This is a genomic window from Rothia sp. HMSC062F03 (genome assembly GCF_001836905.1).
Lineage (GTDB): Bacteria > Actinomycetota > Actinomycetes > Actinomycetales > Micrococcaceae > Rothia > Rothia mucilaginosa_A.
This window is the reverse complement of the sequence record NZ_KV830861.1, coordinates 311923-357084: the sequence shown is the minus strand read 5'-3', so window position 1 is coordinate 357084 and position 45162 is coordinate 311923. Positions and strand designations below refer to the sequence as shown.

At 60.2% G+C, this 45162-nt stretch carries 46 protein-coding genes and 1 pseudogene; 13 read left to right on the top strand and 34 right to left on the bottom strand.

Going from position 1 to position 45162, the window contains the following annotated elements:
• Positions 1–499 (top strand): annotated as a pseudogene (locus HMPREF2674_RS01550) (hypothetical protein); the annotation flags it as partial.
• Between the two features lie 139 nt (positions 500–638).
• Here HMPREF2674_RS01550 and HMPREF2674_RS01545 read toward each other — a convergent pair.
• Positions 639–2132 carry an amino acid permease gene (locus HMPREF2674_RS01545; RefSeq protein WP_070824623.1) on the bottom strand — a complete coding sequence of 498 codons (1494 nt, stop codon included), beginning with the start codon at positions 2130–2132 and terminating at the stop codon, positions 639–641.
• Positions 2133–2442: 310 nt separating this feature from the next.
• Entirely contained in the window at positions 2443–2955 is a 513-nt protein-coding gene (locus tag HMPREF2674_RS01540; protein ID WP_210400114.1) for an OsmC family protein, read from the bottom strand.
• 226 nt (positions 2956–3181) lie between these two features.
• Between HMPREF2674_RS01540 and HMPREF2674_RS01535 the strand changes: the two genes are divergently transcribed.
• The 3 genes from HMPREF2674_RS01535 to HMPREF2674_RS01525 all read left to right on the top strand — a co-directional run bounded on the left by HMPREF2674_RS01535 (position 3182) and on the right by HMPREF2674_RS01525 (position 5790).
• Positions 3182–4024, top strand: a complete 843-nt coding sequence (locus HMPREF2674_RS01535; RefSeq protein ID WP_070824622.1) for an AzlC family ABC transporter permease — start codon at positions 3182–3184, stop codon at positions 4022–4024.
• Positions 4025–4477: 453 nt separating this feature from the next.
• Positions 4478–4813 (top strand): branched-chain amino acid transporter permease, encoded by a 336-nt coding sequence (locus tag HMPREF2674_RS01530; protein ID WP_049343862.1) that lies wholly within the window; start codon positions 4478–4480, stop codon positions 4811–4813.
• A gap of 8 nt (positions 4814–4821) precedes the next feature.
• Complete coding sequence (locus HMPREF2674_RS01525) at positions 4822–5790, top strand: AzlC family ABC transporter permease (RefSeq protein ID WP_070824621.1); 969 nt, start codon at positions 4822–4824, stop codon at positions 5788–5790.
• Positions 5791–6080: 290 nt separating this feature from the next.
• On the opposite strand, the gene tpx is transcribed toward HMPREF2674_RS01525, so the two are convergent.
• On the bottom strand, positions 6081–6581 hold the full coding sequence (gene tpx, locus HMPREF2674_RS01520; RefSeq protein WP_012903128.1) for a thiol peroxidase: 501 nt from the start codon (positions 6579–6581) through the stop codon (positions 6081–6083).
• A 174-nt stretch (positions 6582–6755) separates the two neighbouring features.
• Here tpx and HMPREF2674_RS01515 point away from each other — a divergent pair, with 174 nt between their 5' ends.
• The 4 genes from HMPREF2674_RS01515 (at position 6756) to HMPREF2674_RS01495 (ending at position 9861) form a co-directional block, all read left to right on the top strand.
• The gene (locus HMPREF2674_RS01515; protein ID WP_141761775.1) at positions 6756–7637 is read left to right on the top strand and encodes a hypothetical protein; all 882 of its coding nucleotides are present in this window, start codon (positions 6756–6758) and stop codon (positions 7635–7637) included.
• Between the two features lie 159 nt (positions 7638–7796).
• The gene (locus HMPREF2674_RS01510; RefSeq protein ID WP_084824408.1) at positions 7797–8561 is read left to right on the top strand and encodes an LppP/LprE family lipoprotein; all 765 of its coding nucleotides are present in this window, start codon (positions 7797–7799) and stop codon (positions 8559–8561) included.
• A gap of 450 nt (positions 8562–9011) precedes the next feature.
• Positions 9012–9404, top strand: a complete 393-nt coding sequence (locus HMPREF2674_RS01500) for a DoxX family protein (protein WP_070824618.1) — start codon at positions 9012–9014, stop codon at positions 9402–9404.
• A 199-nt stretch (positions 9405–9603) separates the two neighbouring features.
• The gene (locus HMPREF2674_RS01495) at positions 9604–9861 is read left to right on the top strand and encodes a GlsB/YeaQ/YmgE family stress response membrane protein (protein ID WP_049358631.1); all 258 of its coding nucleotides are present in this window, start codon (positions 9604–9606) and stop codon (positions 9859–9861) included.
• 149 nt (positions 9862–10010) lie between these two features.
• Here HMPREF2674_RS01495 and HMPREF2674_RS01490 read toward each other — a convergent pair whose 3' ends face one another.
• The 9 genes from HMPREF2674_RS01490 to HMPREF2674_RS01460 form a co-directional block, all read right to left on the bottom strand.
• The gene (locus HMPREF2674_RS01490) at positions 10011–10379 is read right to left on the bottom strand and encodes a zinc ribbon domain-containing protein YjdM (protein WP_070824617.1); all 369 of its coding nucleotides are present in this window, start codon (positions 10377–10379) and stop codon (positions 10011–10013) included.
• 342 nt (positions 10380–10721) lie between these two features.
• Positions 10722–11078, bottom strand: a complete 357-nt coding sequence (locus HMPREF2674_RS01485; protein ID WP_070824616.1) for a transcriptional regulator — start codon at positions 11076–11078, stop codon at positions 10722–10724.
• Positions 11068–11619: an Asp23/Gls24 family envelope stress response protein gene (locus HMPREF2674_RS09050; RefSeq protein ID WP_084824407.1), complete on the bottom strand. Its 552-nt coding sequence runs from the start codon at positions 11617–11619 to the stop codon at positions 11068–11070. Before HMPREF2674_RS09050 ends, HMPREF2674_RS01485 begins: the two co-directional genes overlap by 11 nt.
• Positions 11616–12272 (bottom strand): RNA polymerase sigma factor, encoded by a 657-nt coding sequence (locus tag HMPREF2674_RS01480; RefSeq protein WP_246826145.1) that lies wholly within the window; start codon positions 12270–12272, stop codon positions 11616–11618. Before HMPREF2674_RS01480 ends, HMPREF2674_RS09050 begins: the two co-directional genes overlap by 4 nt.
• Complete coding sequence (locus HMPREF2674_RS09490) at positions 12262–12597, bottom strand: hypothetical protein (protein WP_246826144.1); 336 nt, start codon at positions 12595–12597, stop codon at positions 12262–12264. Before HMPREF2674_RS09490 ends, HMPREF2674_RS01480 begins: the two co-directional genes overlap by 11 nt.
• A 331-nt stretch (positions 12598–12928) precedes the next feature.
• Positions 12929–13333 carry a DUF6286 domain-containing protein gene (locus tag HMPREF2674_RS01470; protein ID WP_246826143.1) on the bottom strand — a complete coding sequence of 135 codons (405 nt, stop codon included), beginning with the start codon at positions 13331–13333 and terminating at the stop codon, positions 12929–12931.
• A 140-nt stretch (positions 13334–13473) separates the two neighbouring features.
• Entirely contained in the window at positions 13474–13890 is a 417-nt protein-coding gene (locus tag HMPREF2674_RS01465) for an Asp23/Gls24 family envelope stress response protein (protein ID WP_049338128.1), read from the bottom strand.
• Positions 13891–13892: 2 nt separating this feature from the next.
• Positions 13893–14069 carry a hypothetical protein gene (locus HMPREF2674_RS09365; RefSeq protein WP_044142321.1) on the bottom strand — a complete coding sequence of 59 codons (177 nt, stop codon included), beginning with the start codon at positions 14067–14069 and terminating at the stop codon, positions 13893–13895.
• A 33-nt stretch (positions 14070–14102) separates the two neighbouring features.
• Complete coding sequence (locus tag HMPREF2674_RS01460; protein WP_070824614.1) at positions 14103–14582, bottom strand: Asp23/Gls24 family envelope stress response protein; 480 nt, start codon at positions 14580–14582, stop codon at positions 14103–14105.
• Between the two features lie 858 nt (positions 14583–15440).
• Between HMPREF2674_RS01460 and HMPREF2674_RS01455 the strand changes: the two genes are divergently transcribed.
• Positions 15441–15653 carry a TOBE domain-containing protein gene (locus HMPREF2674_RS01455; protein ID WP_005505155.1) on the top strand — a complete coding sequence of 71 codons (213 nt, stop codon included), beginning with the start codon at positions 15441–15443 and terminating at the stop codon, positions 15651–15653.
• A gap of 184 nt (positions 15654–15837) precedes the next feature.
• Here HMPREF2674_RS01455 and HMPREF2674_RS01450 read toward each other — a convergent pair whose 3' ends face one another.
• The 11 genes from HMPREF2674_RS01450 to HMPREF2674_RS01405 all read right to left on the bottom strand — a co-directional run bounded on the left by HMPREF2674_RS01450 (position 15838) and on the right by HMPREF2674_RS01405 (position 28236).
• The gene (locus HMPREF2674_RS01450; protein WP_246826142.1) at positions 15838–16968 is read right to left on the bottom strand and encodes a hypothetical protein; all 1131 of its coding nucleotides are present in this window, start codon (positions 16966–16968) and stop codon (positions 15838–15840) included.
• Between the two features lie 73 nt (positions 16969–17041).
• Positions 17042–18304, bottom strand: coding sequence for a HEPN domain-containing protein (locus tag HMPREF2674_RS01445; protein WP_371441251.1), 1263 nt, complete (start codon positions 18302–18304; stop codon positions 17042–17044).
• Positions 18301–18423: an ApeA N-terminal domain 1-containing protein gene (locus HMPREF2674_RS09640; RefSeq protein WP_168168035.1), complete on the bottom strand. Its 123-nt coding sequence runs from the start codon at positions 18421–18423 to the stop codon at positions 18301–18303. Before HMPREF2674_RS09640 ends, HMPREF2674_RS01445 begins: the two co-directional genes overlap by 4 nt.
• Positions 18424–18651: 228 nt before the next feature.
• Positions 18652–19803 (bottom strand): hypothetical protein, encoded by a 1152-nt coding sequence (locus tag HMPREF2674_RS09045; RefSeq protein ID WP_246826141.1) that lies wholly within the window; start codon positions 19801–19803, stop codon positions 18652–18654.
• Positions 19804–20099: 296 nt separating this feature from the next.
• Positions 20100–21185 carry a redox-regulated ATPase YchF gene (ychF, locus tag HMPREF2674_RS01435; RefSeq protein WP_049346490.1) on the bottom strand — a complete coding sequence of 362 codons (1086 nt, stop codon included), beginning with the start codon at positions 21183–21185 and terminating at the stop codon, positions 20100–20102.
• Between the two features lie 296 nt (positions 21186–21481).
• Positions 21482–22114 carry a response regulator transcription factor gene (locus tag HMPREF2674_RS01430; protein WP_049343349.1) on the bottom strand — a complete coding sequence of 211 codons (633 nt, stop codon included), beginning with the start codon at positions 22112–22114 and terminating at the stop codon, positions 21482–21484.
• Between the two features lie 140 nt (positions 22115–22254).
• On the bottom strand, positions 22255–23538 hold the full coding sequence (locus HMPREF2674_RS01425) for a sensor histidine kinase (protein WP_070824611.1): 1284 nt from the start codon (positions 23536–23538) through the stop codon (positions 22255–22257).
• Between the two features lie 178 nt (positions 23539–23716).
• Positions 23717–24475, bottom strand: coding sequence for an ABC transporter permease (locus HMPREF2674_RS01420; RefSeq protein ID WP_005508459.1), 759 nt, complete (start codon positions 24473–24475; stop codon positions 23717–23719).
• A 70-nt stretch (positions 24476–24545) separates the two neighbouring features.
• Positions 24546–25499, bottom strand: a complete 954-nt coding sequence (locus HMPREF2674_RS01415; RefSeq protein WP_070824610.1) for an ABC transporter ATP-binding protein — start codon at positions 25497–25499, stop codon at positions 24546–24548.
• Positions 25500–25995: 496 nt separating this feature from the next.
• Positions 25996–27081 carry a 4-hydroxy-3-methylbut-2-enyl diphosphate reductase gene (locus tag HMPREF2674_RS01410; protein WP_049343353.1) on the bottom strand — a complete coding sequence of 362 codons (1086 nt, stop codon included), beginning with the start codon at positions 27079–27081 and terminating at the stop codon, positions 25996–25998.
• Between the two features lie 27 nt (positions 27082–27108).
• On the bottom strand, positions 27109–28236 hold the full coding sequence (locus HMPREF2674_RS01405; RefSeq protein WP_070824609.1) for a dehydrogenase: 1128 nt from the start codon (positions 28234–28236) through the stop codon (positions 27109–27111).
• Between the two features lie 152 nt (positions 28237–28388).
• Between HMPREF2674_RS01405 and xseA the strand changes: the two genes are divergently transcribed.
• Together xseA and HMPREF2674_RS01395 are read left to right on the top strand one after the other, a co-directional pair.
• Complete coding sequence (xseA, locus tag HMPREF2674_RS01400) at positions 28389–29684, top strand: exodeoxyribonuclease VII large subunit (protein WP_070824608.1); 1296 nt, start codon at positions 28389–28391, stop codon at positions 29682–29684.
• Between the two features lie 53 nt (positions 29685–29737).
• Complete coding sequence (locus HMPREF2674_RS01395; protein ID WP_070483711.1) at positions 29738–29995, top strand: exodeoxyribonuclease VII small subunit; 258 nt, start codon at positions 29738–29740, stop codon at positions 29993–29995.
• 135 nt (positions 29996–30130) lie between these two features.
• Here HMPREF2674_RS01395 and HMPREF2674_RS01390 read toward each other — a convergent pair whose 3' ends face one another.
• The 7 genes from HMPREF2674_RS01390 to galU all read right to left on the bottom strand — a co-directional run bounded on the left by HMPREF2674_RS01390 (position 30131) and on the right by galU (position 38334).
• Positions 30131–31354: a pyridoxal phosphate-dependent aminotransferase gene (locus HMPREF2674_RS01390; protein WP_070824607.1), complete on the bottom strand. Its 1224-nt coding sequence runs from the start codon at positions 31352–31354 to the stop codon at positions 30131–30133.
• A 6-nt stretch (positions 31355–31360) separates the two neighbouring features.
• On the bottom strand, positions 31361–32614 hold the full coding sequence (locus HMPREF2674_RS01385) for a glycine betaine ABC transporter substrate-binding protein (protein WP_070824606.1): 1254 nt from the start codon (positions 32612–32614) through the stop codon (positions 31361–31363).
• Positions 32611–33117, bottom strand: a complete 507-nt coding sequence (locus HMPREF2674_RS01380) for an NUDIX domain-containing protein (protein ID WP_049332014.1) — start codon at positions 33115–33117, stop codon at positions 32611–32613. The genes HMPREF2674_RS01385 and HMPREF2674_RS01380 overlap by 4 nt, the downstream gene beginning before the upstream one ends.
• Positions 33118–33145: 28 nt before the next feature.
• Positions 33146–34291, bottom strand: coding sequence for a LysR substrate-binding domain-containing protein (locus HMPREF2674_RS01375; protein WP_070824605.1), 1146 nt, complete (start codon positions 34289–34291; stop codon positions 33146–33148).
• A gap of 58 nt (positions 34292–34349) precedes the next feature.
• Positions 34350–34847 (bottom strand): DedA family protein, encoded by a 498-nt coding sequence (locus tag HMPREF2674_RS01370; protein ID WP_070824604.1) that lies wholly within the window; start codon positions 34845–34847, stop codon positions 34350–34352.
• A 590-nt stretch (positions 34848–35437) separates the two neighbouring features.
• Positions 35438–37132, bottom strand: coding sequence for a hypothetical protein (locus HMPREF2674_RS01365; protein ID WP_070824603.1), 1695 nt, complete (start codon positions 37130–37132; stop codon positions 35438–35440).
• 293 nt (positions 37133–37425) lie between these two features.
• Positions 37426–38334 (bottom strand): UTP--glucose-1-phosphate uridylyltransferase GalU, encoded by a 909-nt coding sequence (galU, locus tag HMPREF2674_RS01360; RefSeq protein ID WP_070824602.1) that lies wholly within the window; start codon positions 38332–38334, stop codon positions 37426–37428.
• 271 nt (positions 38335–38605) lie between these two features.
• On the opposite strand from galU, the gene HMPREF2674_RS01355 reads away from it, so the two are divergent.
• Both HMPREF2674_RS01355 and HMPREF2674_RS01350 read left to right on the top strand, forming a co-directional pair.
• A complete protein-coding gene (locus HMPREF2674_RS01355) occupies positions 38606–39289 on the top strand; it encodes a 5-formyltetrahydrofolate cyclo-ligase (RefSeq protein ID WP_049332008.1) in 684 nt (227 codons plus the stop codon).
• A 123-nt stretch (positions 39290–39412) separates the two neighbouring features.
• Entirely contained in the window at positions 39413–39598 is a 186-nt protein-coding gene (locus HMPREF2674_RS01350; protein WP_049332007.1) for an FmdB family zinc ribbon protein, read from the top strand.
• A gap of 152 nt (positions 39599–39750) precedes the next feature.
• Here the strand turns inward: HMPREF2674_RS01350 and HMPREF2674_RS01345 are convergent, their stop codons facing one another.
• The 4 genes from HMPREF2674_RS01345 to HMPREF2674_RS01330 form a co-directional block, all read right to left on the bottom strand.
• Positions 39751–40059: a hypothetical protein gene (locus HMPREF2674_RS01345; protein WP_141761773.1), complete on the bottom strand. Its 309-nt coding sequence runs from the start codon at positions 40057–40059 to the stop codon at positions 39751–39753.
• Positions 40052–43885, bottom strand: a complete 3834-nt coding sequence (locus HMPREF2674_RS01340) for a DEAD/DEAH box helicase (protein ID WP_371441250.1) — start codon at positions 43883–43885, stop codon at positions 40052–40054. The genes HMPREF2674_RS01345 and HMPREF2674_RS01340 overlap by 8 nt, the downstream gene beginning before the upstream one ends.
• 232 nt (positions 43886–44117) lie before the next feature.
• Positions 44118–44576 carry a hypothetical protein gene (locus tag HMPREF2674_RS01335; protein WP_049343363.1) on the bottom strand — a complete coding sequence of 153 codons (459 nt, stop codon included), beginning with the start codon at positions 44574–44576 and terminating at the stop codon, positions 44118–44120.
• An 82-nt stretch (positions 44577–44658) separates the two neighbouring features.
• The coding region (locus HMPREF2674_RS01330; protein WP_141761781.1) for a MurR/RpiR family transcriptional regulator at positions 44659–45162 on the bottom strand (504 nt) is incomplete at its 5' end.

Genomic DNA, 45162 nt, shown 5'->3' with positions numbered 1-45162 from the left:
GGCGCCCCTGCCGGAAGCAACCGTTGGCGTTAACCCGACCTATGCGCCGACCGTGGCGCCCCTGCCTGAAGCAACTATCGGTGTGAACCCGACCGATGCGCCCACCGTGGCGCCCCTGCCCGAAGCAACTATCGGTGTAAACCCCACTGACGCACCGACGGTTCCTGCGCTGCCGGAAGCACCGGTTGCCGATAAGACCCCCAACGCTGACAAGCTGGAGGACGCAACCGTGGCGCATCCCAAGAATAAACCTGCTCAGAGCAAGCCAGCTCAGGAGGCTCCGGTGACCGCCGCCCGCTCGGCTATGGACACTCCGGCTAAGGACGGCCCGGCAAAGGACAGCCCCGCTAAGGATCATCTGGCTCAGGAGAGCAGCCCCAAGAAGGCTACCCTGGCGAACACCGGCGCATCCAGCGTTGGCATGATTGTTGGCATTGGCGTTGCCGCGATTTGTGCGGGTCTGGGTTTGAGCGTTCTGCGCTCGCGCCGCCACTCCTAAGAGCTGCAGGGCTTACAGCCTAGCTCTCCCGTGCGGAATAAACTGCAGATAGCAAAGAGCCGCCGGCTCCCCTCGGTCAGGGGGAACCGGCGGCTCTTCACGTATCAGCTCATTCAATCAGCTGACGCAATCGTTCGCGTTACTTCGAAGCCTTAACCTCGAGGCCGCTCACGTCCATTTCTTCCAGCGGAATCAGGCGGTCACGGGTCACGATGCGGTGGCCCAGCCACACGGCCGCCACGACGGGCAGGCCAATGTAGGAGCTCAGAACGCCAAACCAGTCGCCACTGATGATGGCCTCGTAGTTCTGGCCGCCAATCACGACCAGGCACATGAGGAACGCAATGATCGGGCCCACGGGGAAGAACGGCGCCACGTACGGCAGCTCCTTGAGGCTGTGGCCCTGCTTCAGGTAGGCGCGGCGGAAGCGGTAGTGCGCCACGGCGATGCCCACCCAGGTGATGAAGCCCGCCAGACCCGACACGTTCACGAGCCACAGGTACGCACCATCCGGCGAGAGCAGCGCGGCGATGAAGCCGACCGCGCCGATAGCTGCGGTTGCCAGCAGCGCGTTCATGGGCACGCCGCCGGAGTTGATGCGGGTGAACATCTTCGGTGCCTTGCCCTCCTGCGCCAGGGAAAAGAGCATACGAGCCGAGACGTACAGGCCGGAGTTACCCGCCGAAAGCACGGCGGAGAGAATCACGGCGTTCATGACGGCCGCCGCGAAGGCGATGCCCGCGCGCTCAAAGATGAGGGTGAACGGGGAGATGTTCACGTTGCCGTCCGCTGCGGTCAGCAGGTTCGGGTCGGTGTAGGGAATCAGGAAGCCGATGACGACCATCGCGCCGATGTAGAAGAGCATGATGCGCCAGAACACGCTGGTGAGCGCGCGGGGCACGTCGCGGCGGGGGTTCTTAGACTCGCCCGCTGCCACACCGATCATCTCGGTGCCCTGGAAGGAGAAGCCTGCGACCATGAAGATGGCGAGCACGGCGGGGGCACCGCCCACGAAGGGTGCCTCGCCCACGGTCCAGTTGGAAACGCCCGGGGAGCTACCGCCCAGGATGCCGAAAATCATGGCGATACCGGCGATGAGGAAGACGACCACGGTGACGACCTTGATGGTGGCCAGCCAGAACTCGCTCTCACCGTAGGAGCGTGCCGAGAGGGCGTTGATGCCGGTCAGTAGCACGAGGAATCCTGCCGCCCACACCCAGGAGGGCACGTCCGGCAACCAATACCTCATCACCTCACCGACCGCGACGAGCTCGGCGGCCACGGTAATCGCCCAGTTGAACCAGTAGTTCCAGCCCATGGCGAAGCCGAAGGATGGGGACACGTAGCGCGCGGCGTAGGTCTGGAAGGCGCCGGGCACGGGCAGGTGCGCGGCCATCTCGCCGAGGGACTGCATGAGGAAGAGCACCATGACGCCGATGAGGGCGTAGGCGAGGATTGCGCCACCGGGGCCCGCGGTGGAGATGGTCTTACCGGAGGCGACGAAGAGGCCGGTGCCGATTGCGCCGCCGATTGCGATCATCTGCATGTGTCGGGCGGAGAGGCCTCGCTTCAGTTCACCCTCTGCGGGGGTGGCTTCCGATGCAGCGCCGGAAGTCTCTGTAGGCTGTGCCATGTCAGGTCTTCTTTCTGAGGCTATTGCTTCGTGCGTTTGCTAGGGGGATTGTGGGCTGTCCAGTCTATCCCTGCCGTCGATGCGGCTGCCGAAGGTTTGTGCCTGGGTCAAGAAATTCTTCAATCTTAAGGATTTCTTACGTACCGTAAGTTTTCCTAATCTGAGGGTCAATCCTACCCGCTTTCCGGGCTCTTTTCCACCCCAAACCCACAAAAACACAGAAAAACCCTCCCGAGCCGCTCCATCACGAGCGGCACGGGAGGGCCTCAAGTCAGGCTATCTCTCCGGGCGTTTAGTCCGTCTAGCCTTTCTAGTTCGCCAGGTTGTGGAAAGAAACGTTCGTGGGGTGCTCCACGGTGCGGGAGACGGTGCAGTCCTTCTGCTCGCTGAGCTGAATCAGGCGGTCCACCATCTTCTGGGCCTTGGCGCCCTGCTCGTCCTCGGGGAAGCGCACGTCAAAGTCCACCTCAACGTCGTCGAGGCGAACCGCACCGTCCTCGGTCTGCTTCAGCGCCGAGGCGAGCACCTCGAATACCTCGGGGGTGGAGCGGCGGGAGGTGCCGGCGTCCACATCCACGGAGGAGCAGCCGGCAATCGCGGCGAGCAGCAGCTCGACGGGGGTCAGCAGGCCCTCGCCCACACCGAAGTCGAGGGTTGCGCCGTTGGCACCGTAGGCACGGTAGCGCAAGCGGTCGATGCGCTCAATCTTGGTCTGGCGGTAGTTGTCGAGTTCGCGGCGTTCCTGCTGGCGCGAGTACACCTTCTTCTGCTCTTCTGCAGTCTGCACGGTGTTGCTCTGCTCAGCGTTGTTCTGCTCGGTCATTGAGGTTCCTTTCGGGTTGTCTGCACGGTCGCTAGGTTATTCAGTACCGCGTTGTTTAGCGTCATTCACTATAAGCGTGTTTCTCATTATTTTATTCCCGGACTCTTTTTCTCGTCGGTCAACCGCTGGCTCCTATACACTGGAAAGCCGCGGCGGGCGTTATCTTTGCCCGTCTGCAGGCAGACGAGGCATTTCGTAGAACGTAACGCATACGAGGAACCCACTTATGGCACAGACTCCCAAGCTTCGGGGCGCTCAGCGTCAGAGCACTCGATTTAAGGGCGCAGGCTCGCAGCATGATTTCCGCTTGGCTGTTGCGGATTCTTCCGTGGTGATGCTCGGTATCGCTGTGCTGGGTTTGGGTTTGGGTATTATCCTCAACGCGCACGGCCTGCCGATTTGGACTGCGCCGCTGCTATCTGCCCTAGTTTTTGCCGGTTCGGTGGAGTTTCTGATGGTGGGCATGGTCAGCGGTGGCGCGTCGGTTGCCTCGATTGCTTTGACCGTGTTCCTCGTGAATGCTCGCCACCTGGTGTACGGCCTCTCCTTCCCTCTGCACAGGGTAAAGGGTCTCGGGGCTAAGACCCTGGCGGTTCACACTCTCTGCGATGAGGCCTTCGCCGTCAATTCGGGGCCCGACCGTAACGAGCGTTCCGGCGCCCGCATCCTGTGGGTTAACACGCTGATTTACGTGTCGTGGATTCTGAGCGTGGTGCTCGGATACGTACTCGGCGCGAGCTTCCTAAACGACCTGAAGGGCGTGGACTTCGTGATGGTGGCTATCTTCACGGTTCTTGCGATGGACGGCTACCGCGCTAACCCGGATCACGTGACGGCGCTCTTCGTTGCGGTTTCGGCCGCGATTGCGCTGATTTTTGCGCCTTCCTCGTTCCTGGTGGTGGCGTTGGGTTCGTATGTGGTGTTGCTGTTGGCGCGTTTCCCGGTGGCGAGGCGCCGCGGCACCCTGCCTGCCCGCTCGGAGCAGAAGACAAGCGAAGTAACGGGGTCCGCTTCCGAGGATAATGGGGGTTCCGCCGGGGTGTTACGCGGCGGCTCGGAAAACCGTTAATATAAAAAGTGCGAGCCGCCTATTCGGCCCGCCCTTCTCTTTCCTGTTTCACGCGGAACCGGCCGCGATTCGCCTTTCCAGGCGCCATCTCGTGAGCCGCCGCCCACAGATTTGAGGTACCACATGCAGATGAAAGATACCGCTAAGGAAACCAGCGACGCAGAACGCTGTGCCGCCCCGGAGTAACACCGCACCGGGAGCGGCATCACCCGAGGTCACGCACGAGAACTACTGCCGCGCGCAACTACCCGCGCCGAAAACTAGTCTCATGCGGGAGGAACGTCCCTCCGCCTCGTTGTTCGCGGCTTTCATCTATTCACGTACCTATCGCACTACTCCCCCGTTTCCTCGGGCAGACCCGGCTCTCGGCGGTTGCTTTGAAGACTTTAACCGTTCGACCGTGTGTCTTTCGCCTCCGGGGTTTTCTGAGTGGTGCAGAAAGAGACAACCCTCATGAACGGCGAAGTTACTGCCGGATATATTTTGACTGCGGTGTTCGTTGCTGCAGGTATTACTTTTATGCTGCGTCTTCTGCCTTTCGGTTTGAAGAAGGCGCTCGCCGGCTCCGAGCTGCTCGATGCACTCAGCCATTGGATTCCGCTCGGCGCGGTGGCCCTGCTGGCCATCTACGCGGTGGCGAAGATTGATTACTCCTCGTTCACCACGGCGGCACCGTACCTGGCGGGTCTGGTTGTGACTGTGGGTGTGCACCTGTGGCGTAAGAATATGGTGCTGAGCATGGTGGCGGGTACCGTCACCTGCGTTGTGCTGGCTAACTGGGTTTTCTAGGGGGCGTCATGACTTCATCTCAGGATTCTCAGCGTCACCCGGCGGATGCCTCCGCCCCCATCGTCGAGTCGGTCCACCGCACCGCGCCCGACCGTAGCGCGCAGCAACAGACGAGCCAGCAGCGGGCGGAACCCCGCCAGGCAAGCCCGGAGCAGGTGGATCAGGTGATCGCCTCCGCCCTTCCGCTGACCGGCGTTATTCCCGTGGTCGAGGCACCCAAAGACTCTTCGGACTCCCAGCAGCCACGCGTGAGCGGTTTTGCCGAGGCGATGCGCACCGCCGGCGTGGTCATGGCGGGCCTGTTCTTCGTGGGTATCGGCCTGGGCGTGGTGATTCACAGCTACGGCTTCCCGATGTGGCTGGCGGTCGTCCTGCCGGGCATTGTCTTCGCCGGTTCCGTGGAGTTCGTGCTGCTGGACATGATGTCTCTGCACGCTTCGCTGGTGTCGATTGCGCTCATGACTCTGCTCGTGAATTCGCGTCACCTCATGTACGGCCTGTCCTACCCGATTGAGCGGGTGCGCCATCCTCTCGCGAAGTTCTACAGCGTGTACACGCTCACCGACGAGGCGTACGTCCTCAATAGCGGCCCCGACCGCCACACGCTGCGCGGCTCCCGCATCCTGTGGATTCACGCGGGCATGCAGGTGTCCGTCATCTGCGGTACCCTGCTGGGCTACGTGCTGGGCGTCAGCTTCCTGAGCGAGCTGAAGGGTCTGGGTTTTGTGATGACTGCGCTCTTCGCGATCCTGACCGTGGATGCGTACCGCGAATCGAAGGACCGTCTGACCGCCGTCATCGCGCTGGTGGCCGCGGCCGCGGGCCTGCTGATTGCCCCGCAGTCCATGCTTGTGGTGTCCATGGTCGTCTACCTAAGCCTGCTGGTGGCTCGCTACGCGGTGCAAAAGCGTCGCGGTACCCTGCCCGAGCACATGCTTGTGGCCGACCACGACGGCGGCTCCGAGCAGACGCGCTAGGTACCGGGGGGGCATACCGGCCCTTCGCACTCTGCCTAATGCATCGTTAAAACGCTCCGCCCACCCGTGATATCGGGTGGGCGGAGCGTAATGCTGTCGCCAGCCGCATGTGTGGGGTGAGACCGTACTCGTGCGGTGTAGCGTTCGTATCTGTTGTGTCGTGCACCGCGCGAGAGAAATAATCGCGCGGCGGTTATCACTATTTTAAAGCACCCCGGGCGCAAACCAGGGGTATGCGCGCCGGGGCGTTGAGAATCAATTGCTCATTCGCGAGGCGAACGAAACGGAAACTACTTGATGGCGGCGAGGGCTGCTTCGTAGTTGGGCTCGTTGGTGGTCTCGGGAACCAGCTCGGTGTAGACAACCTCACCGGCGGGGTTCACGACGACCACGGAGCGTGCCAGCAGACCCGCCAGGGGGCCGTCAATCAGCTTCACGCCGAAGTCCTCACCGAAGGAGGAGCGGAAAGCGGAGGAGGTGACGACGTTTTCAATGCCCTCGGCTGCGCAGAAGCGGCCGATTGCGAAGGGCAGGTCGTTGGAGACGCACAGCACGACGGTGTTCTCCAGGCCTGCAGCCTGCTTGTTGAAAGTGCGGACGCTGGTTGCGCAAACACTGGTGTCGACGGAGGGGAAGATGTTCAGCACCAGGTTCTTACCTGCGAAGTCTGCGGAGGAAATCTCGGAGAGATCAGCCGCGAGAACCGAGAATTCGGGCAGCTTTGCGCCGACTGCGGGCAGGTCGCCGTTGGTGTGGATTACGAGTTCGTTCTGTAGAGTTACTTCAGCCATGCCTTCATTGTCCCCCGGATAGGGCGGGTGTGCAAGGGGACACAGGCACTAGCGGGCAGAGTTTCCGCATAGCTGATTTTCTGCTATGCCGATTCGCCTCAGCGACACCTCTACAATGGGCAGGTGAGCATTTTGAGGCACGTATCTTCCCGCCTTACGCCGCTGGCGCATCCCGTGACGAATTTCAGGGCACTCCGTCAGAACCTGCGCCGTCAGCGGGTGGAGGGTCGTGCCCTCGTTGATCCGCAGAATACGTACCGTCCGAGTGTGCGCGCTGAGCTGCGCCGCATGTTCACTCGCCCTTTCCCGGTGGAAACGCAGACGCTCATGTGTAACGCCCTGCTGGCGGCAATCTGCTGGTACCTGCTCCCGGAAGCCTGGCGTTCGTGGCTGTTTAGCGAGTTTAGGGGCCCGGCCGGTTTTGCGCTGGTGATGGTCGGCTGGATGGTTGCGGACGTAACCTCCACAAACCTGATGGGTCACGACGAGGAGCATGCGCTGCGTGCGTTGCGCAGTAGCGACCCGCACGCCCTGCACCTGTTCGTGCGCACGAAGGCTATTGCAATCGGCCTGATCACGGGTGTTTCTGGCACTCTGCTGGCGCTGATTCTGCACAGTCAGGACAAGCACCTGACCCCCACCCTCATGATGTCCCTGTCCTTCTTTGTGGTGCCGGCTATTGTGGTGTCCCTGGGCTCGATTCTGGGCGTGATTTATCCGTACCGTCTGCGCGGCTGGCAGTTCCGCTGGGCGCACCGCAAGAACCTGCGGATGAGTGCCCGCTGGGTTCTGCTCTGTTTCGGTCCGGGCTGGGTGCTGGGTACGGTGCTGATGTCGCTCATGTTCCCTTCATTGTTCCTGGCGGATGCGCTCGCGCGCCTTCTCAACCCCGGCGTGGATCCGCGCGATATTGCGTTCCAACCGTTGCTGTTTTCGCTGACTTTGTGGGCTCAGGGCGCGATTAGTCTGTGGGTTTTTCCGCGGGTTACGGCACGTATTGCGACGGCGAGGCGCGCCTGGCTGGTGCACTACCTGACCGACGATAAGGTCTGCTAACCGGTTTTCTGCCGCCTACCGGCAATGGAAAAAGGCTACGGTAATGAACGGCGCTGACGCCCCGCACCACGTCAATGCGTCTTTTTCTCTATACTGGACGAGTTCACTGTTCACATACATCAGCTTGCGATGCGCCGCCGCATCGCGCGAGGAGTCCCCATGCGTTTGACCCGCTCCGCTCTATCCCTGCCCGCCCTGGGCGCGGCCGTGGCCCTGGCCGTCTCGTCCTGCTCGGCAAGCACCGATTCGGCGCTTTCCGGTACCGTTGTGTCTTCGTCCGCCTCGGCGAGCGCATCCGCTTCGGCTTCGCCGAGCTCCTCCTCGAGCGCCGCCTCGGCTATCTTCCCCACGGCTTCGGCGAGCCCTTCCGCTTCTGCCTCCGCCTCTGCGTCTTCGCCCGCCCCGGCTCCCTCGGTGGTGACGATTACGGTGAACCCCGAGCCGAGCGTTACGACCGTTCCCGCGAAGTCTGACTCCTCGGGCGATAAGAAGAGCTCCAGCTGCTCCAACGTGTCGGCTTCGTCCACGGTCTCGAAGGCTCTGAGCGATATGAAGAACAAGAGCAAGTGGAACCAGTGGACGAACGTTTCCCGCACGTACGAGGGTTTTGATCCCTGCGCCGAGCTGTCCTGGATTGACGCGATTCCGGGCTCCTCCCCGGATGAGTGCTGCATCTCCTCGATGGCCCACCACATCCTGCTCTTCCACTACGGCAAGTTTATTGGTACGGCAACCTACGAGCCCTACTCGTTCTCGCCCTCCATTACCCGTACCGCCGATAATTCGATTAGCGTGACCTACCGCTATATGAAGGACGATGAGAGCCCCGCCAACGCGAGCGGCCGCACGACGGCTACGTTCACGTGGAGCTCTTCTCAGAATAAGGTCGTGATGAGCGGCGAGGTTCCGCCCAGCGGCGAGTAGGTTCACCGCTCCGTCCGTAAATTCTGCGGATACGACGAAGCCCGCCCCTCGAATGTTTCGAGGGGCGGGCTTCTTATGCTTAGGATTATTACGCCCTGCGGGGCGAGATACCTTAGGCTGCCTTCTTCTTGTAGATGAAGAATGCGGCGCCTGCGAGTGCTGCGATGAACAGAATCTTCTTCATGGGGTTACTCCTTTGATTTTTGGTATGGTGCACCCGGTCCGTCCTGATCGGCGTCGGCTCGTGGGGAGCCGCTCGTCGGTCGGTACCGCACGCGGTGCCATGCTTCACATCATACCCTGTTTGACGGGTCTTTTCCTCTTGAGGGGTTGGATTTGGACCTCGCCCGGTTGCGGTGGCTTCTGTGCTTCCCCTTCCGACGGTGGATATTTTCGAGACTCGCCGCGCGGGCTCACGGCATCCTCGGCGTTGGGGAGGATACTGGGGGCATGAGCATTTTTAAGAAGAAAGAGTACAGCGCCGAGCGTTCGGCGACTCGTATGGCCCGCGGTCTTGCCGTGATGGGCGCGCTGCACTTCATTATCCCCAAGCCCTTCGATTCGATTATTCCGAAGTACCTGCCGGGCCCTCCGCATGCGTACACGCACGGTTCCGGTGTGGCTGAGCTGGGTACCGCTGCCCTGTTGTCGAGCGATAAGACCCGCCGTGCCGGTGGTCTGTTGGCCGCGCTGCTGTTCATTGCGGTGTTCCCCGCGAATATTCAGATGGCTCTGGATGCGCGCAAACAGTCCGCTCAGCGTAAGGCTATTGCATACGGTCGCTTGCCCTTGCAGTTGCCGCTGATTTGTAGCGCGCTGAAGATCTGGCGTAAGTCGAAGTAGTCAATACATTCACCATTCGATACATTCGACACTCATCTCAATGATGAGAAAAGCACCTTAGCGTTTTAGAGATAAAACACTAAGGTGCTTTTAGCTTAATAAAAGCTCACATAAGCTCTTCTTACATCATATTTACGTATAATTGAAAACAACATACTATCTGCCACAGTGGCAGATATATAAACCCAAGGAGATTACAATGGGTACTTTTATTGGCACCATTATTACCGGCGCAATTATTGGTGCACTTGCACGCTTCTTTATGCGAGGCCGCCAGAACATTTCGATTCTTTGGACCATTATCTGCGGCGCTGTCGGTGCAGCTATCGGTACCTGGGCAGCGACTCAGCTGGGTGTTGCAGACACTCGCGGCATTGACTGGATTCGCTGGATTATCTCAATTATTGCCGCAATGCTGACCATTTCCCTGTACATGGGCTTGACCGGTAAAAAGTAAAGAAATATTCGTCAATTTTCTTTTAAAACCTAAGCAATTTTTATAAAGCAAAAGACGGCACCTCCCCTAGCATGAGCTAGTGCGGGAGGTGCCGCCTTTTCTGCGCCTCGCAGGAGGCGTTACGTCTTCTTGGCTTATATCGCCTTCGCTTATGCCTTCTTGACGACGGAGGACTTCAGGTACATCTGGCCTGCGCCGGGGACCTTCGCCTCAATGTCGTGGCCGTTGACGGGGGATTCGAGCAGGCGGATGCCGCGCACCTTGGTGCCAGCCTTGATATCTGCGCCGCCCTTGACCTTCAAGCCCTTGACGATGGTGACGGAATCGCCGTCGACGAGCTCATTACCGACGGAGTCGAGAACCTTGGTGCCTGCTTCTTCTTCGGTTTCGCCTGCTGCGGTGCGTTCCCACTCGTGGCCGCACATGGGGCATGCCCAGAGTTCGCCCATTTCGTAGGTGTAGTTTTCGCTGCATTCGGGGCAGGCGGGTGCTTCGATTTCGTTGGGGTTTTCGCTCATGGTTCCTTCTTCTGTCTGTGCGGATGCGCCGCTCCCCTGCACCTAGTTACCGCGGCGTTGGGCGGTGGTGCTGCGGCGTGTGGGCGCGCGTCAGCCAGGGTGGGGGTGCGACGGTGGTGGGTTGCAAGGATTCTCGCGTTCGTGCTGACTATATCATTTGGCGGGTGTGAACCGCATGTGTGGGGCTGGTTTTTGTCGGTTTTTTGGGGTGGGTTCGGGGCGTGCCGGTCAATAAGACTTATGCCCGGGCGGCTGCCTTGTGTGGCGCGCGAGGGTTAATAAAGCGGAGCCCCGCACTGTGTGTACAGTGCGGGGCTCCGTTGCTTTCTGAGGTAGAACCCCCTACAGGAGGGACTGGACCCTCACCCTAACCTGCGGGGTATTATCGTCATCGCTACTGATTGACTCTAAGGTTTTAGAGTTTGAATGCTCTTCGTCGTGTTGTTGCGATTGAGACAGCGAACGAATGACAGTCTCTTGGATATCTCGTACGATATCTTTGACCGGCCTGGATCCGTCAATGCCGACCTCAATAGTAGCTTGGCTCGAGCCTGATTCAACGATTACGCCAAATCGGGCCTGCATCATGCGGCTACCGATTACTTTCAGGGTGCTACCCAGCCCAGGTTCGATTCCTCGTACTCCGGGAACGGCAATGACCAGCCGAAGTAGCTCGGCGGCAGAGAAGTTAGTCGTCATGATGAATATCCTCGATATGTACGTTGACTGTCGGGGAGACTCCCAGGTTCTCATAGCAGGCTTCGCGGACGGCTTCGCGGACTTGCTGGGCCAGCTGCGGTAGGCTTTCAACGGCACCGTGAGCCGAGACTCGGCAGGATACAACCTCCGGAACCCCCAGACCGCGATGCTCTTCGCTTGAAGGTGCATGCTCAAAAGAAGAACGCAAGGAACGTGCACCGGGCACCGAATCAACGGCTCGCCTAATGAGCGCTCGCAATGAAAACTCAGACATGCTGTAGGGACCCAAATCCGTATCGGGCATTTCCACCTGAGCACCGTGACGAGTCTCAGCGATAATAGCGTCCATTATGGAGCGGGGCCGCGGCATAACCGAAGTACTTCCCATAGCCTCTAGCCGGTCCCATTCCTCGTGGAGGGAGGCGATGAGACTCAGATATTCCTGGGTGTCCGCGTCGTCCTGCTCGTGCGAGTGCAAGAGTGATTTTGCCGACGCTGCTGAGTGTCGGACCTTATTTGAGAGGTTTTTGGCGTTACTCAAGCCCACTCCTTCATCAGGCGTATGACGAGAGAACGGGCTCGTGCCAGCCTCCCACGGACGGTCGAAACTGTCAGGTTCAGTGTCTTGGCAATCTCTTCGTATGACATCTCATCGATTTCTCGAAGAATCCATACTACACGCAGTTCAGGTTCCACGGATGCCAAAAGATTGGCAAGGGCCTGAATCTGCGCATTAACTTCACTGGAATCAGCCGGGTCAGCGGTACTGCTCGACGTCATCTCAGCCGCAGCGCTCACACCTTCGAGTCCTTCCGCATCATAAGGATCCGTGGCACGACGCTGACGCTTACGCACCATACTAGTAGCTTTATTAGTGCAAATCTGCATAATCCAGCCACGAAAAGCTGCCGGTTCCCGAACTAGGTGAAGGCTACGCCAAGCCTGGACGAGGGTATCCTGAACAATATCCTCGCTGTCCTGACGGTTCCGAACAATCATATATGCAGAGCGGAAAAGACGCCCTTGATAACGCTCAACAAGCTTCTCAAAGGCGTCAATATCTCCGTCCTGAGCACGCAGAACAAGGTATCTGTCCTCGTCCTGCGTTGCTTCAGACAAAGCGCTCAGCTGCGCGGTGGGGTACTGATGGGATTGAGGTTCCGGCACCACCTTGCTCTGAGGTTTATGCGCCAATGCTCTCTCCCGTGATTTCGGGTGCATGATGGCCAGTTACAGATTCGGAGACATTACGTGACTTCGAGGAACGCTCCAGCCGTACTAGAACGTCAATCTGCTTGGGGCTCGCGCCGAAAGATACTGCCACATCATTATTGAGTCGGTTCTTGAGTTCAGCAATAGCCCACTCAACCTCACATCCCTGAGAGACAGTAGCCTCTGCCTGAACCCACAGGCTCTTCGGGGAGCCAGTAGCCCAGACAGCGCACTTTTCCACACCAGGGACTTCCTGAGCACGCTCAGTCAAAGCCTGCGCCAGAACCTCAGGTGCCAAAGTAGCCATCAGCACACCCTCAGAACCACTAAACTTCAAAGGGGAGGCAGCAGCTTTACGGGGAACCTGTGCAACCAGCATGAACAAGCCGACAACGACAATAAGTACTGATACCAGTGCTACTACAGGCAGGAACCACGGCGTGTGTACCATGGGTCCGATAAAGCTAGCTACCGGGTCCTGTGCAGAGGCCAGGAAAGGTGCAATTTCCGGCCAAGCCTGACCAGCATTGAGACCCGAAGCTAAAAGCCAAAAGGACACTACTACAAGGAGAAGCCCAAAGGTGGCCAGGACAGTTCTGTTCAAAACACCAGAAACTGAACGCATATTCGTATCTCCTTTAGCTAATATGCTTAATCCGCACGCGACTACGTGCAATACCCACGGGTGCGAGCATCTTTAGGACTTCGTCAGTCTTCTTCCGTGCAGCTTCACGCACGGGGCCGAGGTCGTCCAAGACGCTATGGACAACAACGTCTACGCGGGAGCCGTTAGCTGTAACGATAGCGGAATGGACGCCGTCAATCTGCTCAACCTGGGTCTGAATGAGGTTAGCCAAGTCTCGGCGCTTTGCGACAGTCTGACCGGGAATATCGTCGGGGAAAATTTCCACACGATCCGGGACTCCAGGCAGCACAGCGCCAATGATCATAGCCAGACCGAACACCGCCAGGATGATGGCGAAGATAATAGCCGTGACGGAGCCAAGAGTGGTAGAACCAATAGCGGTAAGGGTACCCACCATAGACTCAGGCCAGGCTCCGTTCACCATTCGGTGAACCGCAAGCCAAACCACCAGTCCCCCCAGTGCGAGCAACACAAGAGCCAACAGGATGCTAGGGATGCTTCGCGAGGGACGACGAATTAGTTTCGGAACAGGTGTACTCATTTAAGGCTCTTCCTAACGTGGCTGCTCGGATTGAGCCAGGATATCTCGATGTTAATCTTGCCCACGCTAAGCCCCGTGAGGTACTCAACGCGGTTACGCACGTGTGCGCGCAGATTTTCGAGGATGGGGGACAAAGGTGCGGGGAAGACCAGTCCGATGTCCAGGTGCAGGACTGCTACCTGGCCGTAGAGTTCACACTGGGCTTCAGGGCGCGAGTCGAAGTTGTGGCGGGTACCAATTCCCAGTACGCCTCCAGCATTTGAGCCAACGTTGGCACTTTCGTTTGCAGCCTCAGCTGCAATCTTTGCAACGAGTCGCGCGGGGATGGTTGTGGTGCCGCGGTGCTCCCAGGAAGAACGTTCTTCCTGGGAAGCACTTAGCTGCGTGTTTGCACGCTGGTTCGCGGTCACCATCGTCACTTCTTTCGCCCGTCCAGGAGGCTTCGGACATCGACCCGGCCCTCCAGGCAGAGGCCTACGGCCCATCCGGCAAAGCCACACAGGGCTACCAGAACGAACGTTCCGAAAGAACCGAAGGCAAGAACGGCTCCAAGGAACAGGCCCACCAGGAGGGCCAGGTGCGTTGTCTTCATAAGAACTCCTTAGATTAAGGCGTTGGATGCGGGTTACTTGAGGTCGGTGTCCTCGGACTTGTCAGAGTCGTCCTCGGGCAGGTGAACGTCGGTAACGTTGATGTTGACTTCAACAACCTCGAGACCGGTGGTGCCCTCGATCTGCTCGATAACGTTGCGACGAATTGCGTCGGCAACCTCGACGATGGAGACACCGTACTCGACGACTACGGTAACCTCGACAGCTGCCTGGGTCTCACCCTTCTGGACGCTAATGCCGCCAGCAACGTTGGTCTGAGCGTTGGGGATACGGTCGGTCACTGCGTTGAACGCACGGCGGACAGCGTTGCCCATGTCGTAGACGCCGGGGATTTCACGAGCTGCCATGCCAGCAATCTTTGCGACGACGCCCTCATCAATGGTGGTAACACCGTGCTCGGTCTGGAGGGGGCCGCGGGGTTCCTTGGTCTCTTCAGCCTTGTTCTCGTTGTGCTCGCGCTGCTTTGCGGTCTGGGGGATAGCGTTGTTGCTCATTTGGAGCCTCTTTCGTAAAAATCCGAGATGGTTAATAACGGTTATGCACGATGCAGTAAGCAATGTAGTCAAGGTGCCCTCGGTGGCATCCACAATCAGCTTTCTTCACTAACTGATCTGACTAGTTTTGCTACCCGTCATATTTGCCGTGCTAATAGTTAGACGCCACCAACTGGGGTTTCGTCATAACTTTATTTTATGCAGTGCATCACTTAGTTCAAAAAAAGGTCTTCTTGTGCGCGTAACAATCCATCACAAACATATAGATAGGTAGCGCACCATTGCCGTATATCCCGCCAGATAAGAGTCACCGCAACACTGCAGACGACCGCTTCGGAAGACGGCTTTCCGTCTTGTCATCCTATGGTTTCAGGTAAGAAGGTGCACCCGTCAGATTCTTCAGAAGAAGCCAACAAGAATAAAGCGGAGTCTCGCACTGCACCTTCACAGTGCGGGCTCCACTGCATCTGAGGTTTCTCTACCGGGTTGGAGCATTTACCCTAGAACTTACCCCAGTTGGTCAGCTCCGAACGCGCCGGAACGGGCTCCTTGCTATCCCAACGTTCCGCGATCTTCTTCCAGGCGATGGTCATGGAACCCTCCATGGATCTGGGTGGTTTGTTGTTTCCTTATATACGTCTAACGTGCCCGAGGTGGGGTTTTATTCCTGGTTTACCCGGTTTGTTTTCGTGGCTCAAGGTGTTCGTGTGGGGTGTCCGTGCGAGATATCGAGAAAGCCCAAAATAAAATTTGCCTGGTTTGTGCGTAATATTTTGGTTGGAAGGTGCTTCTGAGCGGCTGCGGCATGTAAAGTACATAGAGCATTTATAGGTTTTTATGAACGAAAGGCACGGCTTCATGAAGCTTTCTGCACGTAACCAGTTCGCTGGCAAGGTTGTTGAGATTACTGAGGGTGCGACTAACGGCATCGTTAAGATTGAGATCGCTCCGGAGGTTGTTATCTCTGCTTCCATCACCAACGAGTCCATCAAGGAGCTGGGTCTGAAGGTTGGCGAGACTGCTTACGCAGTGATTAAGGCTTCCAACGTTATGGTTGGTGCTGACCACTAATCCCGGTCAATAAGGCTTATACCCGGCGGCTGCCTTGTGCAGCGCGCGAGGGTTAATAGGGCGGAGCCCCGCACTGTGTATTCACAGTGCGGGGCCCGCTTTCTTTATGGTTTTATCGCTTAGACGTTGAAGCGGAACTCCACTACGTCACGACGTAAATCAGCGTTTCAGGGAAAGGGGTACCCTACGAGGAGAGTTCCTCCTTCCACGGCCCAATTTCCGTGGCAGCCGATTCCAGTCCTTCCCCGTAAACTTCCCACAATTTGGGGCACTTTTCACTCATCCATTCGAACCCCTGACGGACATCGACGTCATCAATTCCCCATCCCCCTATGCGGTCCGATTTAGGCACTGATTCAATTGCGAAAGCTAGGTTTTGAATCATCCGCATCGCTAGATGGCTATCGACATCGGCGACCCATCCAACCGCTCTGATGAGCCAAGCAGCTGTAGCAGTAACGCTGTCGGTCGAGCCTTTAATTTCCCACCGGTCAAACGAGCGTAGGACATCTCGATGCAGCAGATAGGCGAGAGCATCCGCAATCCCTACCTGTAGCTTCCCCAGCTCATCCGCGTTCAATGTGGGGCCCCGGCGTCCCATTTCCAAGTCTTTGACCGCGAGAAGGGCACCTGTCAGAACATTCAATTTAAGACCGCCAGGAGCCCGAGGATTAATACTCCCAACCGCATCAAGAAGAGGAGCCGTTGCTTGGGGAAGAGCAAGAACCAGCTTCCGGTAGAAGGAGTGACCTGGACGTTGCTTTTCTGCAGTCGGTCCCGTAACAAGTGCAACGATACTCGAAACCTCAATCTTTAAGCCCTGTCTTGTTACTTCCCCAATGAATTCGAGCAATCCAGGATAGGGTCGACACCCGTTTCTTTCTGCATAACGACGCTCAAGCCCGTCAATATAATTGCTCACAGCGGCATCAGTCAGGTTATCTTGCACTTTCGCACCGGTGGACGTTCCAGGAAGCGCAAGAGCAGGATTGGCGCGGAGATGGGCGAGGAGGAAGTCCCGGTCTTCTTCCTTGTACTCACAAATCTCTTTCCATAACACCTCCAGATACCTGGCGTCTGAGGATTGAGTAACAATCCCCAGTAGCGCATCGCGTCGTTGGAGTTGAGAAACTAAGGTTTGACGAGCGAGGATTTTGGCTTGCAATTCGCTATCACGTTTTGCCTGTTTCGCTCCCATCCTCCATAGAACAATGGGGATAAATGCAGCGGCCACAAAGGATGCTAAAGCCAAGAGAAGCATCGGGTCATCCCACGACCATTTAGTTACAAGGGAATGCCACCAGTCGACTATCATTTCTTACCTCCTAAACGTTGAAGCGGAACTCGACCACGTCATCATGCATCAGTATTGTTTTGTTTTTCCTCAGTTATTTTTTCCGGCGGAGGCGTGAGCCATTCCCGGGCGTGCAAACTGCTTTAATAAATTGACGATGACGACTAACGATTATTTTTTGATATTCATCTGATACACCTATATATCGCATAACACTCAACACGACCACAGCCTTCGTCACATCCACTATAGCAATTAACTCTTCGACCGACTGGTTCTTGACTTTCCCCTCGTGTGTAAGGTAATTTCGGGCTTTTGTAGCCTCTTTTGCCCAATATTCAACGTCAGGAATAAGAGCTGAAATCAAATCTTCACCCACAAAATCCGCAAGGCCAACCAGTCTCTGCCGGAGGGTCAGTTCATTACGTATGGATGACTTAATCATTTCTTTATACCCATCTGGTGCAACTTCTAATAATTTCTCTCTCATCAGCTTAAATTCCTTATTATCATAAGGCCTCCCACCAAGCTTAAGGTTGCGATGTAAAACTTCTGCAGTCATAGTCACCGTCAAGAGGTCATTTTCAACAAATGGCATCTTCTCGAATTGCATCACGATAACCATGCTAATAGCTGCCTGAGCCCGATTTGCCAATTCGAACCACTTCGAGAGGGATATATCAATAGGGAATGCATTAGAGATAAGTTCAGCGCTAAACTTACCACGAGCCACCTCAGTTCCCGCCCCAATCTTAACCGGCAAGAAAAGAAGATCCAGGAATTCATTACCAACCTGAAGCTGCATCCAGACAATGTCTGAGAATTGATTAACAACGAAAGAAATGAAATTCTGGATAACCTTAACTTCCTCCAGAGCTTCATGCAACGAAAAAACTTCCCCTGAAATTATCTGACAAAACGGGCCTCTTTGATTGGGTTTTTCAGAGCTACCGAAACCGCAGATTTCAACACTTTTACCTAAAGCGCTAAATTTAAATTTTTGACCATCTTCAAGAGAATCCCAGCACCCCAAGTTATCAACAGACACCCTAAGACCATTAAATACTTTATTCTCCTCATTTTCTAGATGTTTCCCTAGAATCAGCTTCTCCGCACTGATTCTACAATTACTTATATAATTTTTATCAATTCGCCCCCGAGGCCTCAAAGGGCTCTTATCCATTGCATCCATGATGGTAATATTTATTCCATCAGCGACACCATAAATCACATCATACGAAATTAAATAGTCTTTACTCGTAACGACTCGAAATAGATTCCCATGCTCATCTTTACGTATATCCCCAAGCTCATCAGGATTATATCCATCAAAATAATTATCTAATTTGAGGCTCAGACCCCCCCCTTGCCATCGTAAATAAGGGTTCCTGCAACCTTGTTATCAGGATTTTCGGGCAGCCACCAATAACCGTCCCATTCACCCTTTTTAGCAAAAGGAAATGGAGATTCATTCATTCTATCCTCCAAATAAAATAATCAAGCTAAAACAGAATTTCATCTAGGCGATATTTCTGTAATCCCTACATAAATTTCAATTAGCGGTTGACATTACGATCTAAGGGTACAGAAAATCCGGTGACAGTGAGATGAATTTCGTCATCCCTCCGTCACCGAATTTTCAAAGTCCTATCGACCCGTCAGACTTAGACGTTGAAGCGGAACTCCACCACGTCACGGCGTATATCAATGTTTCGGGGGAAGCGATAGTCTACGAGGAGAATTCCCCTTCCACGGCCCAATTTCCGTAGCAGCCGCTTCTAACCTATCTCCGTAGGTTTTCCACAAATCGGGACGCTTTTCACTAATCCAATCGAATCCCTGATGGACATCATCACCATCAATTCCCCAGTCCCTTATACGACCTGATTCAATTACGGAAGCTAGATTCTCAATCATCCACGTCGATTGAAGCTCATCAACATCGGCAACCCAACCAACCGCTCTGATAAGCCAGGCGACTGTAGCAGTCATGCGCTCGGTCGATCCTTCAAATTCCCACTCATCAAACGAGCGTAGGGCACCTTGATATAGCAGAGAAGCGAGAGCTATAGCAATTCTATATTTTAGCGCCCTTACCTCTCCCTCAGACAACCTCCCGTCTTGGCACCTCAGTTCCAAATCTTTGACTGCCAGGAGGGTACCTGTCAGAACATTCAGTTTAAGCCCATTGGGAGCACTAGAATCAATCCTCTCAACCGCTTCAAGAAGAGGGCCCGTTGTTTGGGGAAGAGCAAGAACCAGATCCTGATAGAAGAGATGACCTGGGCCTTGTTTTTCTGCAGTCGGTCCCGTAACAAGCGCGACGATACGCGAGTCCTCAATCTTTGCGCCCTGTCTTATTGCTTCCTCAATGAATTCGAGCAATCCGGGATAGGGTTGGTCTCCATCACGTTCTGCATAGCGATCCTCAAACCCATCGACATAACGGCTCACAACAGCATCAGTCAGATTATCTTGCACCTTCGTGGACGTTCCAGGAAGCGGAAGAGCAGGATTAGCGCGAAGATGAGCGAGAAGGAAATCCCGGTCCTCTTTCTTATACTCACTAATCTCCTCCCATAATCTCTCCAGATACGAGGGGTCTGAGGCTCGCTCAATAGTCTCCGGTAGACTATCGCGTCGCTGGCGTTGAGAAACTAACGCACGATCCTTGTTCAACTCGCTGTCACGTTTTGCTTGTTCGGCTTGCGACTCGCTGTCACGTTTTGTTCGTCTCAATCCTATCGCCGAGAGCACAACAGCGATTACACTGATTACAAGGGACACCATGGCAATAAGAAGCATCGGGTCGTCCCAGGACCATTTAGCTAAAAGAGATTCCCACCATTCGAGCATTTCTTATCCTTTCTTATTCTTAGACGTTGAAAAATCAGAATTTCGTTCATTCTCGTCAACGTAGACCAGAAGACTTGTCACAAGCATGAGCGCCTGGAGGTCTTCGGTGCAATGGGTTCGTTATTCTCTTCATTTGTTTCTTTATTTACAGACGTATTCGCCTCCTATATCTCCTGATTTGAGAATTATTACAAATTCAGCTTGCACTTACAGGGTACAAAAAATCCGGTGACAGTGAGATGAATTTCGTCATCCCTCCGTCACCGGATTCTCAAAGTCCTATCGACCCGTCAGATTTAGACGTTGAAGCGGAACTCGACTACGTCGCCGTCCTGCATGATGTAGTCCTTGCCCTCCATACGGACCTTACCGCGAGCCTTCGCCTCCGCCATGGAGCCAGCCTCATCCAGGTCCTTGAAAGACACAACCTCAGCCTTAATGAAGCCGCGCTCAAAATCAGAGTGAATCACGCCAGCAGCCTGCGGCGCAGTATCACCCTTATAAATAGTCCAGGCGCGAGCCTCCTTCGGGCCAGCAGTCAGGTAAGTCTGCAGGCCCAGGGTCGAGAAGCCCACGCGAGCCAGCTGGTCCAGGCCGGACTCATCCTGACCGTTCATCTCCAGCATCTCGCGAGCCTCCTCCTCAGACAGCTCCACCAGATCAGCCTCCAGCTTCGCATCCAAGAACACAGCCTCAGCCGGCGCCACCATGTCACGCAGCTCCTGCTGCTTCTCCTCAGACGCCAGAATGCCCTCATCCGCGTTGAACACGTAAATGAACGGCTTAGCAGTCAGCAGGTTCAGCTCCTTCAGGTGAGCCAGCTCCAGCTTCGCATCCTTCGCACGAGAAATGATGGTGTCACCATCCTCCAGGATCTTCTGCGCGGTCTTGTAGGTCTCCAGCTGAGCGGCGTCACCCTTCTTAATCTTCACGGCCTTCTCCAGGCGCGGAATAGCGTTCTCCAGGGTCTGCAGGTCAGCCAGAATCAGCTCAGTGTTAATGGTCTCCATGTCGGAGGCGGGGTCTACCTTGCCGTCCACGTGAATGACGTCCGGGTCATCAAACGCACGCACCACCTGGGCGATAGCGTGCGCCTCACGAATGTTCGCGAGGAACTTGTTACCCAGGCCCTCACCCTCAGAAGCGCCCTTCACAATACCCGCAATATCAACGAACGAAACAGTCGCAGGCAGAATACGCTCCGAACCAAAAATCTCAGCCAGACGGTTCAGACGCGCATCCGGCAGGCTCACCACGCCCACGTTCGGGTCAATGGTCGCGAACGGGTAGTTAGCCGCCAGCACGGTGTTGCCGGTCAGAGCGTTGAACAGGGTGGACTTGCCCACGTTAGGCAGGCCAACAATGCCGATAGTTAGAGCCACAAGTTTTCCTTCGAATCATGTACCCCGCCAAACACTCAGGATGCGCCGCGTACGTGATACGGCGGGTGCGGGCGGGCACAGGGCGAAAATGGTGCCCGCTTCCAAGCGCGACACCGTCGGTCTCGGGAAGAAACGGGTGCGGGGCGCCTGCGGGCATAGACACTACCATTCTACCGTGTTCGCGCAGGAGCCGCCCCGAGTGCAGGGATAGGTACCGGTTAGGAGAAAGTGAAGGCGAAAAACTGAGGCGAGGAAGCATCATCGCTCCCCCGCCCGAATTATTGAGAAGCAGCGAGTTAGAGCCAGCCATTCTCCGTGGCGATACGCACCGCATCCTGACGAGTCGACGCGCCCGTCTTCGCCATCGCCGCCGACAAATAATTACGCACCGTACCCGCCGACAAAAACAACGCCGACGCAATCTGCTGAGCCGTACCACCCGACGCCGCCTCACGCAGCACCTGCGCCTCACGCTCCGTCAACGGAGAAGCACCCGTCACCAAAGAATCCGCCGCCAACGACGGATCCACCACACGCAACCCCGCATGCACACGACGAATCGCCTCCGCCAACTGGCGAGCGCCCGTATCCTTCACCACGAAACCACTCGCGCCAGCCTCCAGGGCACGGCGCACATAGCCCGGGCGGCCAAACGTCGTCACAATCAGCGTACGCACCGGCTCACCCGACTCGCTCAGCGCGCCCGCGTCGCGAATCGCGGCGGCCGCCTCAATGCCGTCGGTCAGCAGGGTGCCGGGCATCTGCACATCCAGCAGCACCACATCCGGCTTCAACAGAGCGACAGCGCCCAACACCTCGTCACCGCTACCGACCTGACCCACAATCTCCAGGTCAACCTCCAGACCCAGCAGAGCGGCAAGAGCCTCACGGATGAGCTGCTGATCGTCAGCGAGCAGAACACGAATCATGGGAACCTCCCAAAGGGCGAAGACGGGGTGATAACGGCGGGCGGAACAACCGCGTGAGGTTGTCTACCACCACCATACAGGGGCGGGTAGCTCCCCCGTCCAGGGCGCGGCGCCAAGTTCCACAATCTACAGCACCCTATTTACAGCAGTGAGGTGTCGCCGTCCATGCTCACACGGATGCGCGTACCCACCCCACCGCCAGGGTTCTCCGCCAGCCACTGCTCGGGCGCCGCCTCGATCACCACGCTACCGCCGGACGCCGCCACACGCTGAGCCATACCCGTCAGGCCGTTACCGCGCGCATCGCCCACACCCACGCCGTTATCGAGGATGTCCAGGCCGGTTGCGCTCAAACGCACCCGCGCCGTGTTCGCGCCCGAGTGGCGCACCATATTCGTGACCGCCTCACGCAGAACCCAGGAGAACAGCTTCGCGTTCACACCGGCCACCGCGAGCGCGCTCTGCGCCTCCGGCAGTTCGGCGCGAATACCGGCGGTCTGCAGGGCACGACCCGCACCCTCAATCTCACCCGAGAAGTCGGGCACGCGCAGGCGCGTCACGGTTGAACGAACCTCCGCCAGGGATGCGCGGGACAGCTGCGCGATCGCCTCCATTTCGGCGCCGGCGCGGGCGGGGTCAATCTCCAGCAGGCGCTGCGCCAGCTCCGCTTTGAGGGTGATGACAGTCAGGGAGTGGCCCAGCACGTCGTGCACGTCGCGGGCAATCTCTTCACGTTCCTCGGAGAGCGCCAGGGATGCACGCGCTACGTCCGCACGTTCGCCGAGCTCAATCAGGTAGGAGAAGCCCAGCATGCCTGCCATCGGCGCACCAATAAAGAGAGCGATACCGCCGTGTGCGCTGACATCAAAGCCGGTGCCCACCATAAAAATTAGCCAGCAGGCCACGGCAATCGTCGCCGCTACACCCAAGCGCAGGCGGTACGGGGCGATTGTGCCAAAAACCCAGAACGCCACAAAGTACATGCTGAACGACAGGAACACCATATATGCCGATTCCACCTGCAGTACCGTCAGGCCAGCCACGGGCAGTGCCATCAGCATGGTCCAGATGACGCTTCGGCGCGTTGTGGAGGCGACCGGCACCAGCCACGGCACCGCGTACGCTGAGCAGTTCACCACCGCGAACAGCGCCACCAGCGCCACACCGGTCCAGCGCACATGCGCCAGCCCCGGGGCGGTGAGGAAGCTATCCAGCGGCATGAGCAGAAACACCAGCCACGGGGCGCTGAAGCCCAGCGCCAGCCAGTTCACGCTGCCGCGGCGTTCGCGGTAGAGGAAGCGGAAGCGGTTCTTACCCAGAGTGCGCTGCGCGGCGGAGGGTGCCGCCTCGTTCTCTGCGTGGGGGTGTTCGCTCACGGCGCGGGCCTGGTCAGTGTTTTGCGGGTGGGTGTGGGTTTCGGTCATGGTTCTAGCCTAACGTGTGGGTGCCAGGGGTCCAGGTGCCAGGGGTGCAGATACCACCGGTGCGGCGGTGTCAGTAGCGGCAGTGTTAGTAGGAGCAGTGTGAGTGGATACGGCTTCCGCCGCAGCCTCGGGAGCCCTGATACTACGGAACCCTTGAGACTGCGGCGGGAAGAAGCGTTTAGCGGCGGGTTGCGCGGCGCATCAGCAGGGCAGAAACACCCAGGAAGATAGCCGCCCACACAACCAGGCTCACCACTGCGTACCAGAGCGGCTCGGTCACGAACCAGTCCTCACCACCCAGAATAATGGTCTGACCTGCGCTGAAGGGGTAGCGGGCAATCTCAGCGGCACCGTACAGCGGGGTGAAGCGGGCGTACTTCAGCAGGTCGGTGCTCAGCGGGGAGAACACGGTACCGAAGAAGCTCATAATCACCAGCAGACCGTTCGCAATGGACACGGCGTTCTCGTTACGAATCAGCAGACCCATCATGATGCCGTAGAAGGCGAACACCAGACCGCACAGCACCGTCAGCGCGCCAGCGGCAAGCTGCTGGTTCACAGGGATCTCGACACCGGTGAACATGCCCACAATGTTCACCGCAATCACCGGCACCGCAGAAATCACCAGGGCGGTCAGCGCCTTCGCGCCCAGGTACTTGCCGGTAGTCAGCGGGGTCAGCGCCAGCTGGCGGTTCCAGCCGCTGGAGAGCTCGGTGACGGTGCTACCGCTAATCGCCACGGTGTTCTGCACGGCGCCGTACAGCGCCATGCCAATCATGACGTACGCTGCTACGTTGCCGTCACCCATCGGCTGGGAGGAGTAGTCCTGCATCGCGCCAAAGAGCAGGAAGAAGACGATGGGCAGTGCCACGCCGAAGAAGAAACGGTCGGTCGAGAGAATAGAAGCGCGGATGTCGTAGAGTGCGTAGCGGAGCATGATATTTTCCTTGAGGTGTGTAACGGCGGCGTAGCGTTTAGATGGTGTGGTGTTTAGGCAGTCTGAATGTTTAGGCGTCGGATGCCTTGGAGGCGGCGGCCTGCTCGGTCAGCAGGGTGAAGGACTCGTCCAGGGAGGGCTTGGTGACCTCCAGGTCGCTGATGCTGTAGTTGTTCAGCAGAGTGCGCAGTACCTGCTCAATCTCCAGCACGGAGATGCGGTGGCGGTACCCTCCGGACTCTTCGGTCACCTCGACCGGCACATCCAGGTCGGTGATGGGCGCGGGTGCGAGGAAGGAAAGGTGGCGGTGGCCGGTCAGGGCGCGAATCTCATCGGAGGAGCCGTCAGCGATGATGGAGCCGGAGGCCATGAGCACGATGCGCTGGGCGAAGTTCTGTGCTTCTTCCAGGTAGTGCGTCGCAAAAAGAATGGTCGTTCCACGTTCTGCGATGGCTTCCATACGCTCCCAGAAGGTGCGGCGCGCATTCACGTCCATGCCGGCGGTCGGCTCGTCCAGGATCAGCAGTTCCGGCGAGTGCATGGTCGCCAGGGCGTAACGCAGACGCTGCTGCTGACCGCCCGAGCACTTGCCGACCTTACGCTTAGCGATATCGGTCAGATCGGCGCCGGCGAGTACCTCATCCACGTCAATGGGCTTGGGGTACAGCGCCGCAATCATCTCGACCGTAGCGCGAATCGTCAGGTCCTTGAGCAGACCACCGGTCTGCTGAACCGCACCGAGTAGACCGGCGCGTGCTGCCTCGGAGGCGTTGCGGCCGAAGACGCTCAGCTGTCCGCCGCTGGGCTGGGCCAGACCGAGGATCATGTCGATGAGAGTGGTCTTGCCTGCGCCGTTGGGGCCGAGCAGTGCGATGATTTCGCCGCGCTTGACGGTCAGGTCAATCGAGTTGACGGCGACTACGGTGCCTGCCGCGCGGGTGGAGAAAACCTGGCGGAGGGAGCGGGCGGAAATAACGGTTTCTGCGGTGTTGGGCTTGCTGTTCTGAAGTGCTGCGGTGTTCATGTTTCTATTACACCGCCGGTTTTCGCGCCGCTGCGGTACAGAGTGTCATGACCTGCACATGACAAATGTCATGAGTTCGCGGAGGGGCTGTTATGACGCGGTAATTTCCGGGGTAATAGGCCCTGGGCAACGAGGCGGCAGCGGAGGCGGTCACGCGAAGCGGGGGCTCCGTCCTCAAGGCGCCCCAGCGCCGCAGAGGGGGCACTGCCTGCGGCGGAGGTGCCGGTTACGCGGAGCGGGGGCTCCGTCCTCAAGGCGCCTGTGCCAATCGTTGTTGGGGCGCCGCAGAGGGGGCACTACCCCAGCAGCGGAGGCGGTCACGCGAAGCGGGGGCTCCGTCCTCAAGGCGCCCCAGCGCCGCAGAGGGGGCACTCCCCCGCGTAGCGTGACCGCGAAGCTGCGCAAACACCCCTACCCGCGCAGCAGATACAAAAATCCCCGTATCCAATCCCAAACGGGAGAAGATACGGGGATCTATAAGCTCTTGAGCAAGCCTTTAACGAGTGGGCTTAGCGCCGCGGCCACCGAGCTGGCGGCCCACGTTCTCGTCGTTCTTCAGGGCGGAACGCAGCTCCTTCGGCAGGGAGAAGAGAATATCTTCCTTCGCGGTCTCCACCTCTTCGATGGTGCTGTAGCCGTACTCGGCGAGCAGAGCCAGCACCTCCTGAACCAGAACCTCGGGCACCGACGCGCCGGAGGTCAGGCCCACGGTTGCCACACCCTCAAACCAGGACTCGTCCACCTGGTGTGCGAAGTCCACACGCTCGGCACGCTTGGCGCCGTATTCGAGTGCTACTTCCTTCAGGCGCACGGAGTTCGAGGAGTTCGCCGAACCCACCACGATCACCAGGTCGGCGCGCGGAGCGATTTCCTTGATAGCGCCCTGGCGGTTGGAGGTTGCGTAGCAGATATCATCCGAGGGCGGATCCTGCAGCGAGGGGAAACGCTCACGCAGACGCGCCACGGTCTCCAGGGTCTCATCCACAGACAGGGTGGTCTGGGAAATCCACACGACCTTCTCGGGGTCTCGGACGGTCACCTGATCCACCTCATCGGGCGAGTTCACAATCTGGATGTGCTCGGGCGCCTCACCGGCGGTACCCTCGACCTCTTCGTGGCCGGTGTGGCCGATGAGCAGAATGTCGTAGTCCTGCTTGGCGAAGCGCACAGCCTCGCGGTGCACCTTGTTCACCAGCGGGCAGGTCGCATCAATCGTGTTCAGCGAGCGCTCGCCGGCAGCAGAAACCACCGCGGGGGACACGCCGTGGGCGGAGAAAACGGTCACGGAACCTTCGGGAACCTCGTCCACCTCATCCACGAAAATGGCGCCCTGCTTCTCGAGGGTCTCCACCACGTGGCGGTTGTGCACAATCTGCTTGCGCACGTACACGGGCGCGCCGTAGTGCTCCAGCGCCTTCTCAACGGCAATCACGGCGCGGTCAACGCCGGCGCAGTAACCACGGGGAGTGGCCAGCAGGACTTTCTTCTCGCCGTTCACGGGCGCGGCGGCTTCGATGTCGGCGCGGCTGCGACGTTCGCGAGGAACGGGCGGCAGGCCCAGGGCAATAGTTTCAGTGGACATGGTTACTATCCTAGGTTATTCGGACTTCTAGTGTGTGATGACTGTGGCATCGCTCGCAGTGGTGCGGCCCAGGTGGACCAGGTGCACGAGAATCCCCACCAGTAGCAGGATGACCGCCGCGGCGAGACCGTAGCTTGCCGCAGCTCCCAGGTGGGATGTTGCCAAGGGTCGGGTTACGTTCCACGCCCCGTCGATAAACGCGGTTCCGGCGGCGCTACGGCTGGTGATCCCCAGGGAGGCGGGGGTCTGGGCGCCCAGCCAGGAGGCGGCGCCCCAGCAAGCCAGGGCGTACAGCAGGGCGGAGGCGACCGGCACCAGCACGCGGCGGCGAGGCGCAACCAGGACGGCCACGAAGAGCAGAATTGCCGCCAGAACAATCAGGGTTCCGGTGGCCTGCCCAATTGCGGCGACGCGTTTAATCGCCGAGTGGACCACCCAATCGCTATCCTGCGTTGCGCTCCCCTGGGCCGCGCCGTCCCGGACCCTGTCAATGTTCAGGGTTTCGGGGCCGAGCTTCGTCAGGTCCGGGTCGAAGGGGCCGATCGAGCCGACCTTCTCGTCCAGGGCCCGGTAGAAGGGCGTGAGCACGATGACGGCGGGCCCGTCGTGGTTCAGGTTGTACCGCCGAGTCTCTTCCGCAATATCGCGCCAGAGGCTTCGGTATTCATCAGTTTTTGAGAGCTCACCGGCGGCGCGGTTGAGCATGGAGCGGATCCCGTCTTCGGTGGGCTTCACCAGAATGGAGTATAGGCCGCTTGCTTTGGTTCCGTCGAGGAAGGTTGTCATAGCTTCGCTCTTCATGAGGTCTTCGACCGCGCCGTCAGCGATGCGGGTGGCCAACTGCTGGTCGCTGGCCAGGTTCGCTGAAATCTCCGAAAAGCCGGTCTCGGAGGCGATATTTGCCCTCACCCAGGCACCGCCCGTGGCGCCCAGGGCGCACAGCACCGAGAGCAGGCTCAGCACGAGGGCGATAACCGTACGCAAACCCGCCGCGACGGGTGCGTGCGCGGGAGGGGCCGCCGCGGACTGTGCGGCGGGGCTCGGTAAACCGTCGGCCGGATAGCCCGATGCCGGCATCGCGCGCGTGGGCTGCAGGAGCGAGGTCTCTTCCTCGTCCAGGTTGCGGGTGGCGTTGTGATGATCTGGTGAACGCATGAGCCTAGCGTACCGCCTCAACCTTAAGGTCACGAGGCGACTCGATGAGAATGTGCCATCAGCTGAGGGATTCGTCCGCTCCCCGTTCCGCTCGCCCGGAGCCCGTCACCATTCGGCGGGCAGAAATTCGGCGTATCGGCGACAATAGGAACATGAACTTCTACAACCCCTCCGCAGCACGGCCGACGCTCGTGGTGCCGCCCGTGCACGAGCGGCAGCTTCCCGCGAAATCGCAGGAAACCACCGCCACCAACCCCTGGCCGCTGGCTTTGCTCGCGCAGAACCTCAAAAACTATGTGGACAAGGTTCCCGAGCTGTGGGTTGAGGCGCAGGTCGCCTCGCTCAACGGCCGCGGAGGCAACGTCTTCATGGAGCTCAAGGACGTTCAGGAGGATTTTTCCTTCACCCTCGCGCTCTTCGGCCGCGCCGGTAGCGGCCTCGCCGCCGACGTGACCGTGGGCTCGCGCATCGTTACCCGCGCCAAGCCGAGCCTGTGGAAGAACGGCAAGCTCTCCCTCATCGGCAAGGAAGTGTACGCGGTCGGCACCGGCAACCTGCACGAGCAGCTACAGCGTCTGCGTGAGCAGCTTGCCGCCGAGGGGCTATTCGCCGACGCCCGCAAGAAGCCGCTGCCCATGCTTCCCAACCGCGTGGGCCTGATTACCGGTCGCGACTCCGATGCTGAGAAGGACGTTATCCGCAACGCCTCCCTGCGCTGGCCCGGCGTGTCCTTCGAGGTGCGCAACACCCGCGTGCAGGGTGAGGGCGCGGCTCAGGAGGTCATCGCCGCGCTCGCGGAGCTGGATGCCCACCCCGAGGTGGACGTCATCGTCATCGCCCGAGGCGGCGGCTCCTTCGAGGATCTGCTCCCCTTCTCCGAGGAATCCCTCATCCGAGCCGTCGCGGCCGCCGTCACCCCGGTGGTCTCGGCGATTGGCCACGAGGCGGACTCCCCCATCCTCGATGCGGTGGCCGATTTGCGCGCCTCCACCCCCACCGATGCGGGTAAGCGCATTGTGCCCGATATTTCGGAGGAAACCGCCCGCATCACCGAGGCTCGTGCCCGCCTGGACCGTGCGGTGCTCGGCTACGTGGGCATGCAGATGAACTACATTGCCCAGCTGCGTAGCCGCCCGGTGTTCACCCATCCCGATTCGGCGCTGCTTATGCGTGCCGACGAGGTGAATCGCCTGCGCGAACGCGCCCTGCGGGCCACCGAGCACCGCATCGAGCGAGAGTCGGGAACGTTGGAACACACGATTGCGCGCGTGCGGTCCCTCTCCCCTGCCCAGACCCTCAGCCGCGGCTATTCCATCGTTCAGAATTCTGCGGGCGCTATTGTGCGTGACGCCTCGGTGCTGCACGAGGGCGAGCAGATTACGGTGCGCGCGGCGACCGGTTCGGCACAGGCGGCCGTGACTTCTACGGATCCCTCGAACATCTCCTAAACCTCGATACCCCTAAGCTTCACCCCCAGTTTTTACCCCTGAAAGGTTCCTCAATGAGCGAGAACATTAGCTTCAACAGCGCCGAGCTGGGCGCACCCGTCGAAACCCTCGGCTACGAGCAGGCCCGCGCCGAACTGGAGCAGGTCGTGCGTCAGCTGGAGTCCGGCACCAGCGACCTGGAAACCTCTATTGCCCTGTGGGAACGCGGCGAGGCCCTGGCCGCCCGCTGCGAGGCGTGGCTGAAGGGCGCGCAGGAGCGCCTGAACGCGGTGCGCGGCGAGCAGGGCGGTCAGGAACCCACGGCCAACTAGCGTGCCCCTCCCCGGCTTGTCCGGCTAGCTATAGCGACTAACTATAAACGGCCTGCCCCGCAGCTCATCAGAGCTGCGGGGCAGGCCGTTTATATTCCGGTAGGGTTCGCTAAGCGGCCGGCGAGATATCCCTCGCTAGTGCTTCTGCTTGTAGTCGGCCATGAAGTTACCCAGACGCTCCAGGGCGCTGGTGAGGGTCTGCGTATCGGGCAGGTACACCAGGCGGAAGTGGTCGGGATCCTTCCAGTTGAAGGCGCGGCCGTGGCTGAAGAGAATCTTCTGGCTCTTGAGCAGGTCGAGAGCGAACTGCTCGTCATCGGTAATGTCGAAGCGCTCAATATCAATCTTCGGGAACAGGTACAGCGCACCGTCGGCGGGGGTGCAGCTGATGCCGTCAATCTCGTTGAGCATCTTGTGGGCCAGGGTGCGCTGCTCGTACAGGCGGCCGCCAGGAGCAATCAGCTCGTTGATGGACTGGTAGCCGCCCAGCGCTGTCTGGATTGCGTGCTGTGCCGGGACGTTGGAGCACAGGCGCATGGAGGCGAGCAGGTGGATGCCCTCAAGGTAGCTTGCGGCGTCCTTCTTCGGGCCGGTGATTGCGACCCAACCCGCACGGTAACCGCACACGCGGTAGGCCTTAGACAGGCCGGAGAAGGTCAGGCAGAGCACGTCGTCGCCGGTGAGGGTTGCCATGTTGATGGCTTCAGCACCATCGTAGGTAATCTTTTCGTAAATCTCGTCGGAGAACACGACCAGACCGTGCTCGCGTGCCACATCCACGATCTGCTTCAGAATCGAGCGCGGGTAGACGGCACCGGTCGGGTTATTCGGGTTAATCACCACGATGCCCTTGGTGCGCTCGGTAATCTTCGACTTAATGTCTTCGATGTCCGGGTACCAGTTGTTTTCCTCATCGCAGAGGTAGTGCACGGGCTTGCCGCCGACCAGCGCGGTGGATGCGGTCCACAGCGGGTAGTCGGGCATGGGGACCAGGATTTCGTCGCCGGTCTCGCATAGTGCCTGCAGGGTCATCGGGATTAGCTCAGACACACCGTTACCCAAGTAGATAGACTCGGTGTCCAGGTTCATGATGCCGTGGTTCTGGTAGTGCTGCACAATGGCGGTACGTGCGGAGTACAGGCCGTGGGAATCGGAGTAGCCCTGGGTTTCGGGCAGGTGACGAATAATATCCATCATGATCGCGTCCGGCGCCTCAAAACCGAAGGGGGCGGGGTTACCGATGTTCAGCTTAAGGATGCGGTAGCCCATCGCTTCCATGCGGTTCGCCTCATCCAGAATCGGTCCGCGAATATCGTAGTGGACGTTGTTCAGTCGGGAGGACTGGCGGTACTTCGTCATGATGATTTACTTTCTAGGGTGATCCAAAATGAATTGCGCTGCGTCGTCATCGGCGATGGGGTTGGATCCGCTGGTGAGCTGCAGCAGGAACGAGAGGTTACCCGTGTCTAATGTAGATGATACGCGGTTAACCGCGTTGCGAGCGCTATCTGGCAGGGTGCGACGAATAATCGGCACCAATTGTTGTTGCAACATGGCATTGGAGGGGTCCTCCAGCACGACCAGGCGGTTGTCGTCGATGGCCGGGTTCACGCTGTGCAGCAGGGTCACCTGCACGCTGTCGTCGGTGAGGGCACGCACGCGCTCGGCGGGGTCATTCTGCTGCGTGACGGCGCGGGCCGTGAAGCGGTAGAGGCTGCGCAACGACTCAATGCCGTAGGTCCCGACCGAGTAGCTATCGGGAATGGAGAAGCCCAGGGTGGATTGCACATCGCGCAGGCCGACCAGCGAGGTGAGCTTGTAGCGGGCGCTGACGGCGCGGGTGGTGACCAGCACATCCTTGTTGGTGGCGTTGGCACCGTTCAGCAGGTTCAGCCCCTCGGGTAGGATGCGCGAGATGGCGTTGGTCATGTCGGTGGTGGTCATGGCGCGCAGATTGATGGGATCCGCCGAACGGGTCGCGGAGGCGCTGGCCGTCGGGTCGGCCGAGGAATCCGCGGAAGGGCTTGCGGTGCCGGAGGCCGTATCGCTCGGGGTGGGGCTCTGCGTAGGAGCCGGGGGCAGGGTCACGCCGGCGGCGGCCGCGGAGGCGGTCACCGAGGCCGCCACGCGCTCGTTCTGTACGGCGGCGGGGCTGAGCTTGCCATCATCGGTCAGGTAGAGCAGCAGGTCGCCGCTGTAGTCGATGACGATATCCAGCGGGTCAACATCCTGGGCTTCGACGGAGGCGGCCCCGCGGTCCACGGGTAGCGCCTCGTAGGCGGCGGTGGCTTCGGCCTCGCTCACCTCGGGGGTGGTCGATTCGGTTCCGGTGCTTTCCTGGCGTCCCGAGGGCGCGAGGAGGGCGCGCAGGGCCAGGCTGCGGCTGTGGCCCGTTTCAACCAATTCGACGGTGTAGCCGACCCTTCGCAGGGCCTGAGCATACACGTGGGCCACGGCGTGCATTTCGCGCAGGGCACCGTAGCCGATGCGCAGGGTGCCGTAGGTGGGAGCGGAGGGGTCGACCTGCGGCATCGCGTCGTGGGTAGCGCATGCGGCCAGTAGCGGGGCAAGCGCCGCGGAGCCCAGCAGGGCGCGGCGGGTTAGGGTGCGGCGGGTCATGAGGTGAGCTTCCTGGCGTTCTCATCGGCGAGAAATTCGCGGTATTCTCGGGCCCAGCTTGCGGCGTTGGTGTACCCCATCATGGAGGCCACCTCGTCGATGAGCGTGCCGTAGCGAATCGTATCGAGCTCGGCGATGGGCACCCAGCGCGCGGTGTCGGAGGAGCCGTTCACCTCGTGGCGCAGTTCGCCGGTGACGATGTGAGCACGGAAAACCACCCGCAGGGCGCAGAAGGGTAGCGCCTCCGGGTCTTTTTGAGCCTGAGCCGAGCGCACGGGGAAGTGACCGGCATGCACGCCCAGGATGTCCTCAATAGCGACGCTGTATCCGGTCTCTTCGAGGGTCTCGCGCAGCGCCGTTTCGTCGGCCTGCTCGCCCGGTTCCATGCCGCCGCCGGGCAGCGACCAGAGGGGGCTGAGGTTCCGGTCTTCGGGCACCCAGTGGGTCATGAGCAGCTTACCCTGCTCGATGATGACCGCGTAGGCCGCGGGTCGGGTTTCCATTGATAATGCCATGGTTCGATTTTACCGCCTAGCGCTTCTTACCCCGGCGCGCTGAGGCCGCCTTGGAGGTCTGTCGGGCGTTGCCGTTTTTCTTGGCGTTGGCGCGCTTCTTATCGCGTGCCTCGCGGCGTGCGTTAGCGGCGCGGGCCTTTGCCTTGGCCTTGGCCTTTTCCGCGGCCACGCGTTCGGCGCGTGCCTGGCGAGTTTCGGTGCCGCGATCACTGCTGGCAGTACGCCCGCGTACGATGCCGATAAAGTCCTGCAGGAGAGCCTCGAGCTCCTCGGGGCGCGGCTCCCCCTTGGGCGCGCGCGGCCAGACCAGGTGCACCGGGTAGGTGTCCAGATCGGGCACAGGGCGGTAGGTGAGGTCCTTGCGGTGGTAGAAACGCGCGATGGACATGGGCACGATGTACAGGCCCACGCCGGCGGCCACCAAATCGATAGTCTCCTGGTCGTTCAACCCCTCGGGCACAATGCGGCCGGAGCTTTCACGCCAGGAGCGGGAAACCTCCTCGTAGGCGGGAATATCGGAGGCGGGCTGAAGCAGGAACTCCTCGGCCAGCTCGGCCACGGGCACCTCGTCGAGCACGGTGAGAACGTGATCCGTCGGCAGGATAACCACGGGCAGCTCCTCGTAAAGGCGGATGCTGTGGTACTTCTCGCCGTCGGTGCTGGCCGGCTCGCGGTAGGGGCGCAGGATGCTCATGTGGGCGAAGGGGTTCTCGGGAACTTCCACTCGCTCGATAGGTGCGGGCTCTGCGTTTTCTGCGGGGCTTGCCGTTTCGGAGCCTTCCGCAGACTCCGGGTCGATCAGCTGCAGGTTCTGGTGAAGGGAGTCCAGTCCGCGCGCCTCGCGCACGGGCACCTCGGCCAGGGGCACGCGGTCGCCGTAGCGTTCGTGCCAGCGGTTGAACCACTTGCCGGGCATAATGCCGGGCACGTAGCTCACGCGCAGGGCCGAGCGCTGCAGAACCGGCACGGGTAGAGCCTCCGGAGTCTGAATCGTGGCCAGCTGCTCGGGGTGCAGGTACACGCGGGTGGGAGCCTCGGAGGGCGCTTCGGCGCTGGCCGCCTCAAGGGGGGCCGTCTGCTCTGCGTGATTCTCGCGGTGCCCTGCGGGAGCTGCGGGAGGCTGCTCGGGGGTGCCTGCGGTGGAGGTGTCGGTTGAACTCATCCCTCCACGCTAACACATTCGTCCGTCGAAACTAGTCGCGCTGGGTGAGGGCCCGAGGCTAAGCGTCGGTGTCGTCGAGATCCTCGGCCGCACCTTCGCGGTCTAGGCGCTTCTCGCGCACCGCAGAGATGACGACCGCTCCGGCCACCACAAAGGCCAGGGCCACGGGGAACATCCAGGGTTCCAGGCCCAGGGCGGCGAGAATGGCAAAACCAATCGTGGTGTAGATGCCGGCCCACATGAGGGTGCCAACCAGCATTGCGGGAATCCAGCGGCGTAGGGGCATGCGGGTAAAGCCGGTGGTGACGATGACTGCGGTCTGAAAACCCACGGTCAGAAAGCACAGGGGCACGGCGATAACGCCCCATCGGTTAATGAAGGCGCGGGCCTTGCGGTAGAGGGGACGTTCCATTGCCTCGCGGATGCGGTGGAGGCGCGCGCTCCCCTTCGCGGCCAGGGCCGCCACCCAGTAGACCAGGCTGGTGCGAACAATTCCCACAATCCACATGAAGAGTAGGGCAACCTCAATCGGCAGAGAGTTAATCCATTCTTTCACCCGGCTATTCTCTCACGAACAGATTCGCCAGTCCTCCCCGAGCGCGAATATGCCTATTCCGTGACACGCATCGGGGATGAGCCTCGCGAAGCTCAGACGAGTACCCAAGGGCGATTCGGCGAGCAACGTTTTCCGACGGTGTATACCTTTCTGATATGGCCCAACGAGCTTCGAGCGGCCTCCCGAAAATTTTTTTAAAGATTTTTATGCACCCTCGATGCTCCGCTCTTCCCAGCAATGGCGCGGATTTTATTTAGGGCAACCTTAGTTTAGTGACAGACCGTCGCTATTTTCAGTTTGTGTACCCTCTCGAATTAGGTTATATTTTTATTACCGAATGGGGCTGGCCTTGTGGGAAGGCCTCCCCGATCGGTCTAGAAGACTTTCTTCCTGTGTGTGATGCTGGAAAGGGAGCCCCATTGACGGGGCTCCCTTTCTTTTTGTCTCTGCTACTCCCCCGACAAATAATCACGGTGATACACCACCGAATACGCAGAATGTCCCGAAGGACTCTATCCTTCGGGACATTCGTTCATGGGAGCTTCTAGGCAATGCACGCAACCGGCGGTAGCCCTCAGGTGCCTGCCCAGCTACTTCTTGGAGTTCTTCTCGTCGTTCTCGCGGTGCAGGGCGCTCAGAGGCTTGGGCAGCTGCACGGGGTTCCAGGTGTTGCTGACCGCCTCAAATGAGGAACCACCACCGGGATGACGGCTTCCCGCGCGACGGGATACGCCGAGCGACGAACCAGGCTGGGTTGCGGGGTTGTTCAACGAGGCGATATCCAGGGCGTCGAACTCAGAATCGTCCAGAACGTCCGGCAGGGGAATCTCCTCCGGAATCGGTGCGGGGGCCTGCTGAGGCGCCTGACGCACCGGGGAACCGTCGCGCAGGGCCGGACGCGGCTGACCCTGATTCGACTGGTTCGGGTGCGCCGCCTGCGGAGCCTGCTGAGCCGCTGGGCGCTCCTGTGAAGTGCCGGCAAGGCGAGGGGCGGAGAAATCGGTCGGCACACGCGGCGCGGGCTCGCGAGCGGGGGCAGCCTGGTGCACAGCCGGCTGCTCCGTGGCTTCGGCCCGGGGAGCAACGCGCGGGGCCTGCTGAGAGGCCGTCTGCTGAGGCGCCGCCTGCGGAACCTGCTGCGCGGGGTGGGGCTGAGCGGATTGCACGGGCTGCGTGTGCTGAGCCGCTACTGCTCGCTCGGCCGAAGACTGAGGTTCAGCAGCTCGAGGTGCTGGCTGAGAGTTCGCCCCGCTACCGCTCTCCTGGTCGAAGAGAACGCTACCGCGGCGGATGGGCTGGAATCGGCTCGGGCGCTGGGGGCGGCGCTGCGGATGCTGTGCGTGGCGCGAAGCCGCGGGGCGGCCTTCTGCTCGGCGGTGGGCCGGCGCATCCTGTGCAGAGTCGACACTCTCAGCGGCACGGGGCTCATGCACTCGGGGCTCATGCACTCGGGGCTCGGGCGTGCGGGGGTCGGCGTCACGATGCTCAGCCGCGGGAACCGGGGTCTTCGGGGACGAAGCCTCAGAGGAACCCTCACGACGGACGGGCTGTGCGACGGGAGCCTTGGGGGCGGGAACCGGCGCGGGGCGAGCCTCAGCAGCCGAAGCGGGCTCTTCGGCTTCACGGTCAAGCTGCTCATCATCGAAGTCGACCTCGGAGCGCTCGTCTTCGTCATCGTCGCCCTCGCGGTGAGCGAGACGCTGACTCAAGGTATCTGCCAGACCAAAGCGGCCCGCGGCCCAGGCCAGACCACCCAGCACGGCGAAAATCACGAACCATGCCCAGGAGAACAGACCAAAGAGGGCCAGAAGCAGGCACAGCACTGCGGCAACGCCAGCCCCGGCGGCGACCAGGTAGGCCACACCAGAGGGGGTTGAAGTATCGAGGGAGGAGAGCAGGGACTGCTTGGGCTCTTCCACCACGGGAATCTCATCCGTATACGGGGTCACCGGGGAGGAATCGCGAACCTGCGAAATGGACGCTGTCTGCGGTGCCGCGCCGTCCCCCACCGCGTGCGAGGAGGAAGAGGAACGCGGAAGAGCAGAAGAGGGCAGGGAGGTACCCGGCGCCACGGCGTGGTCAGAAGACTGGTAGGCTTCCGATTCGTTTAGCAGCACGCCGGCGGAGGCAAGAATGTCCTCAGCGGTGCGTTCGGCGCTAATTAGGGGTCGTTCGGGCTCAACCGTGTGGCCGGCGGGCGCGCGACGCAGGCTCCTGGGTACAAACCACAGCAGCAAAATCACGGTCAGAATTACCAATACACCCGAGGTGTTCAACAACGTCATGTTAGGTCGCCCTCTATCGTCCCTAAATCCCTAGACTTTAATCATACCCTTATATTCCCATTTCTTTCCATAAAAGGTAAAAATGGGATGGATGAGCGCATATACCCCGGACGGCATACACAACGTTATGCGTAATATCGCACGCATATTAGTCACTCCGTCTCCCCAAAAGACGGAACGACCAAATAAATTGAGGAAGGCGCCCCCGCTCGGCAAGCCGACAAGGAACGCCTCCCTCAGCGTATCAGGTGATTGATACCCCGTAACCGGGGTGGTGTTACGAAAGAACGGCCTTAGCAGTTCTCTGCGACAAAGTCCTTCAGCCATGCGCGCAGGTCGTCGCCGAACTCGGGACGCTCAGCAGCAAGAATAACGTTTGCCTTCAGGTAGGAGAGCTTGTCACCGGTGTCGAAACGGCGGCCGGAGAAGACCACGCCGTAGACACCTTCGCCTTCGCCCTCACCCTGAGCCAGGGTCTGCAGGGCGTCGGTCAGCTGAATCTCGTTGCCGCGGCCCGGAGCGGTGTCCTCCAGAACCTCGAACACCTTCGGGCTCAGAACGTAACGGCCAATCACCGCGTAGTTCGAGGGGGCCTCGTCAGCGGCGGGCTTCTCTACCAGACCGGTGATCTTAACAAAGCCGTCTTCGCCTTCAACGGTCTCGATAGCGGCAGCGCCATAAGCCGAGATTGCCTCGCGGGGAACCTCCATCAGAGCAACGACGGAACCGCCGGTACGCTCCTGGACCTCCACCATGCGGGAGAGCAGGTCTTCCTTCTCATCAATCAGGTCGTCACCGAGCAGAACGGCGAAAGCCTCATCACCCACGTGGCGCTTTGCGCGCAGCACGGCGTGACCCAGACCCTTCGGGTCACCCTGGCGCACGTAGTGCAGGTCGCCGCCAAGCTCGTTGGTCTCAAGGACCGAAGCCAGCAGGGCGTCCTTACCCTGCTCGGCGAGCTGACGCTCCAGAACGGGAACGCGATCGAAGTGATCCTCAAGAGCGCGCTTGTTGCGACCGGTAATCATCAGAACATCGTGCAGGCCGGCGCGGACAGCTTCCTCCACCACGTACTGAATCGCGGGGCGATCAACGACGGGGAGCATTTCCTTCGGGGTGGCCTTCGTGGCGGGCAGGAATCGGGTGCCCAAACCGGCGGCAGGAATAACCGCCTTAGTAACAGACTTAATTTCAGTAGCCATGCCACAAGAATACCCTAAGTCGTAAAGTACTTAGGTCGAATCGATGAAACTATGACGTGAAAAATCCTTAACGTGATTAACTGCATACAGGCTCGTGCAGATACCGAAAATATCAAAAGATCGGCACGCCGCTCTTTCTTTAAATCGTCCTATACTGAGAGAAGTGTGCCCCTTCACAAATCTCCACCATTCGCGAGATTTGGGGCCTACGCCGCGAGTCTGTACCTCATGTCCAAGACACCGCTCACCCCGCAACGACGATGGGACCCCCATGCACTTCAACACCGCAGTAGCCACCAGCACCTCCGATTCGGGCGCCAGCGCCGAGGATATCTCCCTGGATAAGAACATCCTCCGTTCGCAGATTCGTCCCCGACGCCTCATCGCTCGCAGCGAGCGCGGGCCCGCCGGACAGCAGCGAGTGCGGGACCTCTTCACCGAGAATATTCTGCGCGAGGTGCGAGAGCGTCTGCACTCCCCCGGTACGGTTGCCGCGTACCTGCCCACCCCCTCGGAACCTCCCATCACCGAGGCGCTTACCCGCCTACACGAGGCCGGACACCGCATCATCGTGCCGGTCGTCCGTCCCCGTCGAACCCTCGCCTGGGTTGAGTGGGATCCCACCATTGACCACCCCTGCAGCCCCATGGGAATCCCCGAACCCGAGGGCGAAGAACGCGACGTACAGGCATTCGTCGAGGCCGATGTGCGCCTCATCCCCGCCCTCGCCTACGATGCGGCCGGGCATCGCCTCGGCCAGGGAGGCGGTTACTACGACCGAATCATCCCCCTGCTGAGCGAGGAACAACTGCGTGAGAAGACCCTCGGCATCGTCTTCGCCGAGGAAATCTACGAAACCGTCCCCTACGACCGCTGGGACAGTATCCTGCCGGTTATTCTGACCGAAGAAGGAACCTACCGCCCGGCAGAACGCACCGCGCAGAACCCCTCATAACGAATACGCCGCGTTACTTTTAGTCTTGGGAAGAAAACAAAATACCCCTCACGATTCAAAAGCGGTACACTCAAACCACGCAATTAACCGTAATCAACGAAATATCAATGGGCGAAGGAAGTTATGCCGGTTTACGTTTACCAGTGTAAGAATTGCAATCACGTATTTGAACAGCGCCAGTCCTTTAGCGATGATGCCCTGCGCGTCTGCCCCCAGTGCGGTCAGGAGACCCTGCGCAAGCGCTACAACACCGTGGGCATTACCTTCAAGGGCTCCGGCTTCTACAGCACCGATAAGAACTCAAACTAATAAGAATTCAAACCAGCTGCCGCAGAACGCGATGGATGGATAGCGCCGACCGGCTCGGCGTTCGATAACACGCTAGGGCGGCGGGTACCGAACAGGTACCCGCCGCCCTAGCGTGTATTGGATGATGGCTCGCGGCCTCATGCCACCGAAGCCTAGACGATGTTGTTACCCCAGTGCGGGGGACGCTGCTGGCGCATCCACTCCAGGCGCTCCTTCTCCTCGGGGGTGAGGGGCTTCGAGGCGCCGTGGGCGGTGCGCTTCTTCCGCGAGCTACTGCCGGAGCCACCGCCGAAATCGGCAGTTTTTGGCGCGGCCGACCGGTCGCCGGGCACCGCGGCGGCGGGGGTCCCCGACGACGGGTCCAGACCCGCAAGACAGGGTTCGGCACCTCCCACGGTTCCGCCCCCGCTCACCCGGCGGTTACCGCGTCGGGGTTTGGGCACGGGCGAATAGTTAGCCACGGTCCTCAGCATCCTCGTCCATGTCCAGGTAGTGCAGGATGCGCGCCACCACGCCGTCCGGGTCGGAGAAGACCTCCAGGGTGCCCAGCGTGATGTAGTTCCAGCCGGTGCGACTCAGGCGCTCGGGTAGCAGGCGCGTACGCTCGCGCACCGAGGCCCGCGCGTAGTTCTGCTCGCCGTCGGAGCAAGCCACCAGAGGCATCGCAGCGGGAGCGCTCGGGCCGGAGGAAACCACGGGAGCCACGCCCAGGGCGGGCACGGGCTCGGCCACGAGCTTTTCGGGGGCGTGCGCAATCAGCGCGATGTCACCCTCACCCTGCGTCACGCGTACGCCGCGGGCCTGCAAACGCGCTACCAGATCGTTGAGCAGCCAATCGCCCAGGTCGGGGGTTTCCTGCTCGTCGGTAGCCAAGAAGGCATTGCGCGGCAGAGTCTCGGGCACGCGCTGTGCCTTCGCCTCGGCCTCTTCGCGGGCCTGGCGCTCCGCGTGCTCACGCAGCAGGTGGTAGAAGTCGACCGCGCCGTGGTGTAGCTTCTGCGGGTCCAGCTCGGTCGGGTCGATGCACGAAACGATACGCAGGGCCCGGCGGGCGCGAGTCAGCGCCACGACAAAGCCCTGACGGCCGTGCTCGGTGGAGAGCTGACCCAGGTCATAGGAGGCCTGGCCCAGGCGGGCGCGTCCCACACCCAGCGAGAAGATTACGGTGTCGCGTTCGAGGGTCTCGGCGCGTGTCAGGTCGACCACGCGGAAAGACTCCTCGCCGGCGGCAAAGAACGGGGCGAGCTGCGGGTACAGGTTCAGGGCGTGACGCACCGATTCGGCCACGCGCTGAGCATGCTTGGGGCTGGCCGTCACGACCGCGAGGGAGCGGTCGGGGGTGCGGTAGGCGTGCTCCAGCACCAGGTTCGTGACGCGCTCGACCTCAACGCCGGGCGAATCAAGGTTCGCGTTATCGCTCACCTTGCCGCGAGTGTCGATGTACTCCACAGTCAGGGTTGCGGCCGGCTGCGAGGAGGCGCGGCTCACCGGGGCGGCGTGCAGCTGCGAATCGTAGAACTCGCGGTTCAGGTAGTCGAGAATCACCGGGTCCATGCTGCGGTGCAGCATGGCCAGGGTGCGGTTCGGCAGTACCGTGGCGAGCACGTCGAAGGTGCTGTCCAGCTGTTCATCGGCGGGGTCCGGCGCTCCGAAGGTCGGTGCGGACACGATGAACGGCGAGGGGTATCCCGAGTGCGGGTCGCCCAGGGCGATCACCTGGTCGGCGCGGGTGATAGCCGGCAGGTTGGCCGCCAGCGGGGTGGATTCAGAGTCCAGCAGGATGGCCGCGTCAAAACGCATCGAGGCCGGCACCTTGCGGGCCAGGGCGAAGGGGCTGGCGGTCCACAGGGGCAGCAGGGTGCGCGCCATGACGGGCGCGTGCGTCAGCAGCTCCTCCAGCACGAACTCGTAGCCGCGTAGCTGGCTCTTCAGGTAGGCCGCCTGGTCGTGCTCGGATTCGATGCGGTCGGTCCACACGCGCGCGACCTTTGCTAGAAGGCGGGCCGGGGCGCTGGTCATGTGGGCGTAGTCGGCGCGACGGAAGCGGGATTCGGTGTCTCGCAGGCGGTCGCCGTCCAGCAGTTTACCCTCGTGGCGTTCCAGCAGGTATTCCAGCGCGGACTGCCACCAGGCGAGCTCCAGCTCGGCCGCGACAACTTCGGTCGGTACCTGACGGGCGTACAGGTCATCCAGCAGCTCGGACAGGCCGCGTTCGTGAAGCTTCTGCTGGAGCGCGTCACGTTCGGGCAGGGTCATGAGCAGGACGCGGTCGTCCATGAGGGCGTCCAGGCGGGCGTCCAAAACGTCCAGGTCGGTGCGCACAAAGTCGGTGCCGTCGATTGTATCGGCAAGCACGATACCCAGGCCCGCCAGCTCGGACACCAGGGAGTTCAGGGCGTCGGCCAGCTGATCCAGGTTCTGCGGAATCTGCGGGGTGCGGGGTGCCTCGATATGGCGAATCCACTCGGCACGTTCGGTCTGCACAATCTTGAGCTGTTCGTGCAAATCCCCGATGTTCACGCCGGGCAGGATGTACTCCTTCGCCGCGCGACGCAGGCGGGAGCGCTGCATACTGCTCATCTCGATGCCGTTCTCGCGACGCCACGCACCGGAGGCGGTTGCGGCAATCAGATCGGTCACGGGGCGGTCGTACACATCGGCGCGGAAACGCTTAAGCGTCTCGCGAATGCGCATCAGGATCGCCAGCTGCGACTCCCACTCGGCAATCGTGCGGCCCGGGCGCAGGCCCAGCATGGCGGCCATACGGTTCATGGCCTCGCGCAGATTCAGCAGGGAGGACTTCAGGGTAATGACCAGGGCGTAGGCCTCCGCGGCCTCCTCGTCATTGACTAGGCGGGCGCGGTACCACGGCGAGGTGCGCGAGGACGCGGCGAATCCGTCAATCTCGCCCAGGCGCACGAGCTCGGCGCGCACCTGATCGCGTTCCAGGAGGGAGTCCAGCATGGGGCGGTCGAAGCGTACGCGGGTGGCCGGGCCGTCCTCGGATGCGGTCAGCTCGGCCAGACGCTGCAGGGCGGCGTACACCGAAATCTGCCAGTGCGGGTCCTTCGTGAGCAGGGCGCGGGTGTGGTCGATGAGGGTCTGGCGGGTGGCGCACAGTTCCTCGTTGAGGTCCTCGGAGTTCGGCTCCTCGGCACTTTCGTTGCGTACGATGGCGCGGATAAATTCGGCTCGCTGCGCCTCCGAATCGTGTTCGGCCAGCAGGTCGTAGCGCAGGCTGTCGATGCTGGTGCGCTTGAGCAGGGCCGAGAACTCGGCGAGCGTCGAACGCTTCTCGCCCACAACCAGCACGGATTTGCCGCGGCCGATGAGGGCGGAGGCAATATTCACGGCGGTGCGCAGCGGCTCGGTGCCGGGGGCCGCGGTCACGGTGAAGGAGAAACCGCTCACCGCGGTGTCGATAATATCCTGGGCGTTTGCGTCCGCATCGAGCAGGAGCATCTCCTCGGCGGGGTCGCGCTGGTCCAGGGGCTGCTGCAGGTTGTGGGCGTTCAGCTCGCGCGGCTTCACGCCGGGCACCTTCAGCGCCGCCACGTCACGCACGAGCGGGGTGATGGCGGTGTGGGGCAGCTCGCCCAGGCTTTCCTTCAGGTCGGCAAAGGTCGAGATGAAGTACTTCGACTCGATGGTCATGCCCGGGATACGGCCGGCCGAGGCGCGCATGCGCTCGATGACCGGCTCCGGATCCAGACGAGACATGGAGTTCGCCAGCTGGGCCACGTCCATGGTGCCCAGGTCGATGCCGTACTCCTGCTTGATCTGGCGGACCATGGCGGGGTTCAGGCGCGCGGAGCCGGCCAGGCGCAGCTCGAAGTCGTCATCCTTCGGGTGCGGGGTGATGCTCAGCGGCGCCATGAGGATCGGCGCGATGAAGCGCTTCTCGTAGGCTGCGGTGGCCTCGCGGGTGTCGTGCGAAAGCCAGGATGCGGTGCCCGCCACGAAGTAGCCGGAGTCCAGACCGTGATCGGTGGCAAGCTCGTAAATCTTGGTGCGCAGGGTGCGGGCGGAGCGCATGCCCGCCTCCAGCTGCGACTTTTCGCGCAGGATGGTGGAGAGGCGGGTCTTACGTCCGGCAAGTAGCTGAGCCAGGCCGGAGGGGTTCGCCTCCGACAGGTCTATGTGCACGTAGTCGACCTGGTTGAAGTCAAGCATCGCGTCGGGGCCGGTGTAGACGTCCATCTGTTCGGCCCAGCGTTCAAGCCCCGCCGAGGGGTCGAAGTCCTCGTGGGCGGGGTTCAGGTGCGGGGGAAGCTCGGCGATGCTCATCTCGGGTTCGGTCGTTTCGGCAAGCTGCGCCTGTTCTTCGGGGGTCGCCGATGCGACGGGCACCTCGGCGGTATCGCTCGGGGTTCCGTCGGTGTTCTGCATGTGAACAGAATCAGGAGTATGATTCACGTCTCGACTATCCTTGTATGTCAGTGTGATGCACGGCGTGCAATCCGGTGGTGCTTCGTGAGCGGTCCTCGCGCTCAGGCGTTCTTCAATCTACGATAGCGTCCTAGCCCAGCGTCATCGAGAGATTAGCCACGGTGAGCACCAAAGCCACCATGACATAAAACGCCATGGCCGCCAGCAGGACCCAGCGGTACCTGGGGGCCAGTTCACCCTCCAGGTTACCGAAGCGCAGGGAACGGAAGAGGAAGAAGGACAGGAGCGCGCCGGGCAGGTTACCGATGACCGCCAGCAAGATAATCAAATACAGAGCATAGGCTCGTTCGGTGCGCTCATTCTCGATTCCCGCAAGCTTAAGAGTACCGCCCAGCAGCAGGCTCAAGCATCCGTTCATGAAAGCAACCGTAAAGAAGGGAATCTTCATGGCGTCCTGGAAGCTCATCTGGGAGTTTGCCGCACCCACGGCAATCCACAAGAAGAGGAGGGCCGGAATAATCATGAGGTACCAGAAAAGGTACTTACGCATCTTCTCGGAGTTATCAATCAGCGCCAGGATTGCGGTCACGAAGGTGTCTCTTTCGGGTTCTGTTCAGGAGGTAGATTCAGGGCAGCGGGAATAAATTGGCTCCGGGCAGGAGCGCCCGCAACTACGGGGTGGTTTCGGTGCCTCCGTCGAGGGCATCCTCAACCTGCTTGCTGAGGGATTCTCGGCGCGCGGTTTCCGAGTACTCAATGTAGCGACGCACCACGTAGTCCAGCACCACCCAGAGAGCCACGAACGAGTGGTAGGGCTTGCGCTGGGTGCTGATGTGGGTGGGGGTCGCCTGGTAGTGCAGGGAGTACTCGGCGTGCGAGGACATGTAGTTCACGCCAATCGCGGTCACCGCAACCATGGGAATACGGCGCAGCGACAGCATCTTGATGTGCTCGCGCATGTTCTCGGTCTGGCCCGAGAACGACACGATAATCACCACATCGTCCTGGGTCATGGTGTTCATGGCGCTCTCGAACTCGTTGCGAGCCGGAATAACGTGGCAGAATTTGCCGCAGGCCTGCATGGACTTGGCGAACTCCTGCACCGCGTTGCGCTGAGCGTAACCGGTGCCAAAGCAGTAGACGGTGCGCGCCTCGTAGATGCGTTTAAGCAGACC

Excerpts from the sequence above, each read along its gene's own strand:
- HMPREF2674_RS01545 (WP_070824623.1), bottom strand. The coding sequence starts at position 2,132 with ATGGCACAGCCTACAGAGACTTCCGGCGCTGCATCGGAAGCCACCCCC.
- HMPREF2674_RS01540 (WP_210400114.1), bottom strand. The coding sequence starts at position 2,955 with ATGACCGAGCAGAACAACGCTGAGCAGAGCAACACCGTGCAGACTGCA.
- HMPREF2674_RS01535 (WP_070824622.1), top strand. The coding sequence starts at position 3,182 with ATGGCACAGACTCCCAAGCTTCGGGGCGCTCAGCGTCAGAGCACTCGA.
- HMPREF2674_RS01530 (WP_049343862.1), top strand. The coding sequence starts at position 4,478 with ATGAACGGCGAAGTTACTGCCGGATATATTTTGACTGCGGTGTTCGTT.
- HMPREF2674_RS01525 (WP_070824621.1), top strand. The coding sequence starts at position 4,822 with ATGACTTCATCTCAGGATTCTCAGCGTCACCCGGCGGATGCCTCCGCC.
- tpx (WP_012903128.1), bottom strand. The coding sequence starts at position 6,581 with ATGGCTGAAGTAACTCTACAGAACGAACTCGTAATCCACACCAACGGC.
- HMPREF2674_RS01510 (WP_084824408.1), top strand. The coding sequence starts at position 7,797 with ATGCGTTTGACCCGCTCCGCTCTATCCCTGCCCGCCCTGGGCGCGGCC.
- HMPREF2674_RS01500 (WP_070824618.1), top strand. The coding sequence starts at position 9,012 with ATGAGCATTTTTAAGAAGAAAGAGTACAGCGCCGAGCGTTCGGCGACT.
- HMPREF2674_RS01495 (WP_049358631.1), top strand. The coding sequence starts at position 9,604 with ATGGGTACTTTTATTGGCACCATTATTACCGGCGCAATTATTGGTGCA.
- HMPREF2674_RS01490 (WP_070824617.1), bottom strand. The coding sequence starts at position 10,379 with ATGAGCGAAAACCCCAACGAAATCGAAGCACCCGCCTGCCCCGAATGC.
- HMPREF2674_RS01485 (WP_070824616.1), bottom strand. The coding sequence starts at position 11,078 with ATGACGACTAACTTCTCTGCCGCCGAGCTACTTCGGCTGGTCATTGCC.
- HMPREF2674_RS09490 (WP_246826144.1), bottom strand. The coding sequence starts at position 12,597 with ATGGCTACTTTGGCACCTGAGGTTCTGGCGCAGGCTTTGACTGAGCGT.
- HMPREF2674_RS01470 (WP_246826143.1), bottom strand. The coding sequence starts at position 13,333 with ATGGTGGGTACCCTTACCGCTATTGGTTCTACCACTCTTGGCTCCGTC.
- HMPREF2674_RS01465 (WP_049338128.1), bottom strand. The coding sequence starts at position 13,890 with ATGGTGACCGCGAACCAGCGTGCAAACACGCAGCTAAGTGCTTCCCAG.
- HMPREF2674_RS09365 (WP_044142321.1), bottom strand. The coding sequence starts at position 14,069 with ATGAAGACAACGCACCTGGCCCTCCTGGTGGGCCTGTTCCTTGGAGCC.
- HMPREF2674_RS01460 (WP_070824614.1), bottom strand. The coding sequence starts at position 14,582 with ATGAGCAACAACGCTATCCCCCAGACCGCAAAGCAGCGCGAGCACAAC.
- HMPREF2674_RS01455 (WP_005505155.1), top strand. The coding sequence starts at position 15,441 with ATGAAGCTTTCTGCACGTAACCAGTTCGCTGGCAAGGTTGTTGAGATT.
- HMPREF2674_RS01450 (WP_246826142.1), bottom strand. The coding sequence starts at position 16,968 with ATGATAGTCGACTGGTGGCATTCCCTTGTAACTAAATGGTCGTGGGAT.
- HMPREF2674_RS09640 (WP_168168035.1), bottom strand. The coding sequence starts at position 18,423 with ATGAATGAATCTCCATTTCCTTTTGCTAAAAAGGGTGAATGGGACGGT.
- HMPREF2674_RS09045 (WP_246826141.1), bottom strand. The coding sequence starts at position 19,803 with ATGCTCGAATGGTGGGAATCTCTTTTAGCTAAATGGTCCTGGGACGAC.
- HMPREF2674_RS01430 (WP_049343349.1), bottom strand. The coding sequence starts at position 22,114 with ATGATTCGTGTTCTGCTCGCTGACGATCAGCAGCTCATCCGTGAGGCT.
- HMPREF2674_RS01425 (WP_070824611.1), bottom strand. The coding sequence starts at position 23,538 with ATGACCGAAACCCACACCCACCCGCAAAACACTGACCAGGCCCGCGCC.
- HMPREF2674_RS01420 (WP_005508459.1), bottom strand. The coding sequence starts at position 24,475 with ATGCTCCGCTACGCACTCTACGACATCCGCGCTTCTATTCTCTCGACC.
- HMPREF2674_RS01415 (WP_070824610.1), bottom strand. The coding sequence starts at position 25,499 with ATGAACACCGCAGCACTTCAGAACAGCAAGCCCAACACCGCAGAAACC.
- HMPREF2674_RS01410 (WP_049343353.1), bottom strand. The coding sequence starts at position 27,081 with ATGTCCACTGAAACTATTGCCCTGGGCCTGCCGCCCGTTCCTCGCGAA.
- HMPREF2674_RS01405 (WP_070824609.1), bottom strand. The coding sequence starts at position 28,236 with ATGCGTTCACCAGATCATCACAACGCCACCCGCAACCTGGACGAGGAA.
- xseA (WP_070824608.1), top strand. The coding sequence starts at position 28,389 with ATGAACTTCTACAACCCCTCCGCAGCACGGCCGACGCTCGTGGTGCCG.
- HMPREF2674_RS01395 (WP_070483711.1), top strand. The coding sequence starts at position 29,738 with ATGAGCGAGAACATTAGCTTCAACAGCGCCGAGCTGGGCGCACCCGTC.
- HMPREF2674_RS01390 (WP_070824607.1), bottom strand. The coding sequence starts at position 31,354 with ATGACGAAGTACCGCCAGTCCTCCCGACTGAACAACGTCCACTACGAT.
- HMPREF2674_RS01385 (WP_070824606.1), bottom strand. The coding sequence starts at position 32,614 with ATGACCCGCCGCACCCTAACCCGCCGCGCCCTGCTGGGCTCCGCGGCG.
- HMPREF2674_RS01380 (WP_049332014.1), bottom strand. The coding sequence starts at position 33,117 with ATGGAAACCCGACCCGCGGCCTACGCGGTCATCATCGAGCAGGGTAAG.
- HMPREF2674_RS01375 (WP_070824605.1), bottom strand. The coding sequence starts at position 34,291 with ATGAGTTCAACCGACACCTCCACCGCAGGCACCCCCGAGCAGCCTCCC.
- HMPREF2674_RS01365 (WP_070824603.1), bottom strand. The coding sequence starts at position 37,132 with ATGACGTTGTTGAACACCTCGGGTGTATTGGTAATTCTGACCGTGATT.
- galU (WP_070824602.1), bottom strand. The coding sequence starts at position 38,334 with ATGGCTACTGAAATTAAGTCTGTTACTAAGGCGGTTATTCCTGCCGCC.
- HMPREF2674_RS01355 (WP_049332008.1), top strand. The coding sequence starts at position 38,606 with ATGCACTTCAACACCGCAGTAGCCACCAGCACCTCCGATTCGGGCGCC.
- HMPREF2674_RS01350 (WP_049332007.1), top strand. The coding sequence starts at position 39,413 with ATGCCGGTTTACGTTTACCAGTGTAAGAATTGCAATCACGTATTTGAA.
- HMPREF2674_RS01340 (WP_371441250.1), bottom strand. The coding sequence starts at position 43,885 with ATGAGCATCGCCGAGCTTCCCCCGCACCTGAACCCCGCCCACGAGGAC.